This is a genomic window from Alkalihalobacillus sp. NPDC127517 (assembly GCF_050276055.1).
In the GTDB taxonomy this organism is placed as follows: domain Bacteria; phylum Bacillota; class Bacilli; order Bacillales; family Bacillaceae_D; genus Alkalicoccobacillus.
Genome location: NZ_JBNNQX010000010.1, coordinates 1 through 57,671, shown reverse-complemented (window position 1 = coordinate 57,671; position 57,671 = coordinate 1). Strand labels below are relative to the sequence as shown.

General features: G+C 40.4%; 64 protein-coding genes (1 of these 64 running past the window's edge). 1 reads left to right on the top strand and 63 read right to left on the bottom strand.

Features of this window, described 5'->3' with window-relative positions; all coding sequences use genetic code 11:
* From ACQKKO_RS14625 to ACQKKO_RS14315, 63 genes are all read right to left on the bottom strand, one after another.
* Window positions 1-426: the 5' portion of a phosphatidate cytidylyltransferase gene (locus ACQKKO_RS14625; protein WP_498648416.1), read on the bottom strand. 381 nt of this gene lie to the left of the window's left edge; only the first 426 of its 807 coding nucleotides appear in the window; its start codon is at window positions 424-426; its stop codon lies beyond the left edge, outside the window.
* Window positions 427-447: 21 nt separating this feature from the next.
* Window positions 448-1,215, bottom strand: a complete 768-nt coding sequence (gene uppS, locus ACQKKO_RS14620) for an undecaprenyl pyrophosphate synthase (protein ID WP_498648415.1) — start codon at window positions 1,213-1,215, stop codon at window positions 448-450.
* Window positions 1,216-1,317: 102 nt separating this feature from the next.
* Window positions 1,318-1,875: a ribosome recycling factor gene (gene frr, locus ACQKKO_RS14615; protein WP_498648413.1), complete on the bottom strand. Its 558-nt coding sequence runs from the start codon at window positions 1,873-1,875 to the stop codon at window positions 1,318-1,320.
* Complete coding sequence (pyrH, locus tag ACQKKO_RS14610) at window positions 1,872-2,594, bottom strand: UMP kinase (RefSeq protein WP_498648411.1); 723 nt, start codon at window positions 2,592-2,594, stop codon at window positions 1,872-1,874. Before pyrH ends, frr begins: the two co-directional genes overlap by 4 nt.
* A 91-nt stretch (window positions 2,595-2,685) precedes the next feature.
* Window positions 2,686-3,570 carry a translation elongation factor Ts gene (tsf, locus tag ACQKKO_RS14605; protein ID WP_498648410.1) on the bottom strand — a complete coding sequence of 295 codons (885 nt, stop codon included), beginning with the start codon at window positions 3,568-3,570 and terminating at the stop codon, window positions 2,686-2,688.
* 103 nt (window positions 3,571-3,673) lie between these two features.
* Window positions 3,674-4,408 (bottom strand): 30S ribosomal protein S2, encoded by a 735-nt coding sequence (rpsB, locus tag ACQKKO_RS14600; protein WP_498648408.1) that lies wholly within the window; start codon window positions 4,406-4,408, stop codon window positions 3,674-3,676.
* 150 nt (window positions 4,409-4,558) lie between these two features.
* On the bottom strand, window positions 4,559-5,014 hold the full coding sequence (locus tag ACQKKO_RS14595; RefSeq protein WP_498648406.1) for a hypothetical protein: 456 nt from the start codon (window positions 5,012-5,014) through the stop codon (window positions 4,559-4,561).
* Window positions 5,015-5,026: 12 nt separating this feature from the next.
* Window positions 5,027-5,329: a hypothetical protein gene (locus tag ACQKKO_RS14590; RefSeq protein WP_498648404.1), complete on the bottom strand. Its 303-nt coding sequence runs from the start codon at window positions 5,327-5,329 to the stop codon at window positions 5,027-5,029.
* Window positions 5,330-5,342: 13 nt separating this feature from the next.
* Window positions 5,343-6,119 (bottom strand): FliA/WhiG family RNA polymerase sigma factor, encoded by a 777-nt coding sequence (locus ACQKKO_RS14585; protein WP_498648402.1) that lies wholly within the window; start codon window positions 6,117-6,119, stop codon window positions 5,343-5,345.
* 43 nt (window positions 6,120-6,162) lie between these two features.
* Window positions 6,163-6,648, bottom strand: a complete 486-nt coding sequence (locus ACQKKO_RS14580) for a chemotaxis protein CheD (protein ID WP_498648400.1) — start codon at window positions 6,646-6,648, stop codon at window positions 6,163-6,165.
* Complete coding sequence (locus ACQKKO_RS14575) at window positions 6,641-7,279, bottom strand: chemotaxis protein CheC (protein WP_498648398.1); 639 nt, start codon at window positions 7,277-7,279, stop codon at window positions 6,641-6,643. Before ACQKKO_RS14575 ends, ACQKKO_RS14580 begins: the two co-directional genes overlap by 8 nt.
* 17 nt (window positions 7,280-7,296) lie before the next feature.
* The gene (locus tag ACQKKO_RS14570) at window positions 7,297-8,343 is read right to left on the bottom strand and encodes a protein-glutamate methylesterase/protein-glutamine glutaminase (protein WP_498648396.1); all 1,047 of its coding nucleotides are present in this window, start codon (window positions 8,341-8,343) and stop codon (window positions 7,297-7,299) included.
* Window positions 8,344-8,356: 13 nt separating this feature from the next.
* On the bottom strand, window positions 8,357-9,250 hold the full coding sequence (locus ACQKKO_RS14565) for a MinD/ParA family protein (protein WP_498648394.1): 894 nt from the start codon (window positions 9,248-9,250) through the stop codon (window positions 8,357-8,359).
* Complete coding sequence (locus ACQKKO_RS14560; protein WP_498648392.1) at window positions 9,237-10,337, bottom strand: flagellar biosynthesis protein FlhF; 1,101 nt, start codon at window positions 10,335-10,337, stop codon at window positions 9,237-9,239. The genes ACQKKO_RS14565 and ACQKKO_RS14560 overlap by 14 nt, the downstream gene beginning before the upstream one ends.
* A complete protein-coding gene (flhA, locus tag ACQKKO_RS14555; protein WP_498648391.1) occupies window positions 10,334-12,376 on the bottom strand; it encodes a flagellar biosynthesis protein FlhA in 2,043 nt (680 codons plus the stop codon). Before flhA ends, ACQKKO_RS14560 begins: the two co-directional genes overlap by 4 nt.
* Window positions 12,377-12,396: 20 nt before the next feature.
* Entirely contained in the window at window positions 12,397-13,491 is a 1,095-nt protein-coding gene (gene flhB, locus ACQKKO_RS14550) for a flagellar biosynthesis protein FlhB (protein ID WP_498648655.1), read from the bottom strand.
* A 16-nt stretch (window positions 13,492-13,507) separates the two neighbouring features.
* Window positions 13,508-14,284: a flagellar biosynthetic protein FliR gene (fliR, locus tag ACQKKO_RS14545; RefSeq protein ID WP_498648389.1), complete on the bottom strand. Its 777-nt coding sequence runs from the start codon at window positions 14,282-14,284 to the stop codon at window positions 13,508-13,510.
* Window positions 14,284-14,553, bottom strand: coding sequence for a flagellar biosynthesis protein FliQ (gene fliQ / locus ACQKKO_RS14540; RefSeq protein WP_498648387.1), 270 nt, complete (start codon window positions 14,551-14,553; stop codon window positions 14,284-14,286). Before fliQ ends, fliR begins: the two co-directional genes overlap by 1 nt.
* Before the next feature lie 13 nt (window positions 14,554-14,566).
* The gene (gene fliP, locus ACQKKO_RS14535; RefSeq protein ID WP_498648386.1) at window positions 14,567-15,274 is read right to left on the bottom strand and encodes a flagellar type III secretion system pore protein FliP; all 708 of its coding nucleotides are present in this window, start codon (window positions 15,272-15,274) and stop codon (window positions 14,567-14,569) included.
* Window positions 15,271-15,957, bottom strand: a complete 687-nt coding sequence (fliO, locus tag ACQKKO_RS14530) for a flagellar biosynthetic protein FliO (RefSeq protein WP_498648653.1) — start codon at window positions 15,955-15,957, stop codon at window positions 15,271-15,273. The genes fliP and fliO overlap by 4 nt, the downstream gene beginning before the upstream one ends.
* The gene (locus tag ACQKKO_RS14525) at window positions 15,932-16,294 is read right to left on the bottom strand and encodes a response regulator (protein WP_203087224.1); all 363 of its coding nucleotides are present in this window, start codon (window positions 16,292-16,294) and stop codon (window positions 15,932-15,934) included. The genes fliO and ACQKKO_RS14525 overlap by 26 nt, the downstream gene beginning before the upstream one ends.
* Window positions 16,295-16,311: 17 nt before the next feature.
* Complete coding sequence (gene fliY / locus ACQKKO_RS14520; RefSeq protein WP_498648384.1) at window positions 16,312-17,466, bottom strand: flagellar motor switch phosphatase FliY; 1,155 nt, start codon at window positions 17,464-17,466, stop codon at window positions 16,312-16,314.
* A complete protein-coding gene (gene fliM, locus ACQKKO_RS14515) occupies window positions 17,463-18,449 on the bottom strand; it encodes a flagellar motor switch protein FliM (protein WP_498648382.1) in 987 nt (328 codons plus the stop codon). Before fliM ends, fliY begins: the two co-directional genes overlap by 4 nt.
* A 29-nt stretch (window positions 18,450-18,478) precedes the next feature.
* Window positions 18,479-18,910: a flagellar basal body-associated protein FliL gene (fliL, locus tag ACQKKO_RS14510; protein WP_498648380.1), complete on the bottom strand. Its 432-nt coding sequence runs from the start codon at window positions 18,908-18,910 to the stop codon at window positions 18,479-18,481.
* Window positions 18,911-19,144 (bottom strand): flagellar FlbD family protein, encoded by a 234-nt coding sequence (locus ACQKKO_RS14505; RefSeq protein WP_498648378.1) that lies wholly within the window; start codon window positions 19,142-19,144, stop codon window positions 18,911-18,913.
* A gap of 37 nt (window positions 19,145-19,181) precedes the next feature.
* Entirely contained in the window at window positions 19,182-19,979 is a 798-nt protein-coding gene (gene flgG / locus ACQKKO_RS14500) for a flagellar basal body rod protein FlgG (RefSeq protein ID WP_498648376.1), read from the bottom strand.
* Window positions 19,980-20,048: 69 nt separating this feature from the next.
* Window positions 20,049-20,429, bottom strand: a complete 381-nt coding sequence (locus ACQKKO_RS14495; protein ID WP_498648374.1) for a TIGR02530 family flagellar biosynthesis protein — start codon at window positions 20,427-20,429, stop codon at window positions 20,049-20,051.
* Window positions 20,422-20,877: a flagellar hook assembly protein FlgD gene (gene flgD, locus ACQKKO_RS14490; RefSeq protein ID WP_498648372.1), complete on the bottom strand. Its 456-nt coding sequence runs from the start codon at window positions 20,875-20,877 to the stop codon at window positions 20,422-20,424. The genes ACQKKO_RS14495 and flgD overlap by 8 nt, the downstream gene beginning before the upstream one ends.
* A 21-nt stretch (window positions 20,878-20,898) precedes the next feature.
* Entirely contained in the window at window positions 20,899-22,599 is a 1,701-nt protein-coding gene (locus ACQKKO_RS14485) for a flagellar hook-length control protein FliK (protein ID WP_498648370.1), read from the bottom strand.
* Between the two features lie 14 nt (window positions 22,600-22,613).
* Window positions 22,614-23,204 carry a MotE family protein gene (locus ACQKKO_RS14480; RefSeq protein WP_498648367.1) on the bottom strand — a complete coding sequence of 197 codons (591 nt, stop codon included), beginning with the start codon at window positions 23,202-23,204 and terminating at the stop codon, window positions 22,614-22,616.
* Between the two features lie 12 nt (window positions 23,205-23,216).
* Entirely contained in the window at window positions 23,217-23,654 is a 438-nt protein-coding gene (gene fliJ / locus ACQKKO_RS14475; protein WP_498648365.1) for a flagellar export protein FliJ, read from the bottom strand.
* 13 nt (window positions 23,655-23,667) lie between these two features.
* Complete coding sequence (gene fliI, locus ACQKKO_RS14470) at window positions 23,668-24,972, bottom strand: flagellar protein export ATPase FliI (protein WP_498648363.1); 1,305 nt, start codon at window positions 24,970-24,972, stop codon at window positions 23,668-23,670.
* Window positions 24,950-25,744 (bottom strand): flagellar assembly protein FliH, encoded by a 795-nt coding sequence (fliH, locus tag ACQKKO_RS14465; protein WP_498648361.1) that lies wholly within the window; start codon window positions 25,742-25,744, stop codon window positions 24,950-24,952. The genes fliI and fliH overlap by 23 nt, the downstream gene beginning before the upstream one ends.
* Window positions 25,737-26,753, bottom strand: a complete 1,017-nt coding sequence (gene fliG / locus ACQKKO_RS14460; RefSeq protein ID WP_203087237.1) for a flagellar motor switch protein FliG — start codon at window positions 26,751-26,753, stop codon at window positions 25,737-25,739. Before fliG ends, fliH begins: the two co-directional genes overlap by 8 nt.
* Window positions 26,754-26,767: 14 nt before the next feature.
* On the bottom strand, window positions 26,768-28,369 hold the full coding sequence (gene fliF / locus ACQKKO_RS14455) for a flagellar basal-body MS-ring/collar protein FliF (RefSeq protein WP_498648359.1): 1,602 nt from the start codon (window positions 28,367-28,369) through the stop codon (window positions 26,768-26,770).
* A gap of 46 nt (window positions 28,370-28,415) precedes the next feature.
* Window positions 28,416-28,694: a flagellar hook-basal body complex protein FliE gene (fliE, locus tag ACQKKO_RS14450; protein WP_498648651.1), complete on the bottom strand. Its 279-nt coding sequence runs from the start codon at window positions 28,692-28,694 to the stop codon at window positions 28,416-28,418.
* A 38-nt stretch (window positions 28,695-28,732) separates the two neighbouring features.
* Window positions 28,733-29,170, bottom strand: a complete 438-nt coding sequence (gene flgC / locus ACQKKO_RS14445) for a flagellar basal body rod protein FlgC (protein WP_498648357.1) — start codon at window positions 29,168-29,170, stop codon at window positions 28,733-28,735.
* A gap of 1 nt (window position 29,171) precedes the next feature.
* Window positions 29,172-29,570 (bottom strand): flagellar basal body rod protein FlgB, encoded by a 399-nt coding sequence (flgB, locus tag ACQKKO_RS14440; RefSeq protein WP_498648355.1) that lies wholly within the window; start codon window positions 29,568-29,570, stop codon window positions 29,172-29,174.
* Window positions 29,571-29,973: 403 nt separating this feature from the next.
* Window positions 29,974-30,753, bottom strand: a complete 780-nt coding sequence (gene codY / locus ACQKKO_RS14435) for a GTP-sensing pleiotropic transcriptional regulator CodY (RefSeq protein WP_479821541.1) — start codon at window positions 30,751-30,753, stop codon at window positions 29,974-29,976.
* Window positions 30,754-30,784: 31 nt separating this feature from the next.
* On the bottom strand, window positions 30,785-32,179 hold the full coding sequence (gene hslU / locus ACQKKO_RS14430; protein ID WP_498648353.1) for an ATP-dependent protease ATPase subunit HslU: 1,395 nt from the start codon (window positions 32,177-32,179) through the stop codon (window positions 30,785-30,787).
* 19 nt (window positions 32,180-32,198) lie between these two features.
* The gene (hslV, locus tag ACQKKO_RS14425) at window positions 32,199-32,741 is read right to left on the bottom strand and encodes an ATP-dependent protease subunit HslV (protein WP_498648350.1); all 543 of its coding nucleotides are present in this window, start codon (window positions 32,739-32,741) and stop codon (window positions 32,199-32,201) included.
* 22 nt (window positions 32,742-32,763) lie between these two features.
* Complete coding sequence (gene xerC, locus ACQKKO_RS14420) at window positions 32,764-33,672, bottom strand: tyrosine recombinase XerC (protein ID WP_498648348.1); 909 nt, start codon at window positions 33,670-33,672, stop codon at window positions 32,764-32,766.
* A 61-nt stretch (window positions 33,673-33,733) separates the two neighbouring features.
* Window positions 33,734-35,041, bottom strand: coding sequence for an FADH(2)-oxidizing methylenetetrahydrofolate--tRNA-(uracil(54)-C(5))-methyltransferase TrmFO (gene trmFO, locus ACQKKO_RS14415; RefSeq protein ID WP_498648346.1), 1,308 nt, complete (start codon window positions 35,039-35,041; stop codon window positions 33,734-33,736).
* A 109-nt stretch (window positions 35,042-35,150) separates the two neighbouring features.
* Window positions 35,151-37,226, bottom strand: coding sequence for a type I DNA topoisomerase (gene topA / locus ACQKKO_RS14410; RefSeq protein ID WP_498648344.1), 2,076 nt, complete (start codon window positions 37,224-37,226; stop codon window positions 35,151-35,153).
* Window positions 37,227-37,368: 142 nt separating this feature from the next.
* Window positions 37,369-38,199 (bottom strand): DNA-processing protein DprA, encoded by an 831-nt coding sequence (gene dprA, locus ACQKKO_RS14405; protein WP_498648342.1) that lies wholly within the window; start codon window positions 38,197-38,199, stop codon window positions 37,369-37,371.
* A 174-nt stretch (window positions 38,200-38,373) separates the two neighbouring features.
* On the bottom strand, window positions 38,374-39,288 hold the full coding sequence (gene sucD, locus ACQKKO_RS14400; protein ID WP_498648340.1) for a succinate--CoA ligase subunit alpha: 915 nt from the start codon (window positions 39,286-39,288) through the stop codon (window positions 38,374-38,376).
* A 19-nt stretch (window positions 39,289-39,307) separates the two neighbouring features.
* The gene (sucC, locus tag ACQKKO_RS14395) at window positions 39,308-40,468 is read right to left on the bottom strand and encodes an ADP-forming succinate--CoA ligase subunit beta (RefSeq protein ID WP_203087247.1); all 1,161 of its coding nucleotides are present in this window, start codon (window positions 40,466-40,468) and stop codon (window positions 39,308-39,310) included.
* Between the two features lie 141 nt (window positions 40,469-40,609).
* Window positions 40,610-40,795 (bottom strand): hypothetical protein, encoded by a 186-nt coding sequence (locus tag ACQKKO_RS14390; RefSeq protein WP_498648338.1) that lies wholly within the window; start codon window positions 40,793-40,795, stop codon window positions 40,610-40,612.
* Window positions 40,796-40,821: 26 nt separating this feature from the next.
* Entirely contained in the window at window positions 40,822-41,106 is a 285-nt protein-coding gene (locus ACQKKO_RS14385; RefSeq protein WP_498648336.1) for an EscU/YscU/HrcU family type III secretion system export apparatus switch protein, read from the bottom strand.
* Window positions 41,103-42,668 carry a hypothetical protein gene (locus ACQKKO_RS14380; RefSeq protein ID WP_498648334.1) on the bottom strand — a complete coding sequence of 522 codons (1,566 nt, stop codon included), beginning with the start codon at window positions 42,666-42,668 and terminating at the stop codon, window positions 41,103-41,105. The genes ACQKKO_RS14385 and ACQKKO_RS14380 overlap by 4 nt, the downstream gene beginning before the upstream one ends.
* 24 nt (window positions 42,669-42,692) lie before the next feature.
* Window positions 42,693-43,466, bottom strand: coding sequence for a ribonuclease HII (rnhB, locus tag ACQKKO_RS14375; RefSeq protein WP_498648333.1), 774 nt, complete (start codon window positions 43,464-43,466; stop codon window positions 42,693-42,695).
* Window positions 43,467-43,538: 72 nt separating this feature from the next.
* On the bottom strand, window positions 43,539-44,405 hold the full coding sequence (ylqF, locus tag ACQKKO_RS14370) for a ribosome biogenesis GTPase YlqF (protein ID WP_498648332.1): 867 nt from the start codon (window positions 44,403-44,405) through the stop codon (window positions 43,539-43,541).
* An 8-nt stretch (window positions 44,406-44,413) separates the two neighbouring features.
* Window positions 44,414-44,971 carry a signal peptidase I gene (lepB, locus tag ACQKKO_RS14365; RefSeq protein ID WP_498648330.1) on the bottom strand — a complete coding sequence of 186 codons (558 nt, stop codon included), beginning with the start codon at window positions 44,969-44,971 and terminating at the stop codon, window positions 44,414-44,416.
* A 288-nt stretch (window positions 44,972-45,259) separates the two neighbouring features.
* Entirely contained in the window at window positions 45,260-46,219 is a 960-nt protein-coding gene (gene manA / locus ACQKKO_RS14360; RefSeq protein WP_498648328.1) for a mannose-6-phosphate isomerase, class I, read from the bottom strand.
* Between the two features lie 28 nt (window positions 46,220-46,247).
* Window positions 46,248-47,117, bottom strand: a complete 870-nt coding sequence (locus ACQKKO_RS14355; RefSeq protein ID WP_498648326.1) for an ROK family protein — start codon at window positions 47,115-47,117, stop codon at window positions 46,248-46,250.
* Between the two features lie 32 nt (window positions 47,118-47,149).
* Entirely contained in the window at window positions 47,150-49,102 is a 1,953-nt protein-coding gene (locus ACQKKO_RS14350; RefSeq protein WP_498648325.1) for a BglG family transcription antiterminator, read from the bottom strand.
* Between the two features lie 131 nt (window positions 49,103-49,233).
* A complete protein-coding gene (gene mngB, locus ACQKKO_RS14345) occupies window positions 49,234-51,870 on the bottom strand; it encodes a mannosylglycerate hydrolase (RefSeq protein ID WP_498648323.1) in 2,637 nt (878 codons plus the stop codon).
* 41 nt (window positions 51,871-51,911) lie between these two features.
* Entirely contained in the window at window positions 51,912-53,033 is a 1,122-nt protein-coding gene (locus ACQKKO_RS14340) for a PTS fructose transporter subunit IIC (protein ID WP_498648321.1), read from the bottom strand.
* A 17-nt stretch (window positions 53,034-53,050) separates the two neighbouring features.
* Complete coding sequence (locus ACQKKO_RS14335) at window positions 53,051-53,374, bottom strand: PTS fructose transporter subunit IIB (RefSeq protein WP_498648319.1); 324 nt, start codon at window positions 53,372-53,374, stop codon at window positions 53,051-53,053.
* A gap of 2 nt (window positions 53,375-53,376) precedes the next feature.
* Window positions 53,377-53,832, bottom strand: coding sequence for a PTS sugar transporter subunit IIA (locus tag ACQKKO_RS14330; RefSeq protein ID WP_498648316.1), 456 nt, complete (start codon window positions 53,830-53,832; stop codon window positions 53,377-53,379).
* A gap of 285 nt (window positions 53,833-54,117) precedes the next feature.
* On the bottom strand, window positions 54,118-54,612 hold the full coding sequence (locus tag ACQKKO_RS14325) for a DinB family protein (RefSeq protein ID WP_498648314.1): 495 nt from the start codon (window positions 54,610-54,612) through the stop codon (window positions 54,118-54,120).
* A gap of 79 nt (window positions 54,613-54,691) precedes the next feature.
* The gene (locus tag ACQKKO_RS14320) at window positions 54,692-55,105 is read right to left on the bottom strand and encodes a nuclear transport factor 2 family protein (protein ID WP_498648312.1); all 414 of its coding nucleotides are present in this window, start codon (window positions 55,103-55,105) and stop codon (window positions 54,692-54,694) included.
* Between the two features lie 46 nt (window positions 55,106-55,151).
* Complete coding sequence (locus ACQKKO_RS14315; protein WP_498648310.1) at window positions 55,152-55,565, bottom strand: nuclear transport factor 2 family protein; 414 nt, start codon at window positions 55,563-55,565, stop codon at window positions 55,152-55,154.
* A gap of 467 nt (window positions 55,566-56,032) precedes the next feature.
* On the opposite strand from ACQKKO_RS14315, the gene ACQKKO_RS14310 reads away from it, so the two are divergent.
* Window positions 56,033-57,325, top strand: coding sequence for an IS110 family RNA-guided transposase (locus ACQKKO_RS14310; RefSeq protein ID WP_498648308.1), 1,293 nt, complete (start codon window positions 56,033-56,035; stop codon window positions 57,323-57,325).
* The last annotated feature ends 346 nt before the right edge of the window (window positions 57,326-57,671 follow it).

Sequence of the window (57,671 nt, the reverse complement as noted above, 5' to 3'; positions counted from 1 at the left end):
AACAAAAAAGACAAGGGACATGCCAATAATAGGGGTGTCTCTCGTTAACATTAGATAATGGAACCCAAATCCAACATACACAGAAGATACAACTAAGAATCCCACTTCATCAAATGTAAATGTATTTTTTGTTAACACAGTTAGCATAAGCATAATTAAGATAAAAAAGATGAACAGTTCTACTTTCGTAAATGGGAATGGAAATATGGCCCCAAACCATTCAGCCGGTATTAATAATATCCACATGGAAAGCAGACCAGTCAAACCTGTAATAGACATGGCCTGCATTTTTTTCATTTTTAACAGTTCAACCATCGCAATCGTTGCTGTAATACTCACAGCTAGGTTAAACAGAGTTCCCCCTAAAAATATCATCGCAATCATAATGATGCCAAATCCAGCACCCGTTATAATACGCTGTTTCATACTGAGTCAGCCCCCTTAAGCTTACACCCCGCCATATCGGCGTTTTCGTTTCTGGTATACCGCAATGGCCTCCACAAAGTCCTGTTCCCCAAAGTCCGGCCATAATACATCTGTAAACCAGAATTCACTATAGGCAAGCTGCCAAAGCATAAAATTGCTCAAACGGATTTCTCCACTTGTTCGAATTAATAGATCAGGATCATTTAATTGTGAAGTCATTAAGTGTGCATGTATTGTTTCTTCCGTTAATGAATCGGCTGATAATTTGCCTTCTTCAATTAATCTTCCGATGCTTTTCATTGCTTCTAGCATTTCAAAACGACTTCCGTAGTTTAAGGCAAAGTTTAAGATCATACCTGTATTAAACTCCGTGTCCTTCACTGCTTTTTCCACTGCTCTCAACGTGTGGTCCGGTAGATGATCGGTTGTTCCGATGAGTCTAACCTGTACATTGTTTTCAATTAATTTCGGTAGTTCAGCTTTTAAATAACGCTCAGGCAATCCAAGTAAATAATCTACCTCTTTTTTAGGCCTCTTCCAATTCTCTGTAGAAAATGCGTAAAGTGTTAAAACCTCAATACCCATGTTACTTGCTACTCGAACAATTTTGGTAACAACCTTCATTCCTTCTCGATGTCCAGCAATACGAGGTAACCCTTTTTGCTTAGCCCACCTACCGTTGCCGTCCATGATGATGGCGATGTGCTGCGGAAGCTTGCCTTCCTCTGCTTGATCAGGTAATTCAGCTGATGTTAAGTTCGCTTTCCATTTTGAAAATATCTCAAGCATTCGTGCGCCCTCCATCTATCTAACAGTAACGTAAAACGTTAAGAATAAAAAACCCCCTGAGTTAGAGGGTCTTATTCTTGATTCATTTTACATGGAAATCGCTCACACTTCCATAACTTCTTGTTCTTTTTGATCGGCTTCTTTATCTGAGATCGCAATAAATTGATCTGTAAGCTTTTGAATTTCATCTGTTGATTGTCTTAGGTCGTCTTCTGTAAGCTCGCCATCTTTTTGTTGCTTCTTAAGATCGTCATTTGCATCACGACGAATGTTACGGATCGCAACTTTCGCATCCTCAGCAGATTTTTTGACGATTTTCACTAGATCACGACGACGCTCTTCTGTTAGTGCAGGAATCGCAATACGAATCACTTGACCATCATTAGAAGGTGTAAGTCCAAGATCTGCCTTAAGAATAGCCCGCTCAACATCAGCAATTGAAGACTTATCAAAAGGCTGAATAACTAATAAACGAGCTTCTGGAACTGAGATTGTAGCAAGTTGATTTAATGGTGTAAGTGCACCATAATATTCAACTGTTACACGGTCTAAGATAGCCGGGTTTGCGCGACCTGCTCTAAGTTTTGCGAGCTCTCTGCGCAATGAATCAATTGCTTTTGTCATACGTTCAGACGCTTGTTGTTTTACTTCAGTTGTCATGCGTTTGTCCCCCTCACAATGGTTCCAATATCTTCTTTTAGAACCGCTCGTTTAATATTTCCTTCTTCAAGAATAGAGAATACGACTAATGGAATATCGTTGTCCATGCATAGGGATGACGCTGTAGAATCCATTACTGCCAGACCCTCTTTAAGCACATCCATATATGTAATTTCTTTGTACTTCACAGCATTTTCATCAATAGATGGATCGGCACTATAAACACCATCCACTTTATTTTTAGCCATTAGAATGACTTCTGCTTCAATTTCAGCTGCACGTAATGCCGCTGTTGTATCTGTTGAGAAATAAGGATTCCCAGTACCTGCAGCGAAAATGACTACACGTTTCTTTTCAAGATGACGGATCGCTTTTCTTCTGATGTATGGCTCAGCCACTTGGCGCATTTCAATTGATGTTTGTACTCGAGATTGTACTTCAATATCCTCTAAGCTGTCTTGTAGGGCCAGTGAATTCATAACAGTAGCTAGCATACCCATATAGTCAGCAGTTGCACGGTCCATTCCTTTTGCACTTCCTGCCATTCCACGCCAGATGTTTCCTCCACCTACAACAATAGCAACTTCAACATCTAATTCTACAATTTCTTTTACTTGCTTGGCAACTGATTGAATAACACTAGGGTCAATTCCATATCCTAATTCGCCAGCTAACGCTTCTCCACTTAACTTTAACACAACTCGATTATACTTGTTCATCGTTACCCTCCATCAGTTTAAAGCGACTTAACACTCGCCGTCTATGTCTTTTCTTTGAAAAAAGGGACACGTAGGTGTCCCTCTTCATATATTATTTGTTTACTTGTGACATAACTTCTTCTGCGAAGTTCTCTTCACGTTTTTCCATGCCTTCTCCTACTTCAAAACGAACAAACGATTTAGCTGTTGTGTTTTTAGCAGCAAGGAATTTACCAACTTTTTGATCGCCATCTTTAACAAACGGCTGATCTAGAAGACAAACTTGCTCAAAGTATTTGCTTAGACGGCCTTCTACCATTTTTTCAACGATATTCTCAGGCTTGCCTTCGTTAAGAGCTTGTTGCTTAAGTACTTCGCGCTCACGGTTTACCTCTTCCGCTTCTACTTCATCACGAGATACATATGTTGGACGAATCGCTGCAACGTGCATTGCAACGTCTCTAGCAAGATCTTCATCGGATGAGTTACCAAGAACCGTTAACACACCGATACGTCCGCCTTGGTGAAGGTATCCACCAAACACGTCTCCATCTTCTTTAGCAACAACTGCAAAACGACGAAGAGAAAGCTTTTCACCGATTTTTGCGATTGCGCTATTAATGTGTTCTTGAACGGTTGTGCTACCATCTTTAAATGGTTGCTCAAGTGCTTCTTCAACTGTAGCAGGTTCTTTTGCAAGAAGATGCTCAGCAAGCTCTTTAACAAGCGTTTGGAATCCTTCGTTTTTAGCAACGAAATCTGTTTCAGAGTTCACTTCAATGATAACTGCTTTGTTTCCATCAGTTACAACAGTAGCTAGTCCTTCTGCAGCTACGCGATCTGCTTTCTTAGCAGCACTTGCAATTCCTTTTTCACGAAGAAAATCGATCGCTTTCTCCATGTCACCATTAGTTTCTGTTAATGCTTTTTTACAATCCATCATACCTGCGCCAGTTTTTTCACGCAATTCTTTTACCATGCTAGCTGTTACTGCCATAATGTGAACGCCTCCTAATTATTATAGATCAAAATGTTTTCATTCAAACGTAACAAAAAGAGTCGTAAAGGGCTTCCCCCTTACGACCCTTTTGGAAACGAGATTAAGCTGTAGTTGTTTCTTCTTCAACTTCCGCTTCTTCTTCTGCTTGCTCTTCATGAGCTGTTGCTTCGATTACAGCGTCAGCCATTTTACCAGTTAGAAGTTTAACAGCGCGGATTGCATCGTCGTTACCAGGGATTACATAATCAATCTCATCTGGATCACAGTTTGTATCAACAATCGCAACGATTGGGATGTTCAACTTGTGAGCTTCAGCAATTGCAATACGTTCTTTACGAGGGTCAATGACGAATAGTGCGTCAGGAACACCCTTCATATCTTTAATACCGCCTAAGAACTTCTCAAGACGATCTTTTTCTTTGTTTAGAAGGATAACTTCTTTTTTAGGAAGAACGTCAAATGTACCGTCCTCTTCCATTTTTTCAATGTTTTTTAGACGTTTGATACGCTTTTGAATGGTTTCAAAGTTCGTTAACGTCCCACCAAGCCAGCGTTGGTTAATGAAATACATTCCACAACGAAGTGCTTCGTCTCTTACTGAGTCTTGAGCTTGTTTTTTCGTACCAACGAAAAGGATTTTTCCTCCGTCAGCAGCGATATCGCGAACGAAGTTGTACGCTTGCTCAACTTTCTTAACCGTCTTTTGAAGGTCAATAATGTAAATACCGTTTCTTTCTGTGAAGATGTAGCGATCCATTTTAGGATTCCAGCGACGAGTTTGGTGACCAAAGTGTACACCAGCCTCTAGCAATTGTTTCATGGAGATAACTGCCACATCAAACACCTCCTCTTGTATTGGTTTTTGTCTTCCTCCGCACTCATCATCTTTTAGTGACACTGACAAGCAGCACCCTCACTAAAATCAGAGGCGTGTGTAATAAACACCGTTAATTAATGTACCATATGTTACTAGCTGTTGCAACTGCTAGTTTGCATTTTGTTGAAATTTGATGATTAAATCCACTTCACCTTTACCCATGTGCAATCGTTTGGCAATCTCAGCCGTAGAAAAACCTTGCTTCTCTAAAGTGATAATGGTTGCCTGTGTAGAAGGTTGATAAGACGTATCTACCTGTTCCACTTGGGGCAAGGGTGGTTGATAGTCTTTGTGTAATAATTCTGTTTCGCTACTTTCTACGGGACCCTTTGGAATCGATTTTTCATTCATCGGTTTAGTATCAGAGACCTGGCTTAAAATTCGTTCGTTTCCACTTTTCATTTCTTCTGCAAAAACAAGAAGAGATTTCTCCATCTCTTCTCTCGTTTGTTCACTATGTTCTAAACGTGTCTCAAGCTCTGTCAGCTTTCGTTCGGTTGATTGGACCCTGAGATAAAGAAAACTAATTAAACATATGCTAAGGATACTTAGCGCTACAGCCATGTTCATTCCTCCTTACATCGAATAATCGATATGTGTCCCCTTTGTTGGGTGCTGACTTTTAGCAGAGGATTTTTTATTCTGTTTCTTCTTTGAATTCTTTTTACCGTAAGTAGACTGACCAGACCCTTGAAACCTGGCTTCTTTCTTAAAGTCTGAAGCCTGTGCTTGTTTTCTTGCTAACTGCTCAGCTTGTTTTCCTGCCTCTGCCATCATCACTTCGTTCATCTGTACTCTTTGTTGCAGCTGCGTTTGTGCTTTGCTTGCTTTAAATGTATGAGATAAGGACCCTAACGCTTCAATTGGCTTAAAGCTCATGTCAAACGCCTCCTTAAGAGTACGAACGATTTTGTTTTTCCATTACTTGACGCAGTTTAAACAAGGCTTTTGAATGTATCTGTGAAATGCGTGAAGTTGACAATTCTAAAATATGACCAATTTCAGTTAATGTTAGTTCTTCATAATAGAATAAACTGATGACAAGCTGTTCTTTCTCTGTGAGGCCTGCGATTACCTCTGCAAGTTCATCTTTTGTTGCCGATTCAATTAATGAAGCTTCAGGTGTTTTAGTTAGCTTATCTTCAATGGTCGCAGCAAAAGACTCCTGACGTTCAGCCTCTTGGGTTGGCTCGTCAATCGATAAAATATTTGCTACAAATTGCTCAGCCATGATCTGAGCTACATCTGATTCATCCATATGTAGAAATTCTGCTACCTCTGCACTTGACACGTATCTGCCTTCCTGTTGTTCAAGCTTCTCAGATGCCGCCTCTACTCGTTTAATCTTTTCTCTCATTGAACGTGATAACCAGTCTTCTTTACGTAACCCATCAATAATTGCACCACGGACTCTAAACGAAGCATACGTATCAAATTTCAAATCGCGATTTGGATCAAACTTTTCAAGTGCATCCAGTAACCCATATAAACCGTGGCTTGTGAGTTCATCTTTACGAACGCTGCCAGGCAAACCGATTGAAATACGTTGTACGTGAAATTGCACTAATGGCAGGTACATTCTTACAAGATGGTCACACGCCTCTCTACTTCGGTCATTAAACCAATCTTCCCACATTTTCTCTTCTTTACTAATCCCTACATTTAACAATTTACTGCACCTCCATTTCAATTCTTACAACGACATTCAAGCGTTAGATCACTTTTGTTCCTAGGTGGACGGTTCGAATGGTTAAATCATGAGTAGCTGGATCAAAGCTGATGGTTCGTCCATTTTTCCCACCTGTATCTTCAGCTACTAATGGAATATTTAACTCGTTTAGTTGTTCTTTCACAGCGATGACATTTCTCTCGCCCACTCGCATCATTTCATTTCCAGCTGAGGCAAACATCTGCGCGCCTCCAGCAATTTTAGCTTTTAAACGGTAGCTTGAAGCTCCTTTTGCTTTAAGGAGTCTTACAAGTTCCGGAATTGCTACATCAGCGAATTTACCGATTTTATGCTGCCGATTTCTTGAAATGGTGACAGAAGGAAGCATGATGTGAGCCATCCCAGCGAAGGTTGACCCTTCTTGATAAATGATTACGCCAACACATGAACCCAATCCAGAGGTTCTGAGCGTAGTTGTATGACTGGAACATGAGAGCTCTGCCATTCCAATTGTGACCACATCATTCATCGATCTCGACTCCTAAGGCATTAAACAGCACAATAAAAGAATCCGGGTCAAATAGAAGCAGTATACTACCAAAATTTCTAGTCGTCGCTTCTCCATCAATTCTCATATGAGTGTCGATACAAATTGCAACATCACTTTGAATTAACAACCGGCTTAAACCATGACTGATGATGGCTCCTGCCATATCTACAGATAAATCTGGTACTCCTCGCGCAACCTGTAAACCAGTTAAATCAGCAAATGCGGAAAGATACGAACCAATCACAATATTTCCTGCTTCCAAAAAAGCAGATTGACCATACTGAGCTGCAAGATCCTGATGAGTAGCTTCAGAAAGAGGATGCGTTAATTGATGAATCACCGTATTTGATTGCGTTACATCTGAGAAAAAATAAACACTTCCCGGTGTATCTCCAGTGACTGTAGTAAAGATCGCGGCTATTTCATTTTCTGATCCCCCCATACGGTCAGGAAGTTGATCAAACGGAATAACGGTCGCCTCTGGGATAGACATTTCAATTTTTCTTCCTAACAGAGCTGACAAAGAAGTGGCAGCATGTCCTGCTCCTATATTTCCAATTTCTCGAAGTACATCTAGATGCGTTGAATGAATAAAGTCATAGTTTTTCATGTCAACAACCCCTCCAACTAACAATGAGCTAGTATTTGATTCGCCAAATCTTGCAAGTGAACAACCTGATCAACTTTCCCTGTACGAACGGCCATCTTTGGCATACCATAGACAACACTCGTTTCTTCAGATTGAGCGATCGCATAGCATAAATGATTTGTTTTTAGCTGTTTCAGACCTTCTGAACCATCGGACCCCATACCTGTCATGACAACGGCTATTACAGCGGCTTCATTTAATAATGAGATTGATTGATAGAGAACGTCTACAGATGGACGGTGACCGTTGACAGCAGGATCAGTTGATAAGGCACAGATCCACTGATTACCTACCTTTTTAACCTTTAAATGTTTCCCGCCCGGTGCAATATAAGCTGTTCCATTCTTTAATACGTCTCCTTCACTTGCTTCTACTACACGAATGTCGCTTAAGGAATCTAAGCGATCAGCAAGTGATTTTGTAAACCCTTCTGGCATGTGCTGGACAATAACAATTGGCGCAGCAATGTTTCTAGGAATTCTCGTTAGTACATCCTTTAATGCCTTTGGCCCCCCAGTTGATATCCCTACAGCCACTAGTTTTCTTTCCTGTGGTCTATGAAGAAAAGAAGAGAGCTTCATAGAGACAGGTTGCACAGGCTCTGTCACAATTGGTTGCCTAACTTTCGCCTGAGCCGCTAGTTTAATCTTCTCTCTTAAAAGATCTGCGATGGTAAATAAGTCTAAGGAAATCGAACCGCTTGTTTTTGCAACAAAGTCAACTGCACCAGCCTCCATAGCGAGCATGGTTGTGTGTGCACCAATACTTGTTAAACTGCTTAACATCACAACTGGAATTGGCCGTTCGATCATGATTTGCTTTAGAGCACCTAATCCGTCCAAGACAGGCATCTCCACATCCATCGTAATGACATCTGGTTCTAACTTTAGATTTTTCCTTGTTGCATCTTCACCATTTCTTGCAGTCCCTACAACACAGATTTCAGAATCAGCTTGTAAAATATCCGTTACGACTTTACGCATAAATGCAGAGTCATCTACTACTAGCACCCTAATTTGATTCATCGTTTAAGTCTTCCTATCTATTCTTTATATTCGTCATTTGATTGTTTCGTAGCTTTGAACCATTAAACCACTTGCCTAAACGTGTAAAAAATGGTTTAGCTTCATTTGGTGTCTTCAGGTTTCCTCTTAGCTTAAGATAGGAATCAACAATTTGCTTTGTTGCTACACTCGCTTTCGCTTGCTTATGAAAAACCGTATATGGAACTTGTGCTTTAACGGCCTTAGAAACCGTTCGATCATGCGGTACCATACCGAGTTTATGTAAGTCGATATTTAAAAACCGCTTAGTTACGTGAGATAAATTTGAAAGTGTTAGATCTCCTTCACGAGTCGAATCCGTTTGGTTGGCAATTGCATAGATTTGTGGCAAATCAGTCAATAGTGCTAATTGTTTTAACAAGCTATAGGCATCCGTTAAAGCTGTAGGTTCTGGTGTAGTAACAATAAACAGATCATTTGCAGAAGAAAGCAGCTCTAAGCTCTCCTCTGTTACACCTGCACCTAAGTCAAGAAATATATAATCAAAGTGACCAGCAAGTGTTTGTAATTGCTGTTGAAAGTAAGACAGATCATCTTGAGAAAACGAAGCCATCTCACTAAGTCCTGTGCCACCTGCTATATAAGAGATACCGTATGACGTTGTTTCAATGACATCCCAAACAGCTAGTCGCAGCTTAATCATGTCAAGTAAGTGATGGGCTTGCTGGACACCCATGATGACATCAACATTTCCCATTCCGCTGTCCATATCTAAAATCACTGTTCGTGCACCGGTTAAATGAAGACTGATGGCGACATTCACACATAAATTAGACTTTCCAACTCCACCTTTGCCACTCGCAACTGCAATGACTCGTGCCTCACTTGATTGGTTCATCAATTGCCTTAAACTTTCAGCTTGATCCATCGAGTGTCATTCCTTCCAAAACGGCTTCTACAATATGATCAACACTAGCAGGGAGCACATCGTCCGGAACATTTTGCCCATTCGTCAGATAAGCAATTCCGATTCCCTCGTTTAAACACACGTTGATAAGTGCACCATAGCTATTTGTTTCATCTTTCTTTGTGAAGATCACTTGGCGAACAGACAGCTGTTTAAATTGGTCAAGCACCGCTACCATATCCGAATATTTAGATGTGAGCGCTAAAACAACGTATAAGGAGGCTTCTTCTGATAGATGAATCGTCTTCTGCAATTCTTTTAAATAAAAGTCATGTGTGAAATTACGTCCTGCCGTATCAACTAATACCACATCATACGCTTCGAATTGATCCATCGCCGCATGAAAATCTTCCAAAGAATAAGCTACTTCAATCGGGACGTTTAAGATCGAAGCATACGTCTTTAATTGATCAATCGCCGCAATACGATACGTATCGGTCGTTAAGATCGCTACTTTTTTTCCATGTTTGATTGAAGCTTCTGCTGCTAGCTTGGCAATCGTTGTGGTTTTCCCCACTCCAGTCGGACCAGCGAAAATCATGTATTTCTTATCAAAAAGCGAGTGACCGATCGTCACGTTCTGCAAACGCCTTTTTAACCATTGTCTCGTAAACGTAATGACTGCAGATGGCGTTCGGTTTTTCTTCTCCTGGCTATACCAGAATCCAAATGCATCCTCTTTTAATTCCTCACGTATGGATTCTTCCACCCCATGAAGACCGAGTTCATCGTCAATCTGTCTAATAAGTACAGGCGCCTCAAGTTGAGATGATGACGACAATGACTGTACGCGGGGGATCGGCACCTGATTAGACACGATTTCTTTTTGTGATTGCTGTAGGGACGGTTGTGGTCGTTTTGGAGCAATAGCAGCTTTAGCTGGATCAATCGCCGCTGTTACCTCTAGTTTCTTTTTAGCAAAAAAACCAAACCATCCACCTGTTGAAATCTCCTTAGTATGAAGAATAACCGCCTCACTACCTAATTCATTCTTAATCTGTTGTAAGGCTTCAGGCATTGATTCTACTTGAAACTTTTTTAATTTCATTCTGCGTTCACCACTCCGACACTTTGGACTTCAATATCGACTTCCAGTTCGTTATATGAGAGAACTGGAACTGTTGGTAGATACCTTTCGAGTAACTGCCTTACATACATCCTGACAGCAGGCGAACACAATAAAATGGCTGACTGCCCCATTTGAGATAACCGGTTGGTTTCTTCAACTGCAGAATCTAAGATTTTTTGAGAATGAGCAGGATCCATTGATAAGAAGGCTCCATGCTCCGTTTGTTGAACTGCATCAGCAATTAGCTTCTCTACCGCTCCACTCATGGTTACTACGTACAGCGGCTCATTTTTAGTGGAAACCTGAGTTGAGATTTGCCTTGATAATGACTGACGAACATATTCCGTTAGCAAGTCCATATCTTTAGTCATTTGACCATAGTCTGCTAGTGTCTCAAAAATCATTGGCAGGTTACGAATTGACACATGTTCTTTTAAGAGATTGGTTAGCACACGCTGAACATCACCAATGGATAACAAGGAAGGTGTTGTTTCCTCCACAAGGACCGGATACGTTTCTTTCAGGTGATCAATCAGCTGTCTCGTTTCCTGTCTGCCTAAAAGCTCATGAGCGTGGCGTTTAATAATCTCGGTTAAATGTGTGGAAACAACGGATGGCGGATCAACGACCGTGTAGCCTGACATTTCCGCTCGTTCTTTCATTTCTTCACCAATCCATAATGCCGAAAGACCAAAGGCTGGTTCAATCGTTTCAATTCCTACGATGCTATCATCTTCAAACCCTGGACTCATAGCCATATAGTGATCTAGAAGAACTTCCCCTTTAGCGATTTCATTGCCTTTAATTTTAATAACGTATTCATTCGCTTGTAGTTGTATATTATCTCTAATACGAATAACCGGGACAATCATCCCTAGCTCAATCGCCATTTGCCTGCGAATCATAACAACCCGGTCGAGTAGGTCCCCACCTTGGTTCGCATCTGCAAGTGGAATCAGTCCATATCCAAATTCAAATTCAATTGGATCAATTTGTAGTAGATTGACAACATTTTCAGGAGAGCGCATTTCTTCAGAGTCACTTTCCTCAGGTATATCTGGGGCGAGCTCCAGATTTGTTTCACGTGTTTGTATGTTATGTAGTCGCCAGCCTGCGAATGCAAGTAAGCCAGCCATTGAAAACGTTAAGATTTTACTAATGGGAGTAGCGACACCTAATAAAAAGATCGTCCCTGCTGTAACGTATAATAATTTTGGATAAGCTAAAATTTGTTTTGTAATATCATTACTTAAACTGCCGTCAGAAGCAGCCTTAGTAACGATAATTCCTGTCGCTGTAGAGATTAATAATGCCGGTATCTGGCTAACAAGTCCGTCACCAACTGTTAGTAGGGTGTACGTTACAACTGCAGTATTTAAATCCATTCCCATTTGCATCATACCGATAATTAGCCCAACAATCATATTAATGGCCACGATAATGATGCTAGCTATCGCATCCCCTTTAACAAACTTACTTGCACCATCCATTGATCCATAAAAGTCTGCTTCTTTTTCAATTTTTTCACGGCGTTGTTTCGCATCTGCATCAGAGATTAACCCTGCATTTAAATCAGCATCAATACTCATCTGCTTTCCAGGCATCGCATCGAGCGTAAATCTGGCTCCCACTTCAGAAACCCTTTCCGCACCTTTTGTAATAACGATAAATTGAATAACAACCAGGATGATAAAGACTACAAACCCGACAACTGCATTCCCTCCGATTACGAAGTTTCCAAAGGTATCAATGACATTTCCAGCGTCCGCATTCCCTAAAATGGAGCGAGTGGTAGACACACTTAAACCTAAGCGAAACAGCGTAATTAACAGCAGCAACGTTGGAAAAATCGAAAACTGCAGTGAATCAGTTGTGTTCATAGCCACTAAAATAATTAAAAGGGACAATGAAATATTAAAAATGATTAATACATCAAGTATGGGAGGTGGAAGTGGAATAATGAGCATGATGATAATTAAGATAACTCCAAACAATACAGCTAAATCCTTTGCTTTCATACTTGTTACGCCTCCCTTCCTTAGTTTTTAAGATGACTATTCGCGCTATGCGATTCTTTTAATCGATACACGTACGCTAATACTTCAGCCACTGATTTGAACAAATCGGTTGGCACCTGCTGACCGATCTCTGTTTGATGATAAAGGGCCCTTGCAAGCACTCGATTTTCAACCATCGGTATGCCATGCTCCCCGGCGCGCTTTTTAATACGTTGAGCAGAGAAGTCTACTCCTTTTGCCACAACATATGGCGCCTCTGCTTTCTGTTCGTCGTACTTTAATACAACAGCAAAGTGCGTAGGGTTTGTAATAACCACATCTGCATTCGGAATTTCCTGCATCATGCGCTGCATCGCAAGCTCCATCTGCTTTTGTTTTCGTTTTGATTTGATTCGAGGATCACCCTCTATGTTTTTATGCTCGTCTTTGATATCTTTTTTTGACATTCGAATTTGCTTCTCATGGTCAAATCGCTGATAGATATAATCTGGTATAGAGAGAATCATGAGTAAGATCGCTACAGCGAGCCCCATAAGGACCGTTAACCAGCCGATCACCCCCATCGCATCTGTGATGGATTTCTGAGACAAGAGAAGCACCTCATCCAGATGAGTCAAAATGATAAAAACAACCGTTGCCCCAACAAACGAAATCTTTAATACAGATTTCACTAACTCAACAAGTGACCTAGCAGAAAAAATGCGTTTAAAGCCTTTAATAGGATCTAATTTGTTTAGTTTTGCTTTTAATGGTTCCGTCGTAAACATGGCCCCTACTTGTATAAAGCTTCCAAATGAACCAGCAAAGGCAGCTAGGAGCATAATTGGAAGAACAGCCAAAAGCGCCTGAGTTGAGATGGTAAGAAACAGCTCAGCAACCGATTGTGCTGTAACTTCCGTAATCAAGTAGTTCGTGAACATCTCTCTCTGCATATCAGCGAACATAGAGACAATCATTTCTCCGCCGTACATCCAGAGAAAGAGAAAAACAATGAGCATCATCAGAGAGGTATTAACATCTGTACTTTTTGGTACCTGCCCCTTTTTTCTCGTTTCATCTCTTTTTTTGGGTGTGGCTTTCTCTGTTTTTTCATCTGCAAACAATTGCAGATTCATTTTTATCAACAAGGTCTTACCCACCCCCAAGTAATTGAAGAAGTGTTCTCATTACGAGGATTGTTTCTTGAAACAGCTTTTGGACAATCATCATAAATACAGCCATGTAAACCATAATGAGTGGAAGCCCTACTAGAATCTTTAAGGGCATCCCTACAACAAACACATTCATTTGCGGAACGGTTCTTGAAACCAACCCTAAAGCCAAATCAACTAAGAACAAACAGCCTGCAATCGGAAATGCAATTTGCACGGCAACAATAAACATCGTTGCAAGAATTGATACTGCTTGATTTAGTACTTGTTCGTCTCCAAAAGGAACGGATAGTTGATCGATTGGGACGTATTGATAGCTATAGTAAATGCCATCAAGTAACAAGTGATGTCCGTTCACTGTCAGAAGAAATAACAAAGCAAAGGTATATAAATATCCGCCGGTTAAAGGACTTTGGGCTCCTGTTTGTGGATCAACGACATTTGCAATCATAAATCCCATCGTAAAATCTATCAGCCCACCAGCCACCTGTATCGCATAAAGCAAAATCATGGCTGCAAGACCAACGGCCAACCCCACAGCAACTTCTTTTATAATGAGTAAAATATAATTCCAATTAAACGTAAGCTCAGGTATATCAAAGGCTAGCACCATAATCCATGCAAGCATAATGGAAAGTCCTAGTTTAAAAATCACTGGAACTGACCGATGAGAATAAAGAGGCAACACAACCATAAACGAACTAACACGTATGAAGATCAATAAAAAGGCTGGCAAATAGGCCGCAAGCTGTGTCATTATCCAATAAACCGATGTAAGTTAGAATAAATTTGGTAAGTGAAATTAGTAATCTGCCCTAACATCCAAGGTCCAAATACGATAAGAGCGATTAATACTCCGACGATTTTTGGAATAAACGCAAGCGTTTGTTCTTGGATCTGTGTTGTTGCTTGAAAGATACTAACTAAAAGCCCTAGCACTAATGCAATGATAAGAAGAGGGCCTGCAACAAGCAGCACGGTCCATACGGCATTTTCTGCAATGCCTATAACAAATTCCTGACTCATAAACACCCTCTCCTTACTGGAAGCTAAGTAATAGTGATTGAACGATTAAGTACCAACCGTCAACCAGTACAAATAATAAGATTTTAAATGGTAAGGCGATCATAACAGGCGGTAGCATCATCATCCCCATGGACATCAGGACACTCGCAACAATCATATCAATCACTAAAAAAGGAACAAAGATTAGAAATCCTATTTGAAAGGCCGTTTTCAGCTCACTGATCGCAAAAGCAGGTACGAGAACCGTTAACGGAATATCTTCTAATGATTCAGGTCTTTCAAGCTCTGCATAACCCATAAATAAGGCTAAATCCTTTTCACGTGTATGCTTTGACATAAATTCTTTAATCGGTGCAGTAGCCCGGTCAAATGCTTCTTCCTGCGAGATTTCATTATTAGCGAATGGTTGTAAGGCTTCTGTGTTAATTTCACTAAAAATAGGAGCCATAATAAAAAAGGTAATAAATAAAGCAATTCCAATTAACACTTGGTTTGGCGGCATTGATTGTGTAGCAAGTCCTTGTCTGACAAAGGAAAGGACAATAATAATCCTAGTAAAGCATGTCATCATAATTAAAATGGATGGAGCTAGAGTCAGCACTGTTAACAATAAGAGTAGCTGAATCGTTGTTGCTGCATTTTCGTTCGATCCTGTTAGTCCCGTTAAATCAAAATTATTTAGTATACCTGTCGTTGAAAGAATCAGATGGTCCACATTCATGGCTGACGCTCCTTCATGACCTTCTCAAGCTCCTGTTGCGACTTTGATGCTTCTTGTAGCTTCTCTTGGAATAGATCTTGAAAAGAGGATGGCGCTTTTACTGGAGCCTGTTGTGCCTCCGAATGATTTTTAGACCTTGCAATCTTAGTTTTAAACCAATCAAACGCTTTTTGAGCAGGGACTTGTAAATTGGCTTGATCTTGCTCTTCTTGAAGCCTTTTTAGTTCATCTAATTCCTGTTTAGAGTCAATTTCCTTAAGCAGTTGTATGGACTCTCCTACTCCAACTACTAACACACGATCCCCTACTTTGATGAGTTGAATCGACCGATTAGGACCCAGTGGCATCCCACCGATATTTTCTAATAATTGAGATTGCCTAAACGTTTTTGTTCGTTTTCCTAGAAAGCGCACAAGACCATACATTAAAGCAATAATTAGTGCCAAAGATCCGATTAATTTAAGGACCGTTAAAAAGCCATTTCCAGGTACACCAGCTTGCGTTTGATCTTCGTCTGTGGTCCCCGTTTCTCCTAGACTAGCTGAATCACATTCTTCATTAAAACGATCAGCCACAAATCCATTGCAGTCTGCCGCTTCCGCTACGTGAGCAGAAGACAGCAGGAAGCTACATACAATGAGTAATACGGTAAAGAGATTACGCAAGTGTCTTATTAATCGCATCAATCACGCGCTCCGCCTGAAAAGGCTTCACAATAAAATCTTTTGCGCCAGCTTGAATGGCATCAATAACCATCGCTTGTTGCCCCATCGCAGAACACATAATAATTTTTGCATTAGGATCAAATAACTTGATTTCTTTTAACGCACTAATTCCGTCCTTCTCAGGCATTGTAATATCCATCGTAACAAGATCAGGTGACAATTCTTTATACTGTGTGACAGCTTCGTTTCCATCAGCTGCTTCACCAACAACATCGAAACCATTTTTTGTTAAAATATCCTTAATCATCATTCTCATGAAAGCTGCATCATCTACTACTAAAACTTTTTGACCCATTCCATTCATCCCCTAAGCTATTTTAAATTTCGAATTCGTTCTGCTTGACTCACAATATCTGTTACGCGAACACCAAAGTTTTCATCAATAACAACAACCTCACCTTTGGCAATCAATTTTTCATTAACTAGAATGTCAACAGGCTCACCTGCTAGCTTATCTAACTCAATGATTGATCCTTGAGTAAACTCAAGAATATCGCGGATGGACTTGGTTGTTCTTCCAAGCTCAACCTTTACATTTAACGGAATGTCTAAAAGCATGTCCAAATTGCCTGTTTGTACACTTGTCAGCTGAGGTTGATCAAAGCTTTCAAATGCAGCTGGCTGAATGGTGCTTGTTCCTCTACCCGACATTCCACCCACATGCTGAGTTGTTTCTTTTGGCTCAATTTGAAACGATCGCTCGCTTGGCGCTTCCTCTCTCACTGGCTCTTGGATAGTAGGCTCTTTCACAGCAGCTACTTCTTCAACAACTTGAGACTCTTCTGGATTTGTTAGATTTTTAATAAATTCCTTTGCAAAAGCAAGCGTGACGATTTGCATGATCTTTGAATCAATGAGATCACCTACTTGAAGCTGGAAAGAAATCTTCACAAGAATCTCTTCTGGAGGAACATACCCTGTGTTCTCACCGTTTCTGATATCCATCACATCAACAGATGGTGGTGAGATATCAATTTTCATATTAAACAATGTTGACATCGAGGTAGATGCGGAACCCATCATCTGATTCATTGCTTCCTGCACAGCGCTAATGTGCATATCTGTTAGATCTTCAAGAGGGTTGGTCCCATCTCCACCAAGCATCAGATCAGCTATAATTGCTGCATCCGTTGTTTTAATCATTAAAAGATTTGAGCCTTCAAAGCCTTCTGTGTATTCCACTTGTACGGCCACATGTGGGCGCGGGAATTCTTGATCCAGATTTTTCTTCTCAACCACCGTTACCTCAGGTGTTGTAATATCCACTTTTTGATTGAGTAGTGAGGACAAGGCTGTGGCTGAACTACCAAAAGAAATGTTTCCGATTTCTCCCAGTGTGTCTTTTTCCATATCTGTTAAGTATTCATTTGTATCCAGACTTGGCGCTGATTCCTCTTTGTCTTGATCACTATCCATTCCGTTTAGCAATGCGTTAATTTCTTCTTGAGAGAGCATACCGTCACTCATTCATCCGCCTCCTCTAATACTTCCGTCACTTGAACTGCCAGTTTGTTTTTTTGCTTTCCTGGCTGCGCCAAGTACTTTGTTTCCCCACCTACACTTAATACAAGTGGATGATGAATCGATTGATTTAACTCAATAACATCCCCGTGTCCTAAGTGAAGAAATTCCTGTACCGTCATTTCCGACCGACCAAGCTCTGCTTGCACAAGCAACGGTGTATCACGTACCTGCTTTTCAAGCTGTTTTTGTTCGTTTGGACTACGCAGCTTCTTTTTTTCTTGGAGCCAATAATGATTGGATAGCTTAGGAAGAATCTCTTCAAGCACCATGTGAGGCAAACAAATGGTGATCATCCCTGACGTTTCTGCGATGTTTGTCACAAGTGAAATGACAACAACCGTTTCGTTTGGCGGAACCATTTGTAAAAATTGCGGATTCACTTCAATTTCATCAAGAATCGGATCCATCTCAATCACTGAACTCCACGCTTCTGTAAAGCTATCTAACGTTCGTTGAAACAGTGCCGACATTATCTTTGTTTCAATTTCAGTTAAACTGTCGATCTTATTTACACTGACACCTTTTCCACCCATTAAACGATCAAGCATGGCATATGCAATGTTCGGATTGACTTCCATTAAGATGCGTCCATTTAAAGGAACAGGTTCAAATACATTTAAAATGGTCATCTTTGGAATCGAACTAATAAATTCCTCATATGGTAGCTGATCAACGGAGGCTACATGAATTTGAACAAAGGTGCGAAGCTGTGCTGAAAAAAAGGTTGTAAGCAATCTAGAAAAATTCTCATGAATTCGTGTTAGACTGCGAATCTGCTCTTTAGAGAATCTGAGTGCCCGCTTAAAGTCGTACACTCTAACCTTTTTCTGCGTTTCTTCTTTTTTAAGCTCCTCCGCATTCATCTCACCTGTTGATAATGCGGAAAGGAGCGCATCTATTTCACCTTGCGACAGTACATCTGCCAATGGACTCACCTCTTAATTCATCGCCATACTTATTGCAATACCCATTCAGTCATATACACCTTTTGAACGGTTCCCTCTTGCATGAGTTCATTAATCTGCTCTTTCAATTCTTCTTCAAGAGCCGATTTTCCATCGGGGCCGCTAAGATCGGATGCTTCTTTTCCCGATAACGTTGTAATGATGACATTTGTTACTTGAAAATCTCTTTTTTCAAGTTCATGTAACGCCTCTTTACTATCTAATTGAATTTTGTATTTAGAGCGAACAAATCCATTGTTTAATAGATTTGTGGTTAACTCTTCCGTATCATAGGAGCGTTCAATGATTTCATCAATCGTAGGCTCTGCATTTTCTGTTTCACCTGCGGTTATGTAATCCCAAGATAAAAAGACTGCCCCACCAGCTACAGCTAAAGTTAGAAACATGACAAGCATGACAATACCCAGCTTACTTTTAACCACTTACTTCCCTCCCTTTTTAAAAACTGAACCAAGGACCCCCACTTTCCCAAAACAATCATTAATCAGTGTGTATACTTCTTCAATCTCATTTTGAACAATGATCTTTTTTCCGCCTATTAACGTAATACTTGTTTCTGGGATGGCTTCTACTTGCTCAATTAACAAAGCATTTAACAGGAAAAATTGTCCATTCAGTCGTTGTAGTCTTATCATTTCATTATGTAGCAGGCACAAACTGTGCCTGCATGCCTCCTATACTAAAATCAGTAGATTATCGTTTTAAACTAAGAAGCTCTTGTAATATTTCATCCGATGTTGTAATAATTTTTGAATTGGATTGGAACCCACGTTGAGCAACAATCATTTCTGTAAATTCTTCTGAAAGGTCAACGTTAGACATTTCAAGAGAGGAAGAGTTAATTGCGCCAGTACCATTAGCACCTGGAGCCCCAATAGGCGTAGGCTGTCCTGAGTTTGCTGTTGGAATAAATGTATTTCCCCCTACTTTTGAAAGGCCGCTTGTGTTTGCAAAACTAACTAAACCAATCGTACCGGCCACTGCCGCTTGTCCATCCTGATCTACTAAATTTACCGATCCGTCCTTGCCTATCGAAAAGCTTTGAGTCGTATTTGGTATATTAATTGGCCCACCATTTACTCCATTTACGATGAATCCTTCAGCAGTAGTTAAATTTCCTGTTTCATCAAGGTAAAAATTTCCTGAACGAGTATAATAGTCTTGTGGACCCTCACTTACTACAAAGTACCCTTCACCTTCGATTGAAAGATCAAGTGCTCTTCCTGTAAATTGACTAGTTGCTCCTTCATGGATTGTATCAATTGATCCAAGAGTGGAACCGGCCCCTACTTGCTTGGAGTTAATCCCTCCACGCCCATCTGCTTGAGCCGCTGTTGCTCCAGCAAGCTGTTGGCTGACTAGATCCTGGAATGTCACACGGCTTTTCTTAAAGCCATATGTATTTACGTTTGCGATGTTGTTACCAATTACGTCAAGTTTCGTTTGAAAGTTTTTCATACCTGAAATCCCTGAATACATCGATTTAATCATCTACACTCGCTCCTTTTGTTAACTGCTTCTATCATTCCACAGTTTGTGGCATCCCTTAATGGGTCCTGCCTAGATTGATGAATCTAAAAGAATAGTTCCATTAATATTTGTAAAAATATGATCTGCCGCTTCATTCCGATTAAGAGCTGTTATAATGGTCTGACTTTTTGTGTTCGCTACAAGTGCCGCGCTCTTAGTGACAACTAATGCGTCGGTAATTCCTTTTTGGCTTGCTTCTTGTAGCTTTTTAGAAATGAGATTCCATTCAGATTGATTCATTCGAATCCCTCGCTGATGGAGACGTTCATTTGCATGCTTGCTTATAGTAATGTTTTGCTGTTCTTTTTTTAAGATTTGACTAAAAGAATGAGCAGGCTGTTGCTGTGCGTTTGGCTTTAATGCCGCTTGGGACCTGTAACCTGGTTTAATATGGAGGCTCGGATCAATCATTCACCTTGTCCTCAATACCCGGAGCAATCCCGACGACTTGTTTTTCCAAAATCCACGTACCATCCTCCAAACCAATTTGAAGAACTCGGTCACGGTCGTACTTTACTGATGTAACCTTCGCTGTTTTTTGTTCTACTTCAAGCGAAGTGGAGTCATCAAGCTCATACGTAATCTCTTTATTAATTAACTCGCTATATTGCAACAACGTTTGTTTTGACTGAGATTGAACAAACGTTTCTAATGTTTTGTTCATATTTGTCATCTGCTCTAGAGATGAGAAGGTAGCCATTTGAGCAATAAATTCTCTGTCATCTACTGGATTACTTGGATCTTGGTTCTGTAATTGAATTAAAAGTAGTTTTAAGAAATCATCCTTACCTAAGCTATCGCCACTCCGGACAGCTTGAGTAGATTTTGGTAACGAATAATCGTTCGTAATTGACGTCATCGGCCTCACCTGCCATTTTTGTTATGAGAACAAACCTTCTAATAATGATTTAAATGAGAAGCTTGTCTCCGTTCGAGATTCTTGTTCGTTTTCTTGATGTTCCTGCTGTTCTGATTGTTCTTGTTCCTGCTGTTGCTGTTGATCTTTATTCACAAACTCTTCTACATCAATTTGATCGAATGTGAGGTTCTGTGAATGGAGAGCTTGTCTTAATTGAGGCAAGCTTCGTTCCACTAAATCTTTCGTCGCACTTGATTCTGCAATAATTTGTGCTGCGAGTTTTTGACCGTTTTGGATCACTAGAATCTGTAATTTCCCAAGGTGTTCAGGGAAAAGCTTTAATGTAAAGGATGTTTGTCCATCAGGACGTTGAATCATGGATCCTTGCTGTAAAATCCGTTGAAGGGTTTTAACAAACCGTCGTTCGTCCGCTTGCCCTTCGGCTTTTAAAGCTTCCGGCTGTTGCTGAACTCTTTCTGATGCATGCACTGTTTTTTCAGGTATGATCAGGTTCTCGTTTAAAACGGCAGGCTTCCCTTCATTTCGAGTGGGTACAACATTGCGTTCGTTTGGATTACTTCCCACATTTTTTTGTTCAGAGCGGACAGCAGCTTTCAAATCAATTTCACTTACTTCCTTTTTCACTAATCCAGTAAGAGAAGGTGGAGCTATGGTTTGATTCGGCAAGAGGCTCTCAACTTTAGATTCAACTGACACTAATTTCGGAGTATCCTCTGTTGCTTTTGCAGTTGATTTATCCGCTTTTAAATGTAATAGCAGCTTTTCAAGCTCTTCTGAGGATTCTAATTCGTTGGTTGATCCTTTAACATCCATAACAACCGGTTTGTTAACGCTTGGACGGACGGTCTCTTTCATTTCAGTTATTAGTTGGTTAAGTGTTGTTCGATCGTTTGCTTGGAAGAAGGTTTCTACTTTATTTGCCACTTGTTGAACAAGTTCAGCATCCTGAGTAACAAGAAGCCGTTTTGGTAAATCTCCACTTTCTTTTATGACACTTAGCAGACGTTCAATTTGTACTGGCGGGTCATCAATCGGTTGAGTGACTTGGCGCTCTTGGAACTGGTAGACTCGTGAGAGTGGAATTAAATTAGGCATTACTGATTCGGTTCTGTTTAATGAAAATGATTGTTCTTGCCCACTAATAGAAGAACCATTTTTTGATTCTTTTTCATTTGTCACTAGACTCATCTTTGGCTCTGAAACCAATTGGTTATAAGTAGCAGGTATCCGATCTATTTTATCGGCTTCATTTGGCACAAAATCTAATGGGTTCATTTTGCTTACTGGTGTAGTTACCGCATCTTTTTGTTCGATCGTTATCGCAGCTTGACTTGTCTGATTCTGATCTTCTTTTGGAAAAGATAAAACGTTCAAAACAATGCTCGTCACCAATTCTGGATCAAGATATTCAGCTAACTCGTGAGCCTCAGCCCCTAAAAATGGTTGGAGTGCTTCTTCCAATTCAAATTCAGGTTCTTTGGTATCAATCGGTTTTATGACAACTGATTCATTACGCTCCTGTTTGTGACTCGTTCCTTCAAACTGTTGGAGTACATCAGAGAAAGACGGCCTGATTGACTCAACGGACGGGAACTCTGCAATTGCTGTTGATTCGCTCCCGATACTTGAATGATGAGAACGAGGTTGACTACCTAATCCAACAAAACCTCTCACATTTTGAAATGGTAAAAACTGATTCACTTTTTCACCTCCCTTCAATTCACCTCATCAGACCAAGCACGAACAACATCAGCGGCAAGAGGCGCTTCCATTTTTGCTAAAATAGAAGACCTTGTTTCTGTCTTAACGTCTTTAAGCTGCGTGAGAATTTCATCAACTGTTAATTCGTTCAAAATGGCTGCTGCGGCTTTAGCAGACATCTGTTCGTAGTTTTTTGCGAGCTCTTTGTTCCGCTCCGCGACCGTTACATCGGTTGACTCAATCATTCCTGACTCTTCTTGTAATGCGGCATCTGTTTGAACTTGATCTAGTTCTTCCTGTGTGGCTTGTAAGTTCTGTGTAGCTTCTTCTAATTGACTTTTTGTTTGCTCAAGCTCTATTTGCAGACTCGAATTCTCAGCTTTCAAATCATTTGGTGTTTCTGTCGAAGGGCTCTCATCTTCTTCAGAGACAAAAGATGAAAGAACGGGTACACTCTGTGCCCACTGTTTACTACTTCCCATCACATCAAAACCAAATAATGGAGCAATAAAAAAGAGAACAAGCAAACAAACAACGATGAGAGGTAAAACTACAGCGAGCAACATCGTTTTTAATCCATTGCTTTTCTTTTCTTCTTTTGGCATGTTTTCACCCTCTTACTGTCTGACAAATCGTTGCACAGAAATTTCATCCATACTTAATTGCTCCAGACGACTTTCCTCAACTACAAACTGCATTCGTTTCTTCTCACGAATTTTTTCATGCTTTTTGTGCTCAAATGAGGCATCTAGAAGTAATTGGTGTTTCTCTTCCATCTGGGCTCTGGCAAGCTGCGTTCGTTTTTGTTGCTTCACAATCGCTTCTTGAAGAAATAACATACTAGCTTGAATCGATTGAATATCGAGTACAGACACCAAGCTGGATAGCTTTGTTCGTGCATCTTCCTCAAGTGCTTCTTTTCGTTTGAGTAAATGGTAAAGCTCTGTCGCTACCTCTTCAAAGGTTTTTACAGCACTTGAATATATATTTTCAGCTTCTTCCTTCTCTCGCTCTTTTAAATCCATAAGTTTCTGTAAGGAATAGCGAAATTGCAAGTTAGGAACCTCCTTAGAATCGTTCAATTAATTGTCTTTCTGTCTGATCAAATGTTACTTGCTCGCTTGTCGCTTGCTTAATGAAAGCTAGTATTTCAGGGTGCTGTGCCACCGCTTCATCAAGCTTCGCATTTGATCCTCTTTTGTACGCACCGATTGAAATTAAATCCTCTGCATCTGTATAGATCGACAACAATTCACGTAACGTAGCAGCGGCTGACAAATGCTGACTAGACACAATGTCACTCATGACACGCGACACACTTTTTAACACATGAATCGCAGGAAATTGACCTTTATTTGCCAATTGACGATCTAAAACAAGGTGCCCATCGAGGATGCCTCGAACAGCATCAGCGATCGGTTCGTTCATATCATCTCCATCTACAAGCACCGTGTAAAAGGCTGTAATGCTACCGTGCTCGTTTGTACCTGAACGTTCTAAAAGCTTCGGCAACATTGCGAATACAGAAGGTGGATACCCTTTTGTTGTTGGTGGTTCACCAATGGCAAGCCCAATCTCACGCTGAGCCATCGCGAATCGTGTGACTGAATCCATCATCAAGTTCACACTTAGTCCCTGGTCCCTGAAATATTCAGCCACAGCTGTTGCAGTCAGTGCTCCCTTCACTCGCATAAGAGCAGGTTGATCGGATGTTACAACGAGAAGGACTGTTTTTTTCATCCCTTCTTCGCCTAAATCCCGTTCAACAAAGTCTCGCACCTCACGTCCACGTTCTCCAATAAGAGCAATGACATTCACATCAGCAGTTGAGTATTTTGCGATCATGGCAAGTAACGTACTTTTTCCTACACCACTTCCTGCAAAGATACCCATTCGCTGTCCTTTGCCTACACTAAACAATCCATCGATTACACGAACACCTAGCTCCAATCGCTCGGTAATTCGAGGGCGTTGTAATGGGTTTGGTGGAGACTGCTCTACGGGAACCCAAGCCATTGGTTCTTGCCTAATTGCACTAGTTAACGGCTGACCTAGTGCATCGATAATTTGACCAATTAAACTAGGTCCAACCGGAACGCTTAGCGGCTTTTCTGTGCATTCAACCAAATTACCTGGTGCAATCTCGACCGTATCTGAAAATGGCATTAATAATACGTTACTTTCTTTAAACCCAACAACCTCAGCTTGAATTCTCCCACTTCCATCTCTTCCGGAGTGAATAAAACAAATATCCCCTACTGCAGCGATAGGACCTGTGGATTCAATGGTTAAGCCTACAACACGTGTGACCTTGCCATACCACTTTCTCGTCGACATTGCTTGGACTGAATCAACTAGCGCTTGATTGATCATGACTATGTTCCTCTTGAAGTTTTAGCAACTGTCCCTTTAATTCTTCAAGCTGTTGATCAATTGACGTGGTTAACCTGCCCTGTTTTGTCTCAATCCTACACGCATTCTCTTGAAGCGTAAGATCTGGGACTAAAGAGAAGTCACTACCAGGCGGTAAGACTGTAAGCAGCTCATGCTTTTGATGAATCACCTTTTCATACCAGGTTGGGTGAACAAAAAGCTGAATGTCATTATGGTCTCTAGCTTCAAGAACTTGCCCTTTTAAAAATTGAAGAAGCGTCTCATCAGATGTGATTTCCTTACCCAAGATCTTCTTAGCTATTGCACAAGCAAGTTGAATCATTTCGGGTTCAGCACCTTTTAACTTCTGGACTTTTTCTCGGGTTGCTTGCTCAATCACTGACTGTGCTTCTATAATTTTGTCGCTATACGTTGCCCAAGCAGCTTGCTCGCCTTCTTGATAACCTGCTTCATAACCTTTAGCCCGGTGCTCTTCAAACAATTGTTCTGCCTGAAGCGCCATTTCCTTTTCTTTTCGTTCAAATAGTTCCGTTAGTTGTTCAGATTGAAGTTCCGCCCGGGCCATCATGTCTTGCGCTTGATTTTCCATTTCAAGCAACCGATCTTCGGCAAGTTGTTGCGCTGTTTCGAGCTCATCAACTGCTGGCTCAACGTCCATCCAATTGTTGGTTTTGTTCCACAATGGCTTAATGGCGATACTACGCTTTGTTTGAAGGGTCGCATCTACTTTAGACTTAATAATCCTAGACAAGAACGTCATCTCCTCCGCCTCTTGCAACTACAATTTCCCCTGACTCTTCTAACTTACGGATCACTGCTACAATGCGAGATTGTGCTTCCTCTACATCACGCAACCTGACAGGTCCCTTGTATTCCATTTCGTCCCGGAAAGCATCTGCCATACGTTGTGACATATTACCGAATACGATGTCTTTAACTTCCTCACTCGCTACCTTCAGAGATAACTGTAAATCTTCATTTTCTACATCACGAATGATTCGTTGAATGGAGCGATTATCAAGCGTAACAATGTCCTCAAAGACAAACATTCTCTTTTTAATTTCTTCAGCTAATTCTGGGTCTTGTATCTCAAGCGCATCTAAAATAGTGCGCTCCGTTGAACGATCTACACCATTTAACACTTCTACAACTGCTTCTACGCCTCCAGCCTCGGTGTAGTCTTGAGTCACAGACTGTGAAAGCTTTTCTTCGAGAATCATTTCTACTTGGCTTACGATTTCAGGAGACGTACTATCCATGATGGCAATCCGTCTTGCCACATCTGCTTGTACCTCCTGTGGAAGTTCCGATAATATTTGTCCAGCTTGCGCCGAATCTAAGTAGGACAAAATCAAGGCAATTGTCTGTGGATGCTCGTGCTGGATAAAATTTAGAATCTGGTTTGGATCTGCTTTGCGGGCAAAATCAAATGGTCTCACTTGTAGTGTTGACGTTAGCCGATTAATAATCTGCATGGCGTTTTCTTCTCCAAGTGCCTTTTCTAAGATACTTTTGGCGTAACCAATTCCTCCTTGAGAGATGTAGTCTTGAGCCATCACGATATGGTGAAATTGTTCAAGTACCTCATCTTTTACAGAGCTTTCTACTTTGCGAATATTTGAAATTTCCAAGGAGAGTTGTTCAATCTCCTCTTCTGTTAAGTGCTTATAAATTTGAGCTGAGACGTCTGGCCCAAGAGAGATGAGTAAAACAGCCGCTTTTTGTCTGCCCGTTAATTCTTTGTTTGAAGCTCTTGCCACTTCTCTGCCTCCTCTTAATCTTCAGATAACCAAGAACGTAATAGCTTCGAGAATTCTTCTGGTTTTTCTTTTGCCATGTTTTCTAGTTGTTTACGCTTTTCATGAGCAGGCCCACTTCCTTCAACAGGTAGATCAGGGACCTCCTCAGTCGGAAGGGCGACTGAGTCTAATGTTGCTTCTTCCAGTGATTCCTCTAACGCCACTTGCTTTCTACTTCTAGTGAGCATAACAACTAAAATTATGACAACTACTGCAAGTACAGCTGCTAATGCATATAACCAGGTTGGAATGGCTTGGCCATTATCCGTTGCTACTTCCTCTGCTTTTCCCGCAAATTGATGAGATGTTACAACAATTTTTGAGTTTATATCATCCTGACTTAATGGCTGTCCATCTACTTCAGGTAATGTAGTTCGAACAATCGTTCCTAAGATTTGTTGGATGTCAGCGATTTGCTGAGCTGGAATGGCATCCATACCTTCAGGAGGCTCGAGCATAACTTGTACGCCAACATTTCTTATTTGATAAGGGCTTTCTGTAATCTCACGGTTAATCCGGTTGACCTCATTATTAATTCGATCTTCCGTACGCTCCCACTCAGAATTTTCATTGCCTTCTCCTTCAACATAGTTAGGAATTCCTTCTCCTGTTCCAGCTGTTCCACCTTCAGGTATCGTGCCTTCACCGGTATATGCTTCTGAGATCCGCTCAACACTTACAGCGATTCCTTCCATGTTTTCTTCATCGACAGGCTCTACTAGTTGCTCCGTTCGATTTTCTTGAGTAAAGTCAATATCTGTTGTGACAGAGATTAAAACTTTATCTGGACCAATCATTGTTCCGAGCATTTGTTGAAGATTGCGCGTCATATCCTGTTCTATTTCTTTTTGGATTCCACGTTGCTGTTCAAATGCAGCAAGTGTTGAATCTCCGGCCGATCCAGCATCGTATCCGTATGAATTAAAATTTTGATCTGAAATAACGATATTTTCTATAGGTAAATTAGGTACACTTTTTGATATTAAATGATAGAGCCCTCTTACTCTTTCTTGGTCCAGCTGTGTGCCTAGTTTAAGGTCTAGAACAACAGCTGCAGTAGCAGACTCTTGAGAGGAGTTTAACCACACACTCTCTTCTGGTAATGTAATGACGACGTTCGCATTTTGAACCCCATCAATGTTCTTAATTAAATTTGCAATCTCTGTTTGCATAGCTGCGCGTTCCATAACTGAAAACTCATTGTCAGTCATACCAAACCCAGATGAGTCAGAAAAGATCGAGTAATCTATGCTACCACTTTGAGGAAGTCCTTCCGCGGCTAATTCGACTTTTAACGAATCTACTTGATTGTCCGGAACCTCAATTGTCATTCCATCTTTTGATACACGGGATGGAATTCCTTTTCCATCTAATGTTTCTTTGATTTGTCCGGTTTCTTGTAATGAAAGTTGGCTGTAAAGCGGTACAAAATTTTGTTTTGTACTGAAGTATGTAAGTGCCGCAGCCATTATTAGAATGAGAATAAGTCCTGCAACAAGCCATATCTTCTGCCGAGGCTCTCTCTCAGTCCAGTAAGTTATTACTGCATTCTTATATCTTGCGATTGTCTCGTTCATGCGACCTCCTGGCACCCCTGCAAACGTATTTCATACAACGATTGAATTAAACTTGCATTCTCATTATTTCTTGATAGGCTTCAACCATTTTATTGCGTATTTCAATAGTTGCTTGAAGCGATACTGATGCCTTTTGACCTGTAATCATGACATCATGTAACTCTACCGGTTTTCCTAAAGCAAGAGCTTCTGTTTTTTGACTTGACTCATTTTGCAGGGTATTAACTTCTGAGAGCGCTTGACCTAGCATGGCTTTAAAGCTCTCTTGCGCCTCTCCTGAAGAGACTGTTTCTACCTGGCGCTTGACCGCTTGACCGACTTGCATAGGACTTTGAATCGAATTCAATTCCATCTAAAACCCTCCTATTTCCCAATCTCCAGTGTTTTGAGTAACATATTTTTTGAAGCATTTAAGGCCGTTACATTCGCTTCATACGATCGTGTTGCTCCCATTAGATCAACCATTTCACGCAATGGATCCACATTAGGCATTTGAACAAATCCATCTTCATTTGCATCTGGATGATCTGGTTGAAAGACTAGCTTAAATGGTGTGTTGTCTCGCTCGATAGCTGATACTTTTACACCTTTTAGCTCGTTATGTAAGAATGATTGGAAGTCTTGTTTAGACTGATTAGGTGTGAGGGAAACCATCTTTCGCCTGTAAGGTTGCCATTCACCGTCCACAAGCTCCCCTCGTGTCGTTTCTGCATTTGCCATATTTGATGAAACAACATCCATTCTTAGACGGTTCGCTGTTAAAGCTGAGGCACTAGCATGAAATCCTGTAAATATCGACACTCTATTTACCTCCTCTAATCACAGATTGAAGAGAAGAGAACCTGCCATTCATTCTCTCAATCAGTGCATTATATTGAATTTGATTTTCTGCAAGACTTGCCATTTCTTTATCGATATCTACTCCATTTCCATTATGGTGATACCGATCTTTTAGTCCACTTAACCTAGTTGAACCTGAATCGCTTCCTTTAAATTCATAATGGTTCGTATGCGTTTTATATGCACCGATTGAGGGTTCGCTTAATGCATTTTCTAAAGTCTGTGAGAACGGCACTTGTTTCGCTTTGTAACCAGGTGTATCTGCGTTTGCAACATTATCTGCGATCATTGACTGCTTTTGCTGCGCTTGATTCAAACCTAGTTCAATAGACCGAAATGACGTACCAGAAAAAAGATCCATGACGTTTCTCCCTTCCATTCGTACAAAATCGACATAATTATTCAAAATCACTACAACTTTTTCACTACTTATAAGGAAATTGTACTTAAATCTAATACTATTGTCTAACGAAGTTTTTTAAAAACACAGTATTTACTATTAAGTACCCACGAAATAATGTCTATATAAATTCAATAATATGTAAATTAAAGCTAATTTTTTTTGTTAACGCTTTACTTTGTTATTATTATTAAAAAAAATCAGCAAAAATACCTATTTCATCACGCCCATGTATTAATTGAATCGACATATTTATCTCTTATTTAACTAGTAAAAAATAGCTAACCCATACATCACTAGATACGCATATGAAAAACCTCTGAGCCATTTGGCTCAGAGGTTTTAACATATATATTAATACAGCTTATTTTGCTTTCATACGTTCTAGTTCATTTAAGAACTTATCGTTTAATACCTTGATGTATGTTCCCTTCATACCTAAAGAACGAGATTCAATGACACCTGCACTTTCAAGTTTACGAAGTGCATTTACAATTACAGAACGCGTAATTCCTACACGATCAGCCACTTTACTTGCAACAAGAAGACCTTCACGTCCATCAAGCTCCTCAAAAATGTGCTCAACTGCTTCTAGCTCGCTGTAAGATAGTGAACTGATTGCCATTTGTACAACCGCTTTGCTGCGAGCTTCTTCTTCAATTTCTTGCGTTTTTTCATGAAGAATTTCCATCCCAACAACTGTTGCCCCGTATTCAGCAAGTATTAAGTCGTCATCGTTAAAAGAATCATTTAATCTAGACAGAATTAATGTTCCTAAACGTTGACCTCCACCTTTAATTGGCACAATGGTAGTAAGACCAGATTTAAAAAGATCTTTGTTTTCAATAGGGAAAGCTGTATATTCACTTTCAATGTCGATGTTAGCCGATGTTTCATCTACTTTAAAAAGACCTTCTGTGTATTCTTGTGGAAACTGTTTTTCTTCAAACATTTTCTTCATACGGTCATTCTCAATTTCCTGGTGAATTGAAAATCCAAGTAAACGTCCGCGACGGCTTAGGACGTATACATTTGAGCTTATTGTTTCCGCTAGTGTTTGAGCCATATCACGAAAACTTACGTGCTGACCACCTGACTTTTGTAGCATATCGTTAATTTTACGTGATCTTGATAATAAATCCATCTTCTTAATCTCCTCCAACGAATCGTTCGTTTTATAAAATAAATTGACTTAAATCTTTGTTTCTTGCAATGGATGCAAGCTTTTCATCTACGTACTCTGGAGTAATTGTAATTTCCTCCATTGTAATATCTGGAGCTTCAAATGATAGATCCTCAAGTAGACGTTCGAGTAAAGTATGCAATCTACGTGCTCCGATATTTTCCGTATCCTGATTTACTTCTGAAGCGATAACCGCGATCTTACGAACAGCATCGTCTGTAAACGTAATTTTAATACCTTCCGTTTCAAGTAAAGCCTGATATTGCTTTAATAAGGCATTATCGGGTTCTAATAGAATTCGCACAAAATCATCTACACTAAGGTTTGATAATTCCACTCGAATCGGGAAGCGCCCTTGTAGCTCCGGAATCAGATCAGAAGGCTTAGACATGTGGAAAGCTCCAGCGCCAATAAATAGAATATGATCGGTTTTAACGGCTCCGTGCTTTGTTACCACAGTGGAACCTTCAACGATTGGTAAAATGTCTCGTTGAACACCTTCTCTAGATACATCGGCTGACTGCTGACTTTTTCCAGCTACTTTGTCTATCTCATCAATAAATATAATTCCTAGCTGCTCAGCACGGTGAATGGCCTCTTGATTCACTTCATCCATATCAATTAACTTTTGCGCCTCTTCTTCAATAAGAATCTTCCGCGCATCAGAAACTGGTAGCTTACGTTTCTTTTTCTTTTTTGGCATTAGATTTCCGAACATTTCTTGCATGTTCATACCCATCTGCTCCATGCCTGCTCCTTGAAACATATCCATCATTTGTTGACTTTGCTCTGACACCTCAATGGTAACTAAACGATCCTCAAGCTCCCCAAGCGCTAGCTTATGAGCCATCTTTCGTTTAAGCTCTTTTTGAGATAGCTCCTCTTCCGACTCTTGCTCCTCTTCATTTGTATCATCATTTGAAAAGAATGCCTCAAACGGATTTTTAACAGCTGATTTTCGTTTCCCGGAAGGAACCAGCAAATCAACAATTCGTTTGTTTGCAAGATCTTCAGCTGGCCCACGAACGGTTTGAAGTCGTTCGTCTTTTACAAGCCGGACACTTGTATCAACCAGATCTCGTACCATCGACTCAACATCACGACCTACATACCCAACCTCAGTAAACTTAGTAGCTTCTACCTTTGCAAAAGGTGCACCAACAAGCTTAGCGAGTCTACGAGCAATCTCTGTTTTACCGACTCCAGTCGGGCCAATCATTAAGATATTTTTCGGAGTGATCTCATCTCTCAGCTTGTCAGTTAACATACTGCGACGGTAACGGTTACGCAGGGCAATGGCAACCGATTTTTTGGCTCCCTCTTGTCCTACGATATATTGGTTTAAGCGATTAACTATGTCTCTTGGTGTTAATGAGTCCTTCATCAATTGCTCATCTCCCTTCAGCCTACTCAAGCTCCTCAAGCACAATCTGATCATTGGTGTACACACAAATCTCGCCAGCTGTTTCCAAAGCAGCCTTCGCAATCTCTTTGGCACTCAGTGCAGGTGCATTTTTTTTCAAAGCTCTACCTGCAGCTAAAGCATAGTTACCACCTGAACCAATGGCTAAAATTCCGTCATCTGGCTCAATGACTTCACCTGTTCCTGAAACCAGTAATATTTGGTCCTTATCCATCACAATAATCATGGCTTCAAGCTTTCGTAGGACTCGATCGCTGCGCCATTCTTTAGCCAGCTCCACTGATGCACGCTGCAAATTGCCGTTGTATTCTTCCAGCTTTCCTTCAAATTTCTCGAAAAGCGTGAATGCGTCTGCGACAGAACCTGCAAACCCCGCAAGCACTTTGCCTCCAAAAATACGTCTGACCTTTTTGGCTGTGTGCTTCATGACCACCGCGTTCCCAAAAGTGACTTGACCGTCACCTGACATCGCAGACTTCCCTTGATGCTGTACAGCGAAAATGGTTGTAGCATGAAATTGATCCATATTCTGACCTCCTCTTGCAACATTATGCACGTGGATGATGATTCATATATACATCTCGTAAACGATCCTTAGATACATGCGTATAAACCTGAGTTGTGGAGAGGTGTTCATGTCCAAGTAAGTCTTGAACTACCCTTAGATCTGCACCGTTGTTGAGGAGATGAGTGGCAAATGAATGCCTTAACTTATGGGGACTAATTCGGTGGTATAAAGAAGCTTCTTCCATTCTCTTTGTAAGAATGGTTCGATAACTCCGCTCCGATAATCCATTTCCTCGGTAGTTTAGAAAGAGTAAATTCGTTTGAGTCGGACTCTTTTCTTGTAAGCTAGGTCTTCCTTGCTCAAGATAACGGAGAATTGCATGGATGGCATAGGAACCTACCGGAACATACCGTTCTTTTTTCCCTTTCCCATACACAAGTGCCGTACCAAGCGAAAAATCAAGATGACTCATCTCTAACAAGCAGCATTCGCTCACGCGCATACCTGTAGCATAGATCAACTCTAAGATCGCTCGGTCTCGTAAATCAATTGGACGTTCGCCTTTTATCCCTTCAAACAACTTCTGCATTTCCTCTTCGTATAGGAATTGAGGTAGTTTGCTGTCTGCTTTAGGAAGAGATGCGTGTGCAAATACATTTTCCTGAAGGATACCCTCTCTTTTTAAAAAGCGACAGAAGCTTCGCATTGCAGATAACTTACGAGAAATCGTTTTTTTGGCATATTTCCGTTCATGCAAAACGGTTAAATACGTACGTAACACTGGATATGTAACGTCTTTTAACGAAGACACAGCTTCCTTTTTCATAAAGAGATAAAATGCTTCAATGTCTCTTGCGTAATTTGATAACGTATGAGGTGAGCAACCCTTCTCAATTTGTAAGTATCGCATAAAGAGTTCAACCCACTGCTGTTCCGGCTTCTGGTCCAAACCACTCACCTCTTCTAGGCTTCTAAATTCTATCACGCAGTACAATCAAAAACAACGATATTCACATTTCTTTCATAAAATTCTGAATTGTACCTAATGCACGCTCAGCAAGCTGTTCGTACCGTTCTTTTTTTGATTTGATCCGTTCTTCAAGTGGTCTTAATAAACCAAAGTTCGCATTAATCGGCTGGAAGTTCTTTTTCGCTTCTGTTGTAATGTATTCAGCCATGGCTCCAAGAATGGTTTCTTCAGGAAACACAAGTAGTTCTTGTCCTTTTACAAGGCGTGCTGCATTAATCCCAGCGATCATACCAGCTGCAGCAGACTCTACATATCCTTCAACCCCCGTAATTTGACCAGCAAAAAATAGATCTTCACGCGTTTTAAATTGATACGTGCGATTTAATAATTTTGGTGAGTTTAAGAATGTATTACGATGCATCACACCATAGCGTACAAAGTCAGCTTGCTCTAACCCTGGAATCAAACGAAAGACTTCTTTTTGAGGTCCCCATTTTAAGTGAGTTTGGAAACCTACCATATTAAATAATGTACCTGATGAATTGTCTTGTCTTAACTGAACAACTGCATAAGGACGTTTCCCTGTCTTCGGATCATCTAAACCAACTGGCTTCATCGGACCAAATAACATGGTTTTTGGACCACGAGCTGCCAGAACTTCAATTGGCATACACCCTTCAAAAAATATTTCTTTCTCAAATTCTTTTAAAGGGACGGTTTCAGCTGAGATTAAGGCTTCATAAAATGTATTAAATTCCTCTTCATTCATTGGGCAATTAAGGTATGCCGCTTCGCCTTTATCGTAACGGCTTTTCAGGTACACCTTGTCACGATCAATTGTTTCCGCATCGATGATTGGTGCGGCTGCATCATAGAAGTACAACGATTCTTCGCCTGTTAGTTCGCGTAGACTTTTAGACAAGCCTTCAGACGTGAGTGGACCGGTTGCGATAATAGTTGGTCCTTCAGGAATCGAATCAATTTCTTCATTAAATACTGTAATGTTAGGGTGATTACGTACTTTCTGTGTGACCGCGTCTGCAAAATCATGTCTGTCAACGGCAAGAGCTCCACCAGCTGGAACTGCCGCTCCATCAGCAGAAGCAATGATTACAGAGTCAAGTCGTCTCATTTCTTCCTTTAGCACGCCAACAGCATTTGTTAATGAATTTCCTCGTAAAGAATTACTACAAACCAATTCTGCAAATTTATCTGTATGATGAGCCGGAGTTTGCTTAACGGGTCTCATCTCGTATAGGTGGACTTGAATTCCTTGTTTTGCTATTTGCCAAGCAGCTTCACTGCCCGCTAAACCTGCGCCGATTACCGTAATAACTGGTTGTTCCATCTAAACATTCACCTTTCTTTTCTAGCTTGCTTATAGAATAGTACACGTACCAAACAGGACTGTCCAGCATAAATCATTTTTTTGATTCAGACAGCCCTGTTCTCTTCATTTAGTTCGTATCTTTTTCAGAATAATCACATGAAACACATTGCACTTGAACACCTTTTTTCAATTTCTTTTCAACAAGTAGTGAACTACATTTTGGACAAGGGCGAGAGATGGGTTTATCCCAGGAAACAAATTCACATTCTGGGTAACGATCACATCCATAAAAGATTCGACGTTTTTTACTTTTACGTTCAACGATATTGCCCTCTTTACAGGTTGGGCACTTCACGCCAATATCTTTCACGATCGCTTTTGTATTGCGACAGTCAGGAAAATTTGAACAAGCCATAAATTTGCCGTAACGGCCCATTTTATAAACCATCTCCGAACCGCATTTTTCACAAGTCTCACCAGCAGGTTCGTCTTTAATTTCAACTTCCTTCATTTGTTCTTCTGCCACACTTAATCGTTTCTCAAACCCTTGATAGAAGCTGTCAATAACCTTGATCCATTGATCTTTTCCATCTTCTATGGAGTCTAGATCCGTTTCCATTTTAGCCGTGAATTTCACATCTAAAATCTCTGGGAAAAAGTCAACGATCAGCTCTAACACAATATCCCCAAGTTCAGTTGGAATAAATCGCTTCTCACTGAGTGCAACGTACCCACGTCTTTGGATTGTATCTAAGGTAGGAGCATACGTTGAAGGTCGGCCTATACCCAGCTCTTCCATCGTTTTGACTAGTCTTGCTTCAGTATAACGTGGTGGCGGCTGAGTAAAGTGCTGAGTCGGATCAAGATCTTTTTGCTGGACCGTCTGACCTTCTTCAAGGTTAGGCAACAATTTATCTTCTTCCTTCTTACCATCATCGTTCCCTTCAATATAAACCTTCATAAAGCCTGGGAATTTCACTTTAGAGCCAGTTGCTCTGAATAACACACCATTATTGTTAAGATCAACGGTCATTGTATCCATGATCGCTGGCGCCATTTGACTAGATACCAGTCGCTCCCAGATTAATTTATAAAGTCTTAATTGATCTCGAGATAAATAAGCTTTCATTTCCTTAGGGTCGTAATTAACCGATGTCGGGCGAATCGCTTCATGCGCATCCTGCGTTTTCTGGTCTTTTTTCACGCTACGTGCCCCTTGAGCCACATACTCTTTTCCATAAGTGTTCTCAATATACGTCTTCGTTTCTTCTTTGGCTGTATCGGAAATACGTGTTGAATCTGTACGCATATACGTAATCAATCCAACCGTTCCCTGCTTACCTAAGTCAATTCCTTCATATAACTGTTGGGCAATCATCATCGTTTTCTTTGCTCTGAAGTTCAGCTTTCTAGCAGCTTCTTGTTGCAAAGAAGACGTAGTGAAAGGAGCAACTGGGTTTCGTTTGCGTTCTTTTTTCTTAACGGATTCAACATCGTAGTTTTTCCCTTTAAGTCGAGCGAGTACCTCATTTACTTCTTGTTCAGATCCAAGTTCTTTCTTCTTACCATCTACTCCGTAAAACTTTGCTTCAAATTCATCCTTGTTTAAAAGAAATTTCCCCGGGATACTCCAGTATTCTTCCGGTTTAAACGCTTGAATTTCTTTCTCACGATCAATGATCATTTTTACAGCAACAGACTGAACTCTTCCTGCACTTAATCCTTTTTTCACTTTCTTCCATAATAATGGACTAATGTTATAACCAACGAGTCGATCAAGAATACGTCGGGCTTGCTGTGCATCTACTAAGTCCATATTGATCGGACGAGGTGTTTTAAATGCGTCTTTTATCGCTTGTTTAGTAATTTCATTAAATACGACACGACAATCAGAATGTTCATCTATATCTAAGCTATGAGCCAAATGCCAAGCAATGGCTTCCCCTTCTCTGTCGGGGTCAGCTGCAAGATAAACTTTTTTCACTTTTTTAGCTGCTGTCTTTAAATCTTTTAAAACGGGTCCTTTTCCACGAATCGTAATATACCTTGGTTCAAAGTCATTGGATACATCAACACCCATCTGACTTTTTGGTAAATCCCTTACATGTCCCATTGACGCTTTAACAATATACTTTTTTCCTAAGTACTTACCAATGGTCTTTGCTTTGGCGGGAGATTCCACGATTACTAAATAATCGGCCATATAGCCACTCCCTCTCGTCTATAAATGAAATCTCCCTCATTATTAAACACACATTTGCTATTTGTCAAACATAAGAAAAAGGTTTTAAGTCTTTTTTTGCCATCATTTCGGTTTATTTCAACCATTTCTAATTTCTTTTTTCTTACTCTGCTTCATATTCTTCTATAATATCTTCTGCAGTTAAGACTAGCTTTGCACCTTGTTGAATTAAACGATTTGTTCCTTTAGATAAAGGAGAAAAAAGAGGGCCAGGAGCTGCAAACACATCTCTTCCTTGTTCAAGGGCTTGATCTGCGCTAATTAATGAGCCACTACGCTCAGCTGCTTCAATCACTAGTAAACCTTTAGATAACCCACTGATGATTCGATTTCGTGCGGGAAATTGCCATTTTTGTGGAGATGTCGACGGGGGATACTCAGTGATAACCAAATGCTCAGTCACAAGATGTTCATAAAGTACGAGATTTTCTTTTGGGTAAATGAATTGAAAACCCGATCCCATAACCGCTATGGTCTTACCATTCTGTTTGATTGCTTCAATATGAGCAAGACGATCAATTCCTTTTGCCATCCCACTGACAATCACAAAACCTTCTTGAACTATACGAGGAAATAATGTTTGTATGCTTTTTAGACCAAGTTCGGTTGCTTTTCTTGTTCCTACTACACCGAGTGGTTTTGGTGTGTGAAGTAGCTGTTTGTCACCCTTCGCTAAGATCACCCAAGGTGGGTCGTAGATTTGCTTTAACTGTAAGGGATATTCTTGATCTACAAAGCTGATGGCGTGTATATCGTGTTGGGAGTATTGATACAGCGTGACTTCTGGTGAGTGCCGATGAAGGTCATGATAAAACACTTGAGGGTGTGTAAGAGCTGGGTGAAATAATGAAGAGAGTTGCTTGAGGGTCATAGAGAAGATGCGTGTAAGTGAAGGATCTTTTAACAATAGCTGAGATAGCTTGGACCAAGTCATTCCTCTACAGCTGTGAAGGTGGATTAAACGGGTTCTAAAATCAGGCAGTGTTCATCCCTTCCTTTCTATTAAAGATTGATAGCAAAATAGACCGATAGGGAGTGAGAATTAAACAAATAAACGTTCAGTTCTCTTGCCCCTATTCGGTCAATTTCTTATTTGATTATCGAACAATTACTTCGTTGCTTCGTGTGTTGTACACGCTTCAAGAAGGTTATTTTCTTTAAGTGCAGCAACAAGTGTATCACCCATATCAGATGGTGTTGCAGCTACTTTAATTCCGCAGCTTTCAAGAGTTTTGATCTTCTCAGAAGCTGTACCTTTACCACCAGAGATGATCGCACCGGCATGGCCCATACGCTTACCTGGAGGAGCTGTTTTCCCGCCGATAAAACCGACTACAGGTTTCGTCATATTTGCCTTAACCCATTCAGCCGCTTCTTCTTCAGCTGTTCCGCCAATTTCACCAATCATGATGACAGCATACGTATCTGGATCTTCATTAAATAGTTTAAGAGTGTCGATAAAGTCTGTTCCGTTAACAGGGTCCCCACCGATTCCTACAGCTGAAGATTGACCAATACCTGCAGTAGATAGCTGATGAACCGCTTCGTACGTTAACGTACCAGATCTTGAAACAACACCCACATGACCCTTTTTGTGGATGTATCCTGGCATAATACCAATCTTACATTCGTCAGGTGTAATGACACCAGGGCAGTTCGGTCCAATTAGGCGAGTATTCTTACCTTCTAGGTAACGTTTTACATCTACCATATCAAGTACTGGAATACCTTCCGTAATACAAATCGCTAGCTCAATGCCTGCGTCAGCTGCTTCCATAATCGCATCTGCTGCGAATGCAGGTGGTACGTAGATCACTGAAGCATTTGCTCCTGTTGCACGAACAGCTTCTTCTACAGTATTAAATACTGGAATGCCTTCAATTTCCGTTCCACCCTTACCAGGTGTTACTCCACCTACAACATTTGTACCGTATTCAACGGCTTGTTTTGTATGAAAAAGACCTGTTGCTCCTGTAATACCTTGAACAAGTACTTTTGTATCTTTATTAATGAGGATACTCATGTCTCCACGTCCCGCCTTTCTATTTCACTAGAGCTACGATTTTTTGTGCACCATCAGCCATTGAATCTGCAGCGGTGATATTTAAACCAGATTCTTTAAGAATCTTCTTACCAAGTTCAACATTTGTTCCTTCTAAACGAACAACTAATGGAATTTCAAGACCCACTTCTTTTGTGGCTGCAATAACACCTTCAGCGATAATGTCACACTTCATGATTCCGCCAAAGATATTAACAAAGATCCCTTTAACATTCGTATCAGATAGTATGATTTTGAATGCTTCCGTTACTTTTTCAGCTGTTGCGCCACCACCTACATCTAGGAAGTTAGCTGGATCACCACTGTAATGCTTGATGATATCCATTGTAGCCATTGCAAGTCCTGCACCATTAACCATGCAACCAATATTTCCATCTAAAGAAATATAGCTTAGATCATGTTTAGATGCTTCGATTTCTTTTACATCCTCTTCTTCCAAATCACGGAATTCAAGAATATCTTTTTGTCTATATAGAGCATTTGAGTCAAAATTCATTTTAGCGTCCAGAGCCATTACTTTGCCATCGCCAGTTGTAACGAGCGGGTTAATTTCTGCAATGGAGCAATCTTTTTCAACAAAGACTTTGTATAGACCAAGCATAAACTTAACAGCTTGACCAACAAGTTCTTTAGGTATATTAATGTTGAAAGCAAGACGACGAGCTTGGAAGCCTTGAAGACCTACAGCCGGATCAATTACTTCCTTGAAGATTTTTTCAGGTGTAGCCTCAGCCACTTCTTCAATTTCCGTTCCGCCTTCTTCAGAAGCCATCATAACAACGCTTGATGTTGCACGATCTAAAACGAGTCCGATGTAGTACTCATTCTTAATGTCGCAGCCTTCTTCAACAAGTAAGCGCTTAACTTCTTTGCCTTCAGGACCAGTTTGGTGAGTAACAAGAACCTTTCCCAAAATCTCTTCTGCGTATGTACGTACTTCATCGAGATTCTTAGCGACCTTTACTCCACCAGCCTTACCACGGCCACCTGCATGGATCTGTGCTTTCACAACAGATACGCTAGAGCCTAAATCCTTCGCTGCAGAAACAGCTTCTTCTACAGAGAACGCAACCTTGCCGTTCGGAACTGCTACGCCATATTGGCGAAGAAGCTCTTTCCCTTGATACTCATGGATATTCATTCTCTCTCCTGCCTCCTGTCGATTGCATGCGTTTGCATGCCTTTCAGATTTTCACCACAACCTGGGTGAAATTCTATTCTATCTTAGCATTTTTTTCATGCTTGTGGGAAGCAAATCGCAATAATTTGAAAAAACAGGTGATTATTTTTTTGAATTTGTCGATTTTCTCTCTTCTTGCTTTTCTTTTTCATCTTTTGATTCTGTTTTCTTAGTAAAAAGTCTACTCATAGCTTCTTTGGCATCGGTTTCTTGAGTTGATGGAAATAGACCAAATTCACTTCCCATTTCCTCTGAATTTGCGCGGTTTGTTCTCTTTTGATTGCTCATTTCATCACCTCATCAATTGTTTGATTTCAGTCTTCCTCAGATTGAGGTTCTTGATTCCTATCGATCCGGTAGATAAAAGCAAAAAGCTCAGCAACGACTTCATATAACTCCGATGGAATGGTTTCATTAATCGTCAACTGGCTTAGTAATTCGACAAGTGTTTCGTCTTCTTGGATGGGAACATGTGAGGATTTTGCAATTCTAATCATCTCAGCTGCTGTTTTTCCCACACCCTTTGCAACAACAGTAGGAGCCTTCATCTGATCTTGTTGATACTGCAAGGCAATTGCTTTTTGATTTTCTTTATTCATATTCGAATATCCATCCCTTGATATGATTCTTGTATGTGTGAAGAGCTAAACGTACGATTGGCAGATACTTCCGTCTCCACTGCCCACTTTTTCCATGAAATAGATGTGAACTGATAGTCCAACTTTTCAAGACTTTGTTTTACAACCGGCTCAAGCATTGCAACCAACGCATCTGGTCGATCGTGCTGATTAGTCACCGTCACATGAACAATTTTCTTTTGAATCGTTACTTGGACCATTGTCTCTTTTAAACGCTCTAATTCAAGGAAAAAGAGTAGACGACAGTTCTCTGGATCAATCGTTGCATCTTCTCGCTTCTTACCCTGCCATTGAATCATTAAATCTGTTTTCCATTCGTCTAATTTGATCGGTAGTGAAAGGATCGTTTGTACAAAAGCTGGATCTGTAGGCAGCGATTGAATTTGGTGACCAGTTATAGTATGAAGAACTCGTTCTGCGTGCGCGCGAATGTCTGAAGAGTGGCCTTCCCCCATTAATTGTACAAGGAGACTCTTAATAGATGGTGTAGGTGGCTGATGAACCAAAGTTGCCTCGTCTTGGTAACCAACTAATTGAACAAGTTGGAGAAGCTGATTTGCAAATGTCGTTTGCTTTCCATTCACAACCACTTGTGGCAATACAGATTCTTTCACGGCTGTTTGGATGAGTGCACGTTCCGTAACAGTAAAAGGCTGATTAATGACCCTTGCCCAATTTCGATGGATCATTGCTTGATCATTTTCAGAAAGAAATGATTGCTTAATTAAAGAGGCATCCTGCGATACATCAGTTGGCAACCACTTAGTAAGAAACGAATCAATGGACCCACTTGGTGCTAAACCAGGCCATTGAAGCTTGGTTAAAATACTCATTGCTGTTTGTTTATCAGCTGGGCTAGCAGTCTGATTAAGTAGGGTCTTTAAAATCTGATCAACAGGAGATTGAGTACTAGGTCCATCCGTCCGACTAAGTAAGGCTTGCATCAATTGTGAGGATTGATTGGATGATGAAGCTGAAAGCTTTGTCTCAAGGTTAGTCAGGCTCTCAGATAGCTGAGGAGACTGCGCGAAGGTGGCTAATGATTGAAATACACCTTTTGTTAATGGAAGCTGCTGTTGGATCATTGTTCGAATGGTATCGATTCCCATTTGACGTGAAATAGCAGGGTCCTTTAATAGCTGTGCTCCATCTTTTAACTGATCTCTTGTAAATGGAGTGCCGGTTAACTTTAATTCTTGCAGGAGCATTTGACCCTCTTTATTCGTCGCAAGCTTTGATGAATTCATTCCTAACGTCTCAGCCTTTGCAGCTGCCTGATCAGGTTGCACCACTTGGAGTTTCGGCACACCTTGTCCTTCTTTTACTAAAAACCAATAGGAGCTTCCTGCGTTCACCATCGTCTCAAGCTTAGCTACAACGGTTGTTCCACGAATCGATAGAGCTGCCAACTGATCTGGATAATGCTTTAAGATCTTTCCTGAAAAAAGCTGACCCGGTTTAAGCGAGAGAAGACTCTCACGATTTTGAAGTAGATTCCCAACCTGTGAAACATTCTGAACCATCACGTCTTCTCTCCTTTTGTAGTTCTACCCTAACAAATCCTTTACTGGCTGAAAGGACTTTCTATGTATAGGTGTAACACCTTGTTTTTTCATTGCTTCTAAATGAGTCGGCGTACCATAACCCGAATGAGCACTGAATCCGTAGCCTGGATACGTCTGATCCCAATTGCTCATGATTTGATCTCGAGTAACCTTGGCAAGTACTGAAGCCGCTGCAATACTAAGGCTTTTTTGATCTCCTTTAATTAAAGAGGTCTGCTCTATGTCTAGAGGGATATGCATGGCATCTACTAATAAATAGTCTGGTTCAGTTGTTAACCCTTCAACGGCAAGCTTCATAGCCTGTTTTGAGGCTTGGTAGATGTTAAACTCATCGATTGTTTCTACATCAATTTCTTGTATTGAAAAAGCAATCGCTTGTTTCTTAATTTCGTCATAGAAAAATTCACGCTGCTTCTTTGAGAGCTTTTTTGAATCGGTTAATCCCACTAAGGAATGCGCCTTCGGTAAAACAACTGCAGCGGCAACAACTGGACCTGCGATGGGACCCCGTCCAGCCTCATCAATCCCAGCAATTGCATCGTAGCCTTTATGTTGAAGCTCTCGTTCGTATGTTTGTATGTCTTCATGCTGCTGCAAGGCTTGCTTAATCTTTTCTTGTTTGCGTCTCACTTGTTCAATTAAGAGTTGAACGCCTTTACGTTTATCCTCTTTAATCACATCTAAGTAACCTTCAAGCTCAGAATGAGATGCTTCTTCTAATCGTTTTTTTATAGTTGATATTGATTCATTTAACATGATGTCTCTCCTACTTATATCGTCTCTATCTATGAAGTCGTAAAGGGAAAAACCGCTTAAAGAGCTTTCTCCTTAAACGGTTTTCGCTTCTATGTCTGATGGTTTTTCAAGGGTAATGGCTCCGATCATCCCAGCTCGCAGCTCTCGCAAAACTGTTTCAGCCGTTTTATCATAGTCAATATACCCTCGTTTTTGAAGAAATCCGCGTTTCTCTCCAATTAGATCAAATAACTCAACATTATCCTCAGGTAGCTCGTCCACTTTATAACGCGCTTGAATTAATGTTGGGTATTCCTTTTTTAAATAGGTCAGTACAAATAAAGCGATGTCTTGAAAATCAAGAAGCTCATCTTTGATGGCACCCGTTGCAGCTAAGCGGTAGCCCGTTAGTTGATCCTCAAATTTTGGCCATAGAATTCCTGGTGTATCCAATAACTCTAGTGATGTGCCAATTTTAATCCATTGTTGTTTTTTTGTAATACCCGGTCGATCTCCTACATTTGCGGTCCGTTTAGACGCAAGTCTGTTGATCAAAGTAGACTTTCCAACGTTCGGAATACCAAGTATCACCACACGAATGGCACGTGGTTTCATTCCTTTTGATTGCCATCTCTCAAATAAAGGCTTAGCAAGTTCTCGACAAGCCGCTTCAATTCGTTCCGTGCCTTGACCATTTTGTGAGTTAATTGAGATAACAGAGGCTCCATTTTCTTTGAAATAGGAAGTCCATGCTTTTGTCACACTGGGATCAGCTAAATCGGTCTTATTTAAGAGGATTAATCGAGGCTTTCCTTCTGCTAATTCATCAATTACTGGGTTTCTAGATGAAAGCGGGGCACGAGCATCTAATAATTCGATTACCACATCAATGTATTTTAGTTTTTCTGTTACTTCTCGGCGTGCCTTTGCCATGTGGCCAGGGTACCATTGAATTGTCATGTAAACACCTACTCAGTCATTTTAATATTGCGGATTGGCCAAAACGTAAGACTCGCTCCACCAATCATATTTTCTTTATGGATAGCCCCAATGTCACGACTATCCTTACTTCGTCTACGATTATCTCCCATTACAAAGTAGGAATCCTCCGGTACAACAGAGCCAAGCGCGTGCGGTAGCTCTTCTAATGTAAAATCACCGGTCAAAATTTCTCCCTCGTAATGCTGTTTCATCTCATCAAGAAATGGTTCAGCAACAGGTTCTTGATTGACATATAAGGTATCATCTCTATATTCAATCTCTTCTCCTGGTAACCCAATGATTCGCTTAATATAATCGTTTCCTCCTGGAGCATGAAAAACAATAATATCAAAACGTTCTGGTTCACTCAGCTGTAACCCAATTTTATTGACAATCAATTTATCATCCGGCTCTAGTGTTGGTTGCATGGACTCTCCATCAACAACAACAGATGCAAACATGAAGGTTCGGATCACAAATGCTAGCAAGAGTGCAATCGCAATGGCTTTAACCCATTCCCAAGACTCTGATCGTTTTTTTTCCATGGACAGAACCTCCAACGGGCACTAGACTTTCGTATACAGTCTTAATAGTCTTATTTTATCATATTCGCCCTTTGAATAGTAATGACGAGTACAAACCAATTTAATTTAGACAAAAAAGAGCCTGGGCCATAACTAAAAATAAAAGCAAAAATGGCGAATGATTCACCGATCGAATCATTCGCCAATTGTTTTTATGCAAAATGAGCGGGTGTGAACCCGACACTCCTACGGAAATGTACGTGGTGAAGACACTGTGAGTGATTTATGTTATGTCCACCCTCTACTAATCTACGTATGTGAAACAATACATTCCGCTTGTCCATGAATGGAATACGTTGTCACTCCATATGGTAAAATAAAATGTTGTCCTTTACTGATTGGATAGTCGACATCATCTACTTTTACTAAGGCACCGCCTTCAATCACACTTACTTGCAAGAAGTCTGATGTTAATGACAGAGTGGCATCGCCTTGGAGCTTCCAATGATACACCGTAAAGTACGGATCTTCTACTAATTTTGTTTCCGTAAGTCCTTGAATGGTTTTCTCTTCTTTTGTACAAGTTGCATCCACGTGAGGTACCGTCGTTACTTCAAGCGAGCGGTCTACATGCAATTCTCGTTCGTTCCCGTTTGCATCCGTACGATCATAATCATATACTCGGTAAGTAATATCTGAGCTTTGTTGGGTTTCAAGAATAACAATGCCTGCACCGATCGCATGAATGGTTCCACTTGGCACATGAACAAAATCACCCGCTTGAACCTTTACTCTTCTGAGAAGCTTGTCCCATTCTTTTGAACCCATCAATTGAGCGAGTTCCTCTTCGCTTTGTGCATGGTGTCCGAGAATTAACTCCGAATCTTCTTCAGCACTCACTACATACCAGCATTCCGTTTTTCCAAATGGCACATCTTCTACGGTTCTAGCAAACTCATCGTTTGGATGAACTTGAACAGATAAATCCTCCGCAGCATCTAAAAGCTTAATTAACAATGGATATTCTTCTGTAGTAGTCGTTTGTTTATTAAATAGCTTTCCTTCGCGCTCCCACAAGTCCTTTAGTGATCTCCCTGCATACGTTCCATTCTCAACGACACTAACTCCATGTGGGTGAGCTGAGATGACCCAGGCTTCACCAGTTTGGTCTGAGGGAATCGTATATCCAAATTCAGTTTGAAGCTTTGTTCCGCCCCAAATACGTTCTTGTAAAACGGGCTTTAAAAAAAGTGGTTCGTGTTTAGTCATAATCATCCTCCAAAAATATCTCGATCAATTAAACCATTTGTTCATGTAGAGCTCTATGCGCTAACATTAGGGCACCAGTAATTCCTGCTTGATCTCCAAGTCCCGGCCTTACAATGTAGCTAGTTAACTCAGGCAGTTCAATATAATCTCCAAGCATCTCAGGTAAGTGCTTTCTAATGGCTTTAAATACAGCCTCTTGATGACTGACTCCTCCACCCAAAATTATTTTTTTAGGAGAGAGAATGAGTAGGTATTGCATCATTGCTTGAGCGAGATAATACCCTTCAAGTTCCCATACTTCCTCTTTATTCGTTAATTCACTACCTTTTTGTCCCCACCGTTTTTCGATGGCTGGCCCCGCAGCTAGGCCTTCAAGACAGTCCTTATGGAAAGGACAAACGCCTTCAAATAAATCATTTGGGTGTTTACGAATAAGAATATGTCCCATCTCGGGGTGCGTGAGACCTTGAAGTAGATTTCCTTGCACCACTGCTCCTGCTCCTATCCCTGTTCCTACTGTAATGTATAAACAGCTATCAAGCCCTTTCGCAGCGCCAAGCGTAGCTTCTCCTAATGCAGCTGCATTTACGTCTGTATTAAATCCTATTGGGATGAGGAACTCTTTTTTTAACTCTTGTACGATCGGATAGTGTTTCCAAGCTGTTTTCGGTGTAGATGTGATGCTACCATAGCTTGAACTATCTTGGTCAATATCGACCGGCCCAAATGAGCCAACCCCCATCGCCGACACTTGATATTTTTTGAAAAAAGCAATGACTTCTTGCATCGTTTCAGATGGAATCGTTGTTGGAATCGTTACTTTCTCAACGATTTTCCCCGTTTTATCTCCAACTGCACAAACAAACTTTGTACCACCAGCTTCAATTGCTGCTAACATGCTACACTCTCCCTACTCATTAGTTAACTAGCTCATTCATAGATTAGCTTTGCTCTTAGCATAAATTCAGTAAAGCTTTTAGCTGAACAAAGCACATCTGATAAATTCTCTCTAATCACTTCGACGATGAAATCATAAATCCCCATAGCCTCTTCATAATCTTCTTTACTTATGGCAAGTAAGAAGATCAATCGAGTGGTTTGTCCGTTGCCCCATTCAATTGGCGTATCTGAGATCGCAATACCAATTTGAGTACGAAGGGAAAGCAAATTAAGTGGATGAGGAATGGCTACACCTTCACCAATTAACGTTGACCCCAGCTCTTCTCGTTTAAAGATCGCTTCTGTAAATTCAGTTTGATGTTGAATGACCTTTTCTTTTTCCATAGCTTCAGTCAGGACTCGAATCGCTTCTTCCTTCGTTTTAAATGATTGCTTAAAAAACAGTTTCGGTGAGAAATATTTTAATAACAAATCTTGTGTATCACTTAGCTCTTGAGTAATTTTCTTATCTAACTCAATCATTTCTTTTTTCGATGGTAGTGTCTCGATTTTAAAGATTGGTTTATTTTTCTCTTCTATCTTCACCGAAGTAATGACCACGTCTTCCTCAATATAAGGCAACGTATGATACTTTTGAGCAGAAATCGTCTTCGTTATAAATAAGTGAGGAATAGCACGTTTAATTGTTGATTCAATAATTCGCGCTGTTCCAAAACCCGATCCACATACAATTAAACAAGAGTTATGACGTTCATATTTTACTTGATAATTGCGTTCTAGTGAAGCACCAATGTGAAGAGCTAAATAAGCCACCTCTCCTAAATTAATATCGTAGGAGAACTCTTCTTTGATCGAGCGAACCGCATACAAAGTTAATTCGTACGCAAGTGGAAAGTATTTTTTAATGTGTTCTTCCATTGGGTTCCTAACTCGAATATTATTTTCTGCGCGATACAGCATTGATTGGATATGACTTTTTAAATCATGCTTTAGTTGCTCATCCTGTGTCAGATAGTAATAATAATTTTCATTGATTTTATTTAAGAACGCGTTAATGTAGTCAATTAGTAAGCTTTGTGAAGATGTGTCAGGTGCAGTCTTACTAATGACTTTGCTTTTTAACTGGACAGAAAGGTAGGAAACTTCCGGTTCGGACATCGTCATTGAAAAAAGATTCTCTGCAATTGTGACCAATGGATGAATGACTTGCTTCAACTCACACGAGACGTCCGACTGCTTATGACCATCCTCTATATAAAAGTGGTTCGCCGTGCGATCCGCCATGATAACAAGATAATAAATAAAGTTGTTTAGATTCTCATCAGTAAAATATAGATGTGCACTATGAAATAAAGGAGGCAGTTTCTGTTGAAGAGTAACAACATCCTTTTTTTGCTTCTTCCATTCAAAATACGTTTCAATTTGAGTATAGTCGATATGATTATCAATCAAAGAGAATAGGGCCTCACGTTTTTGAATTTCTTCCCCTTGAATATAGAACCCTTTACCAACTTTCGAGTGAAGGGTTAGCCCATTATCTTGGATAAATGAGCGTACACTGTTTAATTCGGAACTTAGTGTAGTGCGACTAACAAATAGTTTTTCTGCTAACTCTTCTAAACTTATATAATCCTTTTCATACAATAAGCTGTAAATACATTGCTTCATTCGTCCTTCCTTTGAGTGAATGTCAAAGTATAAGGGTGATGAAGAAATTCCTTGTTTAAAGAATTGAAACGGCTCTGGGGCTGTCACTTCAAAATAAAATCCTTTGCCTCGTAAATTCTTAATAAGAAAACCATGTTGGCAGCAAATTTCGTTCATATCCTTTATTTCTTTTCGTACGGTCCGATCAGAAACAGAAAGATATTCCGCTATTTGTTCGCTACTTAGCGTTGCTTCATTTTTTTCTATAAGGGTAAATAGTTTGTTTTTGCGGTGATCAGCAAACATTGGACTCTCCTCTCCATGATGCACGTTCATCGTTGTCTTCCTTAGAGATCAGTCTCACAACATTTAAACCATACCTAAAACCATTGCCTTATAGTTGCCCTATTCTTTATGAAAGAATGTCCACCTACTCAAACAAAGTAGGTGGAACTCAGGTAACTTCCTTATTTTCCAATTAAGATGGTGCTGAATTGGTATGGTTTTAACGATTTTACTTTCTCTGCTTGTGTGGTTTCATCGAGCATGACGAACTGACCATTCTCTTTTAATGTTTCATCAATCGTTGATGCTTTTTCTGTAAATGGGTTAAACACACGCACAATGTAGTGATCACTATCTTCAGCTTTTTTAATCGCACTTATTACTGAATCCATGTTTTCTAGTTGGAACAAGCTGTACGAACGCTCATTTGTTTTTTCTTCATCACGATACACATAGATCATTCGTCCATTTAAGAAATCAGAGAACTGGTAGTAAGCCATTGGGGATAGGTATTCCTTCGCAACTCTCGCAATTTCCGCTTTATCAAACGTCGTTTGGTTCTTGATGCTATAGGCAAAGGTTGCTTTCAGGTTGCCAAGTAGCTGTGCATCTGGTGTTTCAACAATCGTTTCCCCAGAAGCTCTGCCTGGTCGATACAACAGATCCGTTTTCCCCATGTGACTAAACGTTCTAAACAGCGTTAGCTGAATGGTGTCAAACGATTCACCAACAATTTCGTACTCTCGCACACCCTCTGTGAAAACAGTGGCCACACTTGTTGAATCATGAAGCGATACAAAGCTTTGCATCGGTTCAATTGAAATTGGCGCCTCTTCCCACTTCTCTTCTTCCCACACGGCCATTTCAGGCAAATAAACAGGTCGAGTCACTGTTCCAAACAGTTGATCAGCAGTTGAAAATTTGCTAGCAATTTCAGTGTTGAATTGAACACATAAACGATGACTTAATACCTGATTATTCATATCTACTTCAACACGAATGAGTTCCTCGTTTTTTCTAAGAGCTACTTTCGCTTTTAACACAAACTCACGATCTGCTTTCTTTTTCGCTCGTTCCTCTAAGTTATAAGGAACATTCATTTTTAACGTGAATTCAAGATGCTCTTCAACTTCAGATGCTACGTACTCTGCTTGTACACATTCTGCATCTGTTGAGTACACTAATAAGTCTTCACGTGGCGGTGAGTAGTTGTATGAGTCTCCGTCATCCCCGTTCTCAACAAAAATAAGCTGATCATGGTACGTTTTATTACCTAGTTTATCTGTGATCGTTAGTGTATTATTTTCTGATAGACTGATTTCAAAGAACTCGTTTTCAATCTGTTTTTTTGAAGAGACGTTTGTCGCTTGTTGCTGCTCATTTCCCTCTAGCTCAAGGTAAAAACTGTCATATCCGAGCCCATTTACATTCGTTACGTACAAAAGAATTTCAGCTAAGAACACTTTTTCAGGTGTATAGATTTTCTTACTTGGATTCAGATGAATGGTTTGTTTTAAAACATAATCCGTTAATTCAACCTTCTTCTCAACCGAGTAAGGGATCTTATTCCCATTATAATCTTTTATAGAGAAGTTTTCTTCAGGAATATAAAGTGCGACCTTCACCACACCAGATCGTTTATAAGGAAGTGGATTAAATAACGTAAAGTTCAAATCATGCTGATACGGAATCCGTTCCGAAACCAATCGCATATGCAGATCAAGAAGATTTTTAGACTTCTCATCAGCAAGTTTATAACGATATCCAACATCTCGGTTTGTTGTATCACTGTTACATCCACCAATACTATCGTGTGCAGCATTCTCAAACATTAGCTTCCAAATCTCTTCTAGCTCACGGTGCGGGTACGGATTCCCTAGAGAATAACTTATTGAAAGAATCGGTTCTAGTACATTTGCAAGGAAATTCTCGATTTCATTGTTTGATTGCTTTAGATCAGCGCGAGTAGAGAAAATAGATTTATGAAGTCGACTGTGTTTTCCTTCTGTTAATTCCCCTTTAATGACAGGCAGATCTGCAACGTCACCTTCTAGTTCATCAAAAAATGTCTCTGGAGAATGAAGAACGTATTCTCTTTTTTCGTCTAGCTCATTAAACGTATGAATAATCTCTGGTAAATTCTTTCTCAGTGGTGCTTGGTCCAGACCATTCGGGAAATACACATGTTTCGTTGAAGCCTTAGCCTCAAGTCGTCCAATAAAATCTTCAATATATGGACCGATATCTTCTACATCCTCTGGAATGTTTCCGCCGTGATAATAGCCAAATGGAATTTGGTTTGAAAGCATCTGTGTACCGTCATCGCCTTCCCACGTAAACTCCGTTTGCTTCAGACGATTATCAGCAACTCCTCTCCAGAATAGAAAACGGTTGATGCCAAAGTTTTTATAAATTTGCGGCATGTTTCCGCCTTGACCAAATGCATCCGGTACATACCCAATTTCCATTGAGTGACCTAACTCTTTTGCATACCTTGTTCCATATAATAAGTTACGAGTCACAGATTCCTGTGAGATCACTAACTGATCGGTTTGCGTGTACCAAGGTCCAGTCATCAGACGCTTCGCTTTAACTAATGCTTTAATCCGGTCTTCATCCTCAGGACGATACTTAAGATAATCTTCTATTAACGACGTTTGAGCATCCATCAAATAGTAATTAAATCCTTCATTACTCTCTAATGCATCGAGTACCTCACTCAAATGTTTAACCAGGTAAACGGTTGAACGTGAAGATGTAAAATACCACTCTCTATCCCAGTGTGTATGTGGAATAACATGTACTTTTGTTTTTTTCATAACGTAAAACTCCTTTTTCGCGTGAGAGCGAGTTTGTTTAATTAATGATCAAATTCGATCTCAAGTTCATCCAGTTCATCATTTTTTGTCTCTGCTTTTTCAGCTTTAACCACGCTTTTTTCTTCGCGGAAATCAACTAATAGATTTGAACCAATCGCAATGATCAGTGCACCAACTAGAATTCCAGCGACATATGCCCAACCATTACCGACCGTAAAGAATCCATACACACCACCAACTGGAGGCATAATATCGTGCGCACCAAGTAAAATCGCTACAGCAGCACCCGTTGCTCCTGCCACTACATTTAATGGAATGAGCTTAAATGGACTTTTAAGTGTAAAAGGAATGGCACCCTCTGTGATTCCGATAATTCCCATTACAAATGAACCTTTTCCTGATTCTTTCAGCTCCGGAGAGAAATTTCTTTTCTTAATCATCGTAGCAAGTCCATAACCAAGTGGCGGGATACAAATCGCGATGTTAACAATGATTGCAGGTAAGTAAATTCCACTCATAAGTAATGCGTTACCAGCCATCCAAGCAGCCTTATTGACTGGGCCACCCATATCAAATGCAATCATCGCACCAAGTACTAATGCAAGGACTACGTTGTTTACATTGCTTTGAGTCATTGATGTAATCCATTCAAGTAAGGCTGTATTCACCCAGCCAAGTGGGCCACCAAGAACAAGTGACATTAGAATACCGGTTGCTCCAACCGTAATTAAAGGTAAGATGATGAGCGGGACTGCGGTTGCTAGAGACCCACCGATGACAATCTTATTTTTCACCCAATTTGTTACCCAACCTGCGAAGAAACCAGCTACTACGGCGCCTAAAAACCCTGCATTTGTGGAAGTGGCTAATGCTCCACCAACTAGCGCAGCTGCAAGTGCCGGCCTACCAGCAATCGAGAAGGCAATAAAGGCAGCGAGTACAATGTTCAACAAACCAATGGCCGTCCAGCCTACTTGTTCAAACAGGTAAACGTAATGGAGGAAGCCCCCTGATTCAGCAAACTCACCTAAATCTGTATAACCTGCTAGAAAGGCAATAATTTTAGCGACAGCAACCACTAAAGAACCAGCAATGATAACTGGAAGAACATATGAAATTCCTGTCATTAGATGTTTTTTAAATTCTGCGGCTTGCGATTTCATATTCTTTTCCTCCTGTATTAGGACTGTTTTCTTTTTTCTAATGCTTGTACAATCTTCTCAATTACAGCCTCGCCATTCGATACCGCTTGTCCAAGCTTAATACGAACAACCGGTTTGCCTTTAAAACGATCTTCACCCTCAATGGCTTTATCAGCAGCAATAATGACAGCATCTGCATCTTGTACATCCTCTGCTGTGACTTCATTAACAAGCCCAAGTGCCCCTTGCTGTTCCATTTTCACGTCATGACCGAGCTTTGCTCCGGCCTTTTCAAGTGCTTTCGCTGCCATTGGCGTATGTGCCAATCCAGCGATACACGCAGTCACTCCTACAAATTTCATCTTTACACGACCTCTCTCTCAACACTGTTTAATAACTCTAATACATCGTCTTTCGATTGAATGGTAGCTAAGCGTTCTTGGAACTCTTCCTCCATTAATTGACCCGCTAAAGCAGACAAGATTTGCAAATGTCTTGTTCCCGCCTCTACATTTGGAACAAGGATGGCGAATATGTTTTCTACTTTAAATTGGTCAGGTGATTGCCAATCAATTTTTTCTTTCATTTTTATAAAGATCAGAGCGGCTCTTTTCACTGCCGCGCTCTTCGCGTGAGGTATGGCGATCCCTTCTTGAAAAGCCGTAGAATACGTATTCTCTCTACTAATTAAATCTGCCAGCAGTTGCTCCTGATCATCCGTTATACCTAATTCCTGCGCCTTCTGGGAAATGAGATGTAAGACATCATCTCGATTGCCTAATTCGATCTCTAAAAAAATCTGGTTGTCCTTTAAAAGCAATCTATTTCTCCCCTTTCCGTTGTTATCGCTTACAATTGTAAGTATAAAACGGTTTCATTTAATGCTTAATACAGAGTTTATCCAATTAAGTTGGCAAAAAGTGAACGATAGCATGAAAACGTACGTAATTACTGGCTAGAACCTGACTTTAAAGCACAAAAAAGAGAGGATAAAATCCTCTCTTTTTGTTTTTAATATACATAAGTTACTTTTCTTCAGTTAATACATTTCTATAAATTTCAATTCAATTTGGTAAATATCTGCTTTTCATACACAGTAACCAAGTTAACTATTTCTTTGCTCGGCGTCATGATTCAATATGCTTAAGATATTCTTTATTGTCGCAAAGTGCATCGCTTCATGGTAGATGGAGAAGGTCAACACATCCTCTACTGTTTTAAAGGTAAGCCCTGAAGAAGCAGAGTGATAGTGCGGATTAATATCTTCTTTAATATTACTTGTAAGTATAGATTTAATCCTAACATTTTGTTCTGATAATAAATCAATTAATTCAGCCATTGATGGATCTTTCTGAGTCCAGTCAGAAGGCTTCGTTCCAGGATCAAATAACTGATTAAAATTAGAAGGTACATACGTTTGATGATTAGTTAAGCTAAATGCAAACTTTTCATGAACGACATAAATATGACCTAGATTCCACTTAATATTATTTCTTAACCCAGTCGGGATTTTCTCTGCCGTCGAATCACTGATGTCGTTAACATACCTCAGTGTTTGTCGACGTGTAAATTCTAATTGATCTATGATAAAGTTGGTCATTTTCTTTCCTCCAATTTAGTAAGATTACGATCTTTACAAAGCACACCAAATCCGTTTATTTCTTTTGAATTCCTTCAGATCATTTGTAACGACGATCCGCTTCCTTAATCGGATAATCATTTCCAGACATGTCGCGTCGCTTCATCAGACCGTCCTCAGCAAACTCCCAAAGCTCATTACCGTGGCATCGCATCCATTGGCCCGTTTCTGCATCTTGGTATTCGTATTCAAATCGAACAGCAATCCGATTATCAGTGTGGCACCAAAGCTCTTTCATCAGTTTGTAGTTAAGCTCTCTCTCCCATTTATTAGACAGAAACGTTTTTATCGCTTCTCGACCTTTTAAGAAATCCGTACGGTTACGCCAGTTGGAGTCTAAGGAATATCCCATAGATACTCGTTCTGGATCTTGTGAATTCCAAGCATCTTCCGCAAATTTAACTTTTGCCAAAGCCGTTTCTAACGTAAATGGTGGGCGAATATCTGTACTCATTTTATATCTTCCTTTCAAATTTTAAATGTAGGTTCATCCTTCATTGTTACTTAAACGTTCGGTCTGCTTCATCGATGGGATATTCGTTTCCAGACATATCGCGTCTTTTCATTAAGCCATCTTCACCAAATTCCCAATACTCATTCCCATGACACCTCATCCATTTCCCTGTCTTTATATTCCGGTATTCGTACTCAAAGAGCACCGCAATACGATTGTCAGAATAACACCAAAGTTCTTTTCTCAGTTTATACTCTGCTTCTTTGTTCCACTTGTTCGTTAAGAACGTTTTAATTGCTTCTCGCCCTGTGAAAAACTCCGTACGATTACGCCAGTTGGAATCTAAGGAGTACCCCATAGCTACGCGTTCTGGATCTTGTGAATTCCAAGCATCTTCCGCAAATTTAACTTTTGCCAGAGCCGTTTCGAGTGTAAAAGGTGGGCGAATGTCTTTGCTCATATCTCATCATCCTTTTTTATTTTATAAGCACATTTGATACATGCTAGAAAGCCATCTTCTTCAATTTTTCAATTTAATGCTCCTTACAAAAATCATTAAACAGACAGGTCTGTATAATTTTAAGTTATTTATTTTCTTTTTCTTTTTGATTGATTGCTGCACCGTGCCACTACTAAATTAAAGAGCGAAGAATAACTAGATATAAAATGGTTGCTACGAAAAAAAGAGGCCGAGCAATATGTATACGGATAGCAAAACACGAACACAGCTTAATAACCGCTACAGGAGAATCCCTCGCACCCAAGAACGGCCTCAGCCCCTTTCGCGGGAAAAGCGCCGCTACAGTGTCTTCACCGCGTTCTGTTCCGTAGGAGCATTCCTGTGGGTTTTCTTTTGACCTATTTACACAAAAAAAGTCCTCCGTTAAGATGCAAGTAATCACACAAAACATCAAAGGAGGACTCACTTTGAAGCATAACCGGAATGAAAAACTAGATCAAGTCCAAAGAGATACATTAGTGATTGGAATTGATATTGCTAAATTTAAACACTTTGCTTGTGTATTTGACGACCGGGGGCGAGAACTAGAGAAACCCTTCCCTGTTTTACAGTCTATTGAAGGGTTTCATCAGTTCCTCGAGAAGGTAGAGACGTTTAAACAAGAACATCAAAAGACAGATGTGATCATCGGCTTTGAACCAACAGGACACTATTGGATGAATCTCGCTGAATTTCTAAGTAAACATGAGATTCTTTACGTGATGGTGAACCCATTGCACGTTAATCGTGCAAAAGAATTTGAGGATAACCTGCAGACTAAAAATGACCAGAAGGATTCTCGTGTGATTGCCAGAATGGTCTCTCAAGGGTATTTTACCTATCCTCGTGTGTTAACTGGTATTGAGGCTGAGCTACGAGAAGGATCGGCTCACCGCAACCATCTGAAGAAAGAGAAAGCCCGATTATCAAATAAAATCATTCAATGGATGGATCGATATTTTCCTGAATTAATTGGACAAGCATTTAAAGACATTGGAAAGACCGTTGTAGGGATTCTAAAGTACGTTCCCTTGCCTGAACAATGGATCGACCTAGAGGTCGATGCCTTTCTAAAGATCCTCAAAGACAAAGAGGCATTCCGATGCCCATCACGTAAGAAGATCGTGGAAGTACACTCACTTGCTTCTCAGTCGATAGGACTAACGGAAGGAACGACATTTGCCAAACAGAAGATTCAATGGCTCATCTCTCAGTACGAACAAGTCTGTCAGTCTTTGGAGGAAACAAAGGTATTAATGCAAGAACTCGCTCAAGAACTTGATGCGTATGAGCATTTGATCTCTATACCAGGAATTAGTGAAGATATGGTTTGTGAACTCTTAGCTGAAGCAGGACCTCTCACGGCTTATCAACATCCACGCCAACTCATAAAATTAGCGGGATTGACTTTACGTGAGAATTCTTCAGGACAGCACAAAGGTCGAAAGAAACTCTCTAAGCGAGGTAGGCGCCATTTACGTGCTCTTCTTTTTCGAGCGACTCTTACACTTGTTCACAATAACCAGGCGTTTCGAGATCTATATGTGCATTACATTTCTAGAGATGACAACCCGCTCAAGAAAAAAGAAGCTTTGGTCGTACTTGGTAGTAAGCTATTAAAAGTGTTCTGGGGATTAAGCCATCATAAGATGGCCTTTGATGCCGAACGAATGAGAAGAGATAGCCCTCTTCTTCAGTCTTCAGCAGCCCTTGCTTCATAAGGTACAACATGGTGTCAGGAGTTATGGTTGATCGAGACAATTGACCTAGAGTCTATGTAGGAGCAAAAAACCAACTCTGCCTTATGAAGAGACCCAACGAAGGAACGTGAGCGCATGACGCCAAGAGACATGGGAGGGTACGTCCATCATAAGAAGAGCAGAGCTCAACGATGCACCTCATACTTCTAACTGGATGATATTCCCTTCATCCTCAAGCGTAGCGTGAGCTCCGTTCCCTTTTTCATCCTTATATGGAATGATGATGATATTGATTGATTCATAAAAAATATTTTTATCTCTTTAAAAACCTTAAAACCATTGATACATTAACTTTTTCGGAGGGAGT

Bases quoted from the DNA above. Each gene is read 5' to 3' on its own strand.
- fliF (WP_498648359.1), bottom strand. From the start codon at position 28,369: ATGAACGAGACAATCGCAAGATATAAGAATGCAGTAATAACTTACTGG.
- ACQKKO_RS14560 (WP_498648392.1), bottom strand. From the start codon at position 10,337: ATGAAATTAAAAAAGTTTCAAGTAGAATCAATGCCTGAAGCCTTACAA.
- fliP (WP_498648386.1), bottom strand. From the start codon at position 15,274: ATGAATGTGGACCATCTGATTCTTTCAACGACAGGTATACTAAATAAT.
- fliO (WP_498648653.1), bottom strand. From the start codon at position 15,957: ATGCGATTAATAAGACACTTGCGTAATCTCTTTACCGTATTACTCATT.
- codY (WP_479821541.1), bottom strand. From the start codon at position 30,753: ATGGATTTATTATCAAGATCACGTAAAATTAACGATATGCTACAAAAG.
- ACQKKO_RS14335 (WP_498648319.1), bottom strand. From the start codon at position 53,374: ATGAAATTTGTAGGAGTGACTGCGTGTATCGCTGGATTGGCACATACG.
- rnhB (WP_498648333.1), bottom strand. From the start codon at position 43,466: ATGTTAAATGAATCAATATCAACTATAAAAAAACGATTAGAAGAAGCA.
- ylqF (WP_498648332.1), bottom strand. From the start codon at position 44,405: ATGACAATTCAATGGTACCCTGGCCACATGGCAAAGGCACGCCGAGAA.
- ACQKKO_RS14595 (WP_498648406.1), bottom strand. From the start codon at position 5,014: ATGGCTGTAGCGCTAAGTATCCTTAGCATATGTTTAATTAGTTTTCTT.
- ACQKKO_RS14380 (WP_498648334.1), bottom strand. From the start codon at position 42,668: ATGGTTCAGAATGTTTCACAGGTTGGGAATCTACTTCAAAATCGTGAG.
- ACQKKO_RS14580 (WP_498648400.1), bottom strand. From the start codon at position 6,648: ATGAATGATGTGGTCACAATTGGAATGGCAGAGCTCTCATGTTCCAGT.
- fliY (WP_498648384.1), bottom strand. From the start codon at position 17,466: ATGAGTGACGGTATGCTCTCTCAAGAAGAAATTAACGCATTGCTAAAC.
- ACQKKO_RS14495 (WP_498648374.1), bottom strand. From the start codon at position 20,429: ATGATTGATCCGAGCCTCCATATTAAACCAGGTTACAGGTCCCAAGCG.
- sucD (WP_498648340.1), bottom strand. From the start codon at position 39,288: ATGAGTATCCTCATTAATAAAGATACAAAAGTACTTGTTCAAGGTATT.
- ACQKKO_RS14355 (WP_498648326.1), bottom strand. From the start codon at position 47,117: ATGTTAGCAGCAATTGAAGCTGGTGGTACAAAGTTTGTTTGTGCAGTT.
- ACQKKO_RS14340 (WP_498648321.1), bottom strand. From the start codon at position 53,033: ATGAAATCGCAAGCCGCAGAATTTAAAAAACATCTAATGACAGGAATT.
- ACQKKO_RS14315 (WP_498648310.1), bottom strand. From the start codon at position 55,565: ATGAGCAAAGACATTCGCCCACCTTTTACACTCGAAACGGCTCTGGCA.
- dprA (WP_498648342.1), bottom strand. From the start codon at position 38,199: ATGACTTGGTCCAAGCTATCTCAGCTATTGTTAAAAGATCCTTCACTT.
- tsf (WP_498648410.1), bottom strand. From the start codon at position 3,570: ATGGCAGTAACAGCTAGCATGGTAAAAGAATTGCGTGAAAAAACTGGC.
- fliI (WP_498648363.1), bottom strand. From the start codon at position 24,972: ATGATCAATCAAGCGCTAGTTGATTCAGTCCAAGCAATGTCGACGAGA.
- ACQKKO_RS14565 (WP_498648394.1), bottom strand. From the start codon at position 9,250: ATGGATCAAGCTGAAAGTTTAAGGCAATTGATGAACCAATCAAGTGAG.
- ACQKKO_RS14350 (WP_498648325.1), bottom strand. From the start codon at position 49,102: ATGAACGTGCATCATGGAGAGGAGAGTCCAATGTTTGCTGATCACCGC.
- flhB (WP_498648655.1), bottom strand. From the start codon at position 13,491: ATGAATCTGCAATTGTTTGCAGATGAAAAAACAGAGAAAGCCACACCC.
- trmFO (WP_498648346.1), bottom strand. From the start codon at position 35,041: ATGGAACAACCAGTTATTACGGTAATCGGCGCAGGTTTAGCGGGCAGT.
- uppS (WP_498648415.1), bottom strand. From the start codon at position 1,215: ATGCTTGAGATATTTTCAAAATGGAAAGCGAACTTAACATCAGCTGAA.
- manA (WP_498648328.1), bottom strand. From the start codon at position 46,219: ATGACTAAACACGAACCACTTTTTTTAAAGCCCGTTTTACAAGAACGT.
- fliE (WP_498648651.1), bottom strand. From the start codon at position 28,694: ATGCAAGTCGGTCAAGCGGTCAAGCGCCAGGTAGAAACAGTCTCTTCA.
- mngB (WP_498648323.1), bottom strand. From the start codon at position 51,870: ATGAAAAAAACAAAAGTACATGTTATTCCACATACACACTGGGATAGA.
- fliR (WP_498648389.1), bottom strand. From the start codon at position 14,284: ATGACACAGCTTGCGGCCTATTTGCCAGCCTTTTTATTGATCTTCATA.
- fliQ (WP_498648387.1), bottom strand. From the start codon at position 14,553: ATGAGTCAGGAATTTGTTATAGGCATTGCAGAAAATGCCGTATGGACC.
- ACQKKO_RS14390 (WP_498648338.1), bottom strand. From the start codon at position 40,795: ATGAGCAATCAAAAGAGAACAAACCGCGCAAATTCAGAGGAAATGGGA.
- flgG (WP_498648376.1), bottom strand. From the start codon at position 19,979: ATGATTAAATCGATGTATTCAGGGATTTCAGGTATGAAAAACTTTCAA.
- flgD (WP_498648372.1), bottom strand. From the start codon at position 20,877: ATGACGTCAATTACGAACGATTATTCGTTACCAAAATCTACTCAAGCT.
- ACQKKO_RS14325 (WP_498648314.1), bottom strand. From the start codon at position 54,612: ATGACCAACTTTATCATAGATCAATTAGAATTTACACGTCGACAAACA.
- ACQKKO_RS14385 (WP_498648336.1), bottom strand. From the start codon at position 41,106: ATGAATAAAGAAAATCAAAAAGCAATTGCCTTGCAGTATCAACAAGAT.
- sucC (WP_203087247.1), bottom strand. From the start codon at position 40,468: ATGAATATCCATGAGTATCAAGGGAAAGAGCTTCTTCGCCAATATGGC.
- flgB (WP_498648355.1), bottom strand. From the start codon at position 29,570: ATGGATCTTTTTTCTGGTACGTCATTTCGGTCTATTGAACTAGGTTTG.
- ACQKKO_RS14525 (WP_203087224.1), bottom strand. From the start codon at position 16,294: ATGGGTCAAAAAGTTTTAGTAGTAGATGATGCAGCTTTCATGAGAATG.
- lepB (WP_498648330.1), bottom strand. From the start codon at position 44,971: ATGGAAAAAAAACGATCAGAGTCTTGGGAATGGGTTAAAGCCATTGCG.
- ACQKKO_RS14570 (WP_498648396.1), bottom strand. From the start codon at position 8,343: ATGAATCAAATTAGGGTGCTAGTAGTAGATGACTCTGCATTTATGCGT.
- frr (WP_498648413.1), bottom strand. From the start codon at position 1,875: ATGACAACTGAAGTAAAACAACAAGCGTCTGAACGTATGACAAAAGCA.
- pyrH (WP_498648411.1), bottom strand. From the start codon at position 2,594: ATGAACAAGTATAATCGAGTTGTGTTAAAGTTAAGTGGAGAAGCGTTA.
- flhA (WP_498648391.1), bottom strand. From the start codon at position 12,376: ATGAAAGCAAAGGATTTAGCTGTATTGTTTGGAGTTATCTTAATTATC.
- ACQKKO_RS14575 (WP_498648398.1), bottom strand. From the start codon at position 7,279: ATGAAAAACTATGACTTTATTCATTCAACGCATCTAGATGTACTTCGA.
- hslV (WP_498648350.1), bottom strand. From the start codon at position 32,741: ATGGATCAATTTCATGCTACAACCATTTTCGCTGTACAGCATCAAGGG.
- ACQKKO_RS14480 (WP_498648367.1), bottom strand. From the start codon at position 23,204: ATGCCAAAAGAAGAAAAGAAAAGCAATGGATTAAAAACGATGTTGCTC.
- ACQKKO_RS14320 (WP_498648312.1), bottom strand. From the start codon at position 55,105: ATGAGTACAGATATTCGCCCACCATTTACGTTAGAAACGGCTTTGGCA.
- topA (WP_498648344.1), bottom strand. From the start codon at position 37,226: ATGGCCGATTATTTAGTAATCGTGGAATCTCCCGCCAAAGCAAAGACC.
- ACQKKO_RS14590 (WP_498648404.1), bottom strand. From the start codon at position 5,329: ATGAGCTTTAAGCCAATTGAAGCGTTAGGGTCCTTATCTCATACATTT.